56 protein-coding genes (2 of these 56 cut by a window edge) are annotated in these 57671 nt (G+C 44.2%); 16 read left to right on the top strand and 40 right to left on the bottom strand.

Annotated features, from left to right (window positions below):
• On the top strand, window positions 1-1272 hold the 3' portion of the coding sequence (locus ABWW54_RS12270) for an ArnT family glycosyltransferase (protein WP_353412583.1). 627 nt of this gene lie to the left of the window's left edge; only the last 1272 of its 1899 coding nucleotides appear in the window; its start codon lies off the left edge, out of view; it ends in the stop codon at window positions 1270-1272.
• Between the two features lie 161 nt (window positions 1273-1433).
• On the top strand, window positions 1434-2219 hold the full coding sequence (locus tag ABWW54_RS12265) for a class I SAM-dependent methyltransferase (protein ID WP_353412582.1): 786 nt from the start codon (window positions 1434-1436) through the stop codon (window positions 2217-2219).
• 26 nt (window positions 2220-2245) lie between these two features.
• On the opposite strand, the gene ABWW54_RS12260 is transcribed toward ABWW54_RS12265, so the two are convergent.
• The 17 genes from ABWW54_RS12260 to ABWW54_RS12180 form a co-directional block, all read right to left on the bottom strand.
• A complete protein-coding gene (locus ABWW54_RS12260; protein WP_353412581.1) occupies window positions 2246-2641 on the bottom strand; it encodes a GtrA family protein in 396 nt (131 codons plus the stop codon).
• A 7-nt stretch (window positions 2642-2648) separates the two neighbouring features.
• On the bottom strand, window positions 2649-3560 hold the full coding sequence (locus ABWW54_RS12255) for a glycoside hydrolase family protein (protein ID WP_353412580.1): 912 nt from the start codon (window positions 3558-3560) through the stop codon (window positions 2649-2651).
• A 2-nt stretch (window positions 3561-3562) separates the two neighbouring features.
• The gene (locus ABWW54_RS12250; protein ID WP_353412579.1) at window positions 3563-4228 is read right to left on the bottom strand and encodes an acetyltransferase; all 666 of its coding nucleotides are present in this window, start codon (window positions 4226-4228) and stop codon (window positions 3563-3565) included.
• Window positions 4228-4860 (bottom strand): class I SAM-dependent methyltransferase, encoded by a 633-nt coding sequence (locus ABWW54_RS12245; protein ID WP_353412578.1) that lies wholly within the window; start codon window positions 4858-4860, stop codon window positions 4228-4230. Before ABWW54_RS12245 ends, ABWW54_RS12250 begins: the two co-directional genes overlap by 1 nt.
• A 77-nt stretch (window positions 4861-4937) precedes the next feature.
• On the bottom strand, window positions 4938-5867 hold the full coding sequence (locus ABWW54_RS12240; protein ID WP_353412576.1) for a glycosyltransferase family 2 protein: 930 nt from the start codon (window positions 5865-5867) through the stop codon (window positions 4938-4940).
• Window positions 5867-6562 carry a WbqC family protein gene (locus ABWW54_RS12235; RefSeq protein WP_353412575.1) on the bottom strand — a complete coding sequence of 232 codons (696 nt, stop codon included), beginning with the start codon at window positions 6560-6562 and terminating at the stop codon, window positions 5867-5869. The genes ABWW54_RS12240 and ABWW54_RS12235 overlap by 1 nt, the downstream gene beginning before the upstream one ends.
• A 120-nt stretch (window positions 6563-6682) precedes the next feature.
• Window positions 6683-7831, bottom strand: coding sequence for a dTDP-4-amino-4,6-dideoxygalactose transaminase (gene rffA, locus ABWW54_RS12230; protein ID WP_353412574.1), 1149 nt, complete (start codon window positions 7829-7831; stop codon window positions 6683-6685).
• Between the two features lie 46 nt (window positions 7832-7877).
• Window positions 7878-9488: a glycosyltransferase family 2 protein gene (locus tag ABWW54_RS12225; RefSeq protein ID WP_353412573.1), complete on the bottom strand. Its 1611-nt coding sequence runs from the start codon at window positions 9486-9488 to the stop codon at window positions 7878-7880.
• Between the two features lie 205 nt (window positions 9489-9693).
• A complete protein-coding gene (locus ABWW54_RS12220) occupies window positions 9694-9873 on the bottom strand; it encodes a hypothetical protein (protein ID WP_353412572.1) in 180 nt (59 codons plus the stop codon).
• On the bottom strand, window positions 9866-10618 hold the full coding sequence (locus ABWW54_RS12215) for an ABC transporter ATP-binding protein (protein WP_353412571.1): 753 nt from the start codon (window positions 10616-10618) through the stop codon (window positions 9866-9868). The genes ABWW54_RS12220 and ABWW54_RS12215 overlap by 8 nt, the downstream gene beginning before the upstream one ends.
• A complete protein-coding gene (locus ABWW54_RS12210; protein WP_353412570.1) occupies window positions 10618-11382 on the bottom strand; it encodes an ABC transporter permease in 765 nt (254 codons plus the stop codon). The genes ABWW54_RS12215 and ABWW54_RS12210 overlap by 1 nt, the downstream gene beginning before the upstream one ends.
• Window positions 11379-13619, bottom strand: a complete 2241-nt coding sequence (locus tag ABWW54_RS12205; protein WP_353412569.1) for a glycosyltransferase family 4 protein — start codon at window positions 13617-13619, stop codon at window positions 11379-11381. Before ABWW54_RS12205 ends, ABWW54_RS12210 begins: the two co-directional genes overlap by 4 nt.
• The gene (locus tag ABWW54_RS12200) at window positions 13616-14458 is read right to left on the bottom strand and encodes a glycosyltransferase family 2 protein (RefSeq protein WP_353412568.1); all 843 of its coding nucleotides are present in this window, start codon (window positions 14456-14458) and stop codon (window positions 13616-13618) included. Before ABWW54_RS12200 ends, ABWW54_RS12205 begins: the two co-directional genes overlap by 4 nt.
• Before the next feature lie 98 nt (window positions 14459-14556).
• On the bottom strand, window positions 14557-15861 hold the full coding sequence (locus ABWW54_RS12195; RefSeq protein ID WP_353412567.1) for a nucleotide sugar dehydrogenase: 1305 nt from the start codon (window positions 15859-15861) through the stop codon (window positions 14557-14559).
• Between the two features lie 71 nt (window positions 15862-15932).
• Window positions 15933-17048, bottom strand: coding sequence for a DegT/DnrJ/EryC1/StrS family aminotransferase (locus ABWW54_RS12190; protein WP_353412566.1), 1116 nt, complete (start codon window positions 17046-17048; stop codon window positions 15933-15935).
• The gene (locus ABWW54_RS12185) at window positions 17049-17627 is read right to left on the bottom strand and encodes an acyltransferase (RefSeq protein ID WP_353412565.1); all 579 of its coding nucleotides are present in this window, start codon (window positions 17625-17627) and stop codon (window positions 17049-17051) included. It abuts the gene before it with no gap.
• A gap of 14 nt (window positions 17628-17641) precedes the next feature.
• Entirely contained in the window at window positions 17642-18604 is a 963-nt protein-coding gene (locus ABWW54_RS12180) for a Gfo/Idh/MocA family protein (RefSeq protein WP_353412563.1), read from the bottom strand.
• A gap of 139 nt (window positions 18605-18743) precedes the next feature.
• On the opposite strand from ABWW54_RS12180, the gene ABWW54_RS12175 reads away from it, so the two are divergent.
• The 3 genes from ABWW54_RS12175 to ABWW54_RS12165 are packed head-to-tail and all read left to right on the top strand — an operon-like array spanning window position 18744 to window position 23018.
• Complete coding sequence (locus tag ABWW54_RS12175) at window positions 18744-19772, top strand: glycosyltransferase family 2 protein (protein WP_353412562.1); 1029 nt, start codon at window positions 18744-18746, stop codon at window positions 19770-19772.
• Between the two features lie 16 nt (window positions 19773-19788).
• Window positions 19789-21123 (top strand): sugar transferase, encoded by a 1335-nt coding sequence (locus ABWW54_RS12170; protein WP_353412561.1) that lies wholly within the window; start codon window positions 19789-19791, stop codon window positions 21121-21123.
• A gap of 5 nt (window positions 21124-21128) precedes the next feature.
• Window positions 21129-23018: a hypothetical protein gene (locus tag ABWW54_RS12165; protein ID WP_353412560.1), complete on the top strand. Its 1890-nt coding sequence runs from the start codon at window positions 21129-21131 to the stop codon at window positions 23016-23018.
• A 25-nt stretch (window positions 23019-23043) separates the two neighbouring features.
• On the opposite strand, the gene ABWW54_RS12160 is transcribed toward ABWW54_RS12165, so the two are convergent.
• Window positions 23044-24012, bottom strand: coding sequence for an NAD-dependent epimerase/dehydratase family protein (locus ABWW54_RS12160; protein WP_353412559.1), 969 nt, complete (start codon window positions 24010-24012; stop codon window positions 23044-23046).
• Between the two features lie 138 nt (window positions 24013-24150).
• On the opposite strand from ABWW54_RS12160, the gene ABWW54_RS12155 reads away from it, so the two are divergent.
• The 4 genes from ABWW54_RS12155 to ABWW54_RS12140 are packed head-to-tail and all read left to right on the top strand — an operon-like array spanning window position 24151 to window position 27627.
• On the top strand, window positions 24151-25485 hold the full coding sequence (locus ABWW54_RS12155) for a TRZ/ATZ family hydrolase (RefSeq protein ID WP_353412558.1): 1335 nt from the start codon (window positions 24151-24153) through the stop codon (window positions 25483-25485).
• Window positions 25486-25488: 3 nt separating this feature from the next.
• Window positions 25489-26187 carry a bifunctional 2-polyprenyl-6-hydroxyphenol methylase/3-demethylubiquinol 3-O-methyltransferase UbiG gene (gene ubiG / locus ABWW54_RS12150; protein ID WP_353412557.1) on the top strand — a complete coding sequence of 233 codons (699 nt, stop codon included), beginning with the start codon at window positions 25489-25491 and terminating at the stop codon, window positions 26185-26187.
• Window positions 26188-26191: 4 nt separating this feature from the next.
• On the top strand, window positions 26192-26863 hold the full coding sequence (locus ABWW54_RS12145; protein WP_353412556.1) for an HAD-IA family hydrolase: 672 nt from the start codon (window positions 26192-26194) through the stop codon (window positions 26861-26863).
• Window positions 26864-26874: 11 nt separating this feature from the next.
• Complete coding sequence (locus ABWW54_RS12140) at window positions 26875-27627, top strand: SDR family NAD(P)-dependent oxidoreductase (protein WP_353412555.1); 753 nt, start codon at window positions 26875-26877, stop codon at window positions 27625-27627.
• Here ABWW54_RS12140 and ABWW54_RS12135 read toward each other — a convergent pair.
• From ABWW54_RS12135 to rpsP, 15 genes are all read right to left on the bottom strand, one after another.
• A complete protein-coding gene (locus ABWW54_RS12135) occupies window positions 27613-28521 on the bottom strand; it encodes a glycosyltransferase (RefSeq protein ID WP_353412553.1) in 909 nt (302 codons plus the stop codon). The genes ABWW54_RS12140 and ABWW54_RS12135 overlap by 15 nt on opposite strands.
• A 43-nt stretch (window positions 28522-28564) precedes the next feature.
• Entirely contained in the window at window positions 28565-29539 is a 975-nt protein-coding gene (locus ABWW54_RS12130; RefSeq protein ID WP_353412552.1) for a glycosyltransferase family 2 protein, read from the bottom strand.
• A complete protein-coding gene (locus ABWW54_RS12125) occupies window positions 29536-30291 on the bottom strand; it encodes a glycosyltransferase family 2 protein (RefSeq protein ID WP_353412550.1) in 756 nt (251 codons plus the stop codon). Before ABWW54_RS12125 ends, ABWW54_RS12130 begins: the two co-directional genes overlap by 4 nt.
• Before the next feature lie 12 nt (window positions 30292-30303).
• Window positions 30304-31323, bottom strand: a complete 1020-nt coding sequence (rluB, locus tag ABWW54_RS12120) for a 23S rRNA pseudouridine(2605) synthase RluB (protein ID WP_353412549.1) — start codon at window positions 31321-31323, stop codon at window positions 30304-30306.
• A gap of 36 nt (window positions 31324-31359) precedes the next feature.
• A complete protein-coding gene (scpB, locus tag ABWW54_RS12115) occupies window positions 31360-32256 on the bottom strand; it encodes an SMC-Scp complex subunit ScpB (protein WP_353412548.1) in 897 nt (298 codons plus the stop codon).
• Between the two features lie 42 nt (window positions 32257-32298).
• Window positions 32299-33219: a segregation and condensation protein A gene (locus ABWW54_RS12110; RefSeq protein WP_353412546.1), complete on the bottom strand. Its 921-nt coding sequence runs from the start codon at window positions 33217-33219 to the stop codon at window positions 32299-32301.
• 10 nt (window positions 33220-33229) lie between these two features.
• Complete coding sequence (locus ABWW54_RS12105; RefSeq protein ID WP_353412545.1) at window positions 33230-34450, bottom strand: tryptophan--tRNA ligase; 1221 nt, start codon at window positions 34448-34450, stop codon at window positions 33230-33232.
• 81 nt (window positions 34451-34531) lie between these two features.
• The gene (locus ABWW54_RS12100; RefSeq protein ID WP_353412544.1) at window positions 34532-35152 is read right to left on the bottom strand and encodes an L-threonylcarbamoyladenylate synthase; all 621 of its coding nucleotides are present in this window, start codon (window positions 35150-35152) and stop codon (window positions 34532-34534) included.
• A 72-nt stretch (window positions 35153-35224) separates the two neighbouring features.
• Window positions 35225-35725 (bottom strand): 2-amino-4-hydroxy-6-hydroxymethyldihydropteridine diphosphokinase, encoded by a 501-nt coding sequence (gene folK, locus ABWW54_RS12095; protein ID WP_353412543.1) that lies wholly within the window; start codon window positions 35723-35725, stop codon window positions 35225-35227.
• On the bottom strand, window positions 35725-37578 hold the full coding sequence (gene pcnB, locus ABWW54_RS12090; RefSeq protein ID WP_353412542.1) for a polynucleotide adenylyltransferase PcnB: 1854 nt from the start codon (window positions 37576-37578) through the stop codon (window positions 35725-35727). The genes folK and pcnB overlap by 1 nt, the downstream gene beginning before the upstream one ends.
• Window positions 37579-38102: 524 nt before the next feature.
• Entirely contained in the window at window positions 38103-38999 is an 897-nt protein-coding gene (gene xerD / locus ABWW54_RS12085; protein WP_353412541.1) for a site-specific tyrosine recombinase XerD, read from the bottom strand.
• A 148-nt stretch (window positions 39000-39147) separates the two neighbouring features.
• Window positions 39148-39495 carry a 50S ribosomal protein L19 gene (rplS, locus tag ABWW54_RS12080; protein ID WP_353412540.1) on the bottom strand — a complete coding sequence of 116 codons (348 nt, stop codon included), beginning with the start codon at window positions 39493-39495 and terminating at the stop codon, window positions 39148-39150.
• A gap of 196 nt (window positions 39496-39691) precedes the next feature.
• Window positions 39692-40462, bottom strand: coding sequence for a tRNA (guanosine(37)-N1)-methyltransferase TrmD (trmD, locus tag ABWW54_RS12075; protein WP_353412539.1), 771 nt, complete (start codon window positions 40460-40462; stop codon window positions 39692-39694).
• A gap of 27 nt (window positions 40463-40489) precedes the next feature.
• Complete coding sequence (rimM, locus tag ABWW54_RS12070; protein ID WP_353412538.1) at window positions 40490-41017, bottom strand: ribosome maturation factor RimM; 528 nt, start codon at window positions 41015-41017, stop codon at window positions 40490-40492.
• 70 nt (window positions 41018-41087) lie between these two features.
• Window positions 41088-41501, bottom strand: coding sequence for a 30S ribosomal protein S16 (gene rpsP, locus ABWW54_RS12065; RefSeq protein WP_353412537.1), 414 nt, complete (start codon window positions 41499-41501; stop codon window positions 41088-41090).
• A 432-nt stretch (window positions 41502-41933) separates the two neighbouring features.
• Between rpsP and ABWW54_RS12060 the strand changes: the two genes are divergently transcribed.
• Both ABWW54_RS12060 and ABWW54_RS12055 read left to right on the top strand, forming a co-directional pair.
• Window positions 41934-43520 (top strand): SulP family inorganic anion transporter, encoded by a 1587-nt coding sequence (locus tag ABWW54_RS12060; protein WP_353412536.1) that lies wholly within the window; start codon window positions 41934-41936, stop codon window positions 43518-43520.
• A 54-nt stretch (window positions 43521-43574) separates the two neighbouring features.
• Window positions 43575-44006 carry a hypothetical protein gene (locus ABWW54_RS12055; protein WP_353412534.1) on the top strand — a complete coding sequence of 144 codons (432 nt, stop codon included), beginning with the start codon at window positions 43575-43577 and terminating at the stop codon, window positions 44004-44006.
• Between the two features lie 55 nt (window positions 44007-44061).
• On the opposite strand, the gene fghA is transcribed toward ABWW54_RS12055, so the two are convergent.
• A complete protein-coding gene (fghA, locus tag ABWW54_RS12050; protein WP_353412533.1) occupies window positions 44062-44916 on the bottom strand; it encodes an S-formylglutathione hydrolase in 855 nt (284 codons plus the stop codon).
• A 198-nt stretch (window positions 44917-45114) separates the two neighbouring features.
• On the opposite strand from fghA, the gene ABWW54_RS12045 reads away from it, so the two are divergent.
• From ABWW54_RS12045 to ABWW54_RS12030, 4 genes are all read left to right on the top strand, one after another.
• Window positions 45115-46944 (top strand): ABC transporter ATP-binding protein, encoded by a 1830-nt coding sequence (locus tag ABWW54_RS12045; protein WP_353412532.1) that lies wholly within the window; start codon window positions 45115-45117, stop codon window positions 46942-46944.
• 104 nt (window positions 46945-47048) lie between these two features.
• Window positions 47049-47429 carry a DUF6249 domain-containing protein gene (locus ABWW54_RS12040; RefSeq protein WP_353412531.1) on the top strand — a complete coding sequence of 127 codons (381 nt, stop codon included), beginning with the start codon at window positions 47049-47051 and terminating at the stop codon, window positions 47427-47429.
• Window positions 47422-47976 carry an RNA polymerase sigma factor gene (locus ABWW54_RS12035; RefSeq protein WP_353412530.1) on the top strand — a complete coding sequence of 185 codons (555 nt, stop codon included), beginning with the start codon at window positions 47422-47424 and terminating at the stop codon, window positions 47974-47976. Before ABWW54_RS12040 ends, ABWW54_RS12035 begins: the two co-directional genes overlap by 8 nt.
• Entirely contained in the window at window positions 47963-48283 is a 321-nt protein-coding gene (locus tag ABWW54_RS12030; RefSeq protein WP_353412528.1) for a hypothetical protein, read from the top strand. The genes ABWW54_RS12035 and ABWW54_RS12030 overlap by 14 nt, the downstream gene beginning before the upstream one ends.
• 288 nt (window positions 48284-48571) lie before the next feature.
• Here the strand turns inward: ABWW54_RS12030 and guaA are convergent, their stop codons facing one another.
• The 3 genes from guaA to pyk all read right to left on the bottom strand — a co-directional run bounded on the left by guaA (window position 48572) and on the right by pyk (window position 53269).
• Complete coding sequence (gene guaA, locus ABWW54_RS12025) at window positions 48572-50116, bottom strand: glutamine-hydrolyzing GMP synthase (protein ID WP_353412527.1); 1545 nt, start codon at window positions 50114-50116, stop codon at window positions 48572-48574.
• A gap of 65 nt (window positions 50117-50181) precedes the next feature.
• A complete protein-coding gene (gene guaB, locus ABWW54_RS12020) occupies window positions 50182-51639 on the bottom strand; it encodes an IMP dehydrogenase (protein ID WP_353412526.1) in 1458 nt (485 codons plus the stop codon).
• Between the two features lie 172 nt (window positions 51640-51811).
• A complete protein-coding gene (pyk, locus tag ABWW54_RS12015) occupies window positions 51812-53269 on the bottom strand; it encodes a pyruvate kinase (RefSeq protein WP_353412525.1) in 1458 nt (485 codons plus the stop codon).
• 347 nt (window positions 53270-53616) lie between these two features.
• Here pyk and ABWW54_RS12010 point away from each other — a divergent pair, with 347 nt between their 5' ends.
• Window positions 53617-54198 (top strand): superoxide dismutase, encoded by a 582-nt coding sequence (locus ABWW54_RS12010; RefSeq protein ID WP_353412524.1) that lies wholly within the window; start codon window positions 53617-53619, stop codon window positions 54196-54198.
• Window positions 54199-54346: 148 nt separating this feature from the next.
• Here ABWW54_RS12010 and ABWW54_RS12005 read toward each other — a convergent pair whose 3' ends face one another.
• The 3 genes in view from ABWW54_RS12005 to ABWW54_RS11995 are tightly spaced (at most 37 nt apart) and all read right to left on the bottom strand, a layout consistent with a single transcriptional unit that may run on beyond the window.
• Entirely contained in the window at window positions 54347-55858 is a 1512-nt protein-coding gene (locus ABWW54_RS12005; RefSeq protein WP_353412523.1) for a hypothetical protein, read from the bottom strand.
• 2 nt (window positions 55859-55860) lie between these two features.
• On the bottom strand, window positions 55861-56766 hold the full coding sequence (locus ABWW54_RS12000; protein ID WP_353412522.1) for a DUF6384 family protein: 906 nt from the start codon (window positions 56764-56766) through the stop codon (window positions 55861-55863).
• 37 nt (window positions 56767-56803) lie between these two features.
• Window positions 56804-57671 carry the 3' portion of a cell surface protein gene (locus tag ABWW54_RS11995; RefSeq protein WP_353412521.1) on the bottom strand. Its footprint extends 302 nt past the window's final position, so only the last 868 of its 1170 coding nucleotides appear in the window; its start codon lies beyond the right edge, outside the window; it ends in the stop codon at window positions 56804-56806.

Genomic DNA, 57671 nt, shown 5'->3' with positions numbered 1-57671 from the left:
TTAGTTCTAGTCGTTGCAGCTACAGTTTTATCATTTTTCATACTAAATGCCAGCTATGCTTCTTCGACCACAAACGAAGGCAAAGACTTCATCGATAGCATGGCCAGAGCATTTGAACGGTCTGATGAATCTCGTTATGACAACTATAAAGGTGAATGGAATTGGTATTTAACATTCCTATGGAACAACTATGCCCCACAAGCAGTCATCGTCGGATTAGGCTTAGTGCTGCTGCCTGTCCTGTTATTTAAGAACCGAACTTGTTCAAACCAGGCTCTCGTAAATAAAACTGGATTTGCTGTTTTGATTAGCTTGCTCTGCACTGCGTTTCTAATTTCTCTTTCCCTATCGTCCTGGAAACTAGCGCGCGTATTAATTGCTTTTCAACCCATATTCATACTCGCAACCGCCTGCACAATCGGGGTTTGCATTGAATATTGCCGCTCTCATCTCTCGACTAGACTAGTTTCAATAGGGTGTACACTCTTAGTATTGTGCCTAGCCGTATTTTCCTCTTTCAGCGCAACAAATAACTTGAACACCGCTTTGAATTCTAAGAGAGATGTGTACTACAGACCTTTTGAACTTATAAATTCCCTTCCGGTCGAAAGAATTACAGTTATCACAAATAATAAACACCAACTACTGGCTTTGACTCGCTATATTAAAATCTCTAAAAAGGAGATCAATATTATCAAAGCCGAGAAAGGCTTGAATATGGAGTGGGTTAGCGACACGCTCAATTCGATACAAGCCAGCGGATCAAACTACTCTTTCATAGACACCGCAATACTAGACTCAGAAATATCCTTTAACGGCCAACTCACTCCGGTCTGGAGCGTGCTAGAAAATTTAGGTGCCCAAAGAATTTACAATTCTTTAAATCGATCAGAGTTATGGCTAATTAAGAACAGAACCATCGAGCCAGCTCAAGCCCAACGAATAGCAACGAAGATCAAAACGGTAAACAGTCGCTTGATTGGGCTTTTAGGCACTCCGTCAGAAGTGAACGCTGCAACAACGAGCGAATATAAACGATTCACGAGCATAGTTAGGAAAGTTCCATACTCTTTACCTATTACAAACAGGACACCTAAGCAAAACCACTACTACATAAATAGAAATCACATTAATCTTTTGATTACACCGACCCATCATCCAAATGAAAACTTAGGCGCAAAGGTACGTAGTTTTACTTCAACACTTGAACGCAATGGCTGGTCCGAACTCAGCCTCGATGACGAATCGGGCTTCAAAATCTGGAGACGTTAAAACCATCATCAAAGAGTAAGAATATGTAGGTTTTTAATAAGATAATGAATAAACTCCAGCACCTATTCGGGGCATTATTTTAAAGCTAAAATAATGCCCCGCGCGGACGCTTAAAGTCAAGAAGACTTAGATAACCTAACTACTAATGTTGAGAAATTGAAATGAAACCAGACACTCAAAAAGAAATTAGCTCTGATTCAAAAGAAGGGTTTGATCCTAAGTACTTCTCAAATCTTTTTGATAAAGAATCAAAAAATTTTTGGTTTAAGGCAAGAAACGAAATAATCCAATATTGCATGCTTGATGCAAACCCGGAAATGAAAGAATATCTAGAGGTTGGATGTGGGACCGGCTTTGTTCTTTCTGGCATCGAGCAAACTTACTCAAGTGCCAACCTTACTGCAACTGAGTATTATAAAGAAGGATTGGAGTACGCTAGCCACCGAGTTCCAAGCGCGAAGTTCCGACAAATGGATGGGCGAGATATGCCATTCATAAATAAATTCGACATGATAGGAATGTTCGATGTTTTAGAGCATATAGAAGAGGACGAAGCTGTCCTGGCTCAAGCCTACTCAGCTTTACAAGCTGGAGGCCACATCGTTCTAACGGTCCCACAGCACCAATGGCTTTGGAGCCACTCTGACGACTACGCGTATCACCGAAGAAGGTACGCGACAAAAGAGCTAGATCAAAAACTCATTGACGCGGGGTTCCGCATTCATCGGTCATCATCATTTGTAACATTCTTAATGCCACTTCTTATCGTTTCTAGAGTAATATCAAAACTAAAACCTCGAGAATCTTACGACCCCTCCTCTGAGCTACAAATACCGGAAACCTTAAATCACATCCTCTACAGGGTTCTGCAATTTGAAAAGTGGCTCATTAAGAAAGGAATGAACCTACCCTTCGGAGGATCGAGAGTAGTTGTCGCGAAGAAGTAAACTCAGAGAGCGGCACAAACCAAACCTTACTCCGTGCCGCGAACGACAAACACAAATAATCTCAAGCAAATGAATGTGAAGCCAGCAACGATCAGTATCGCCACCCCCTGCACTACCTGATGAGAATAACCCCATTGCCCAGTGCCATACCAAAGCAACAAATAGTTGATCAAATACCCTAAAAAATAGATAAAAGCAAACTGAAGTAGTGTCTTCCTTGAGCTGCGAATATCTTGAAAAACAAACTTTTTATTACCAATAAAACTCAATATAGTGCCAATCAAATACATTAACGACATAGTCAAAATTGGACTTACACCAAAGTAAGTAATCAGCAAATAAATGATATACCCAATCGCGCTCGTCGCGAGCCCAACGACACCAAATCTAACCACGGTTAGTAATTCCTGATAATTTATCATCGAAATACTAAAGTGCAGGGTGTCTCGCTATGCCAAACCCAGTTTTTCCGTAGGCAGACCCATTAAAGAACATTATGTACTCACCTTCGTGCTCTATTACATAAGGGTATTCGACCATTTCTGAGTCCCAGCCATTCTCTCCAACAGATAACGACAGTTTCGGAAAGGACCACTCTTTACCATCACTACTCTTTGAATACCCTATTCGATAGGTTGAGCCTGAACCCGACCTATAACTAAACCACATATGAAACACGCTCTCCGAGTCGATGATTACCGTTGGTCGTGAAAAGGCCTGTGCAACCCCGAGCTCAAAGGGTATCGCGACCCCTTTTTTAACCCAAGAATTCCCATCAAGGGACTCTGCATACTTAATCACATGAAGCATTTCGCCATTACCTGCGTCCCAGCTAACAGTTGAGCCATACCACATCCTATATAAGCCTTCATGCTCCATAACCCAGGGATAAGACAAACTTATTGGGTCCTCCTCATCTAACGCCATATAGGGCTTCGATCCATCAAAACTCAAAGTATGATCTTGATTCAACCTCAATCTTCCTACTTGCCCAAACCAATGCTCATCATTTTCAACCCTCCACCCCATATAGAGAATATATGAATTACCATTAACTTTATAGATATTACCTATGCTGATTCCATGAGAAAAAAAATCATCTTCTTCCCCATGCTCCACGAAAGGCTCACTCACGCTTTTTAGAATTTCTAAAGTCGAGATATCAACATCAACCGCAGCGACAGATGAACGGTTAAATTCATCTCTGCCACTGTAAAACACTCTGAAGACATTTCCGGATATCTTTACAGGCAATGGATTTGCAGAGTGTGACATATTTTTAGGATGACCACCTGAATTCAAAAACACCAATCCATGTTTCACCCAATTCGAAAAATCCATCTCTAGATCCGCTTCAAATCAGTACTTTTCCTGCCCGAGGGAGGTGTAGCTTTTCCAATCAATAAACTGGCCTCATCGCATGATTTGAGCATTAAAACTCCTGCACCGACCACAGACAGATCTCCGACATCAATATGATCTCTTAACGTAGCATTTACGCCAATGAAACACTGCCTTCCAACGTTAACGCCACCAGAAACAACAACATGAGATGCTATGAAAGTATGAGCTCCAATTGTAGAATGGTGTCCAATATGGTTCCCACTCCATAAGGTAACATTATCACCTATCCTAACAAATGGTTGAATCGTATTGTCCTCTAGCAAAAAACAATTTTCACCGATCGCACCGTCGTTTAATACTGTAGCATGACTACTAATATATGAAGCAAGCGTGTATCCCATTTCCTTAGCTGCTGTAAACTTATCCTTTCTAATTTTATTAAGTTGTGAATAACTGAGAGCGATAAACATATCATGTTGTTCGGGCGAATACTTTGCAACTACTTGGTCGAACGGCACCGCTGGAAGCCCACAGATAATCTCTGAATCAAGGTATTCGGCGTCTAGAGTAAACGCAACAACTTCATAATCACTATCATTATCAAAATAATACTTTGCCAATTCAGCCATATCGGCCGAGCCAAAAATAACTAATTTTCTAGACATTACTTACGCACCAAAATTGTAAATTCATATAAACCGTAATCGTGTATCAAAGCCACTTCCTTAGACAGCTCATTCTTACAAAACTTAAATACCTCACATGGATCAGCATAAAACAGATAGTCTTTCATCCTGTCTTCATCAGAAAAAGAGGTTAAACAATTAAAGGAGATTCCTCTATCTGCTCTTCGAAACATGCCAGAGATAGTTTGATAAAAATAATCTTGCCACTCATCAGCTTTTTCTTCTAAACGAACATTAAAAATCCCACTCGCCACCGCGTAATCGACGTCATTATCAATTTCCTTAGAGCATGTTATTTGCGCTCGCCCTCTGCCAATATTACTACGTGCCGCATCGCACATTTTGCTGGATACATCGTAACCAAAATAGTCGAACTGATGACCAAATTCCGATTTTAGGAAGTCATAATATGCTCCGTAACCACACCCTAAATCTGCAATTTTGAACACTTCGTCGACTAAAACATCACTTTCAATAATTTTTGAAAGCTGCTGAAATCTAACCGTCTGGCTCTCCACACCATTCCAATCCACACCTTTGGCCGTGGCTCCAAATTCCTCAATTCTATTTGTATAATATTTCGCAACACTGGATATTAATTTTTCAGTCATATTCGGCTAGGCTAGTTTGTGATATTCGAACTCATATAGAGACATTAATAGGGCAATAGGTACTCCAGAATAAGGCCCTACTCTGCTTTTGAGACATACTTCTTTTTAATTATCGTTCGAGGCCTCATTTTTACCTCGGAAAAGATTTTCGCAATATAGATACCCTGAACTCCCATCAAAGCAATGATAATGCCTCCCAACAACCAAATTGAGACTACGACAGTAGTAAAACCGTCAATAGGCCTCGACAAGAAAAGGTAATTTATAATCAACCAAGCAACGAACAACATACTGCACAGGCTAATGGTAAGACCTAGATAGATTGTGTAATATAGAGGCTTACTACTGAATGAGGTGATCGCGTTTACTAAGTGACCTAATTTACCAGAGAAAGAGTATGTCGTTTCACTTGTCGCTAATTTCACTACCTCTAATGCCTCTTGATCAAAGCCAGTGGATATCCAGAGACCTCCTATATTCAATTCGCGTTCACTATTTAATAGTAGCGCCTCCACGTAACGCCGAGACATTAAACGCGCCGTCACGATATTATCTGGCTGATCTACTTCAGTGAGGAGTCGAAAAATTCGATAAAAAATCGCGCCTGCAATTTTAGACAACCCTGAGTCGCGCCTATCTTTTTGAACACCGTAAACCACATCAAGATTTGCTTTGGATTTTCTATTGAAAAATTCTACGAGCCATTCAGGCTCTTCCTCCAGATCACTGTCTATCAAGAAAACCTCTTCGCCAACCGCATGTGCGAGCCCCGTCATCATTGCTTCGTGGTGACCAAAATTTCTCGACAAATCAATAACTTTAACATTGGGATATTTATAATGTAGCTCTAGAGCCTTCTCTAAGCTGGCATCTGGTGATCCATCATTTACAAAAATAATTTCATAGTTATCACCAACGACTTCTTTGGCCACAACACTGCTACGTTCGTAAAATTCATAAACATACTCTTCAGATCGAAAGAGTGTTGTAACAATAGATAACTTCATTACTTGACGTACTTCATATATTTTTTAGAACCCAACCCAGCGTTAAACAACAAATCTAGAATTGAGAGAAAGTGATCAAAATCGCCCCAAAGTTGAGGATACTCAGGGTAACCAGAGTAGTCGGCCCATTCCACTTCTACGCCAAATGAATCAAAGACATCAATACTCATGTAATCCTTTGCAGCTGGACCTGAAATGTAATGTGTCGCTTCAACATCTCGACAAAGCCCTGCCAATCGTTCACTCTTACCATCAACTAATTCGAAATCTGATGAGCTTAAAAGTTCCGTCTCTATCCCTAGGTAATCACAAATACCCCCTACTAATCGATGGTTTATGGTCGATAAAGAGCCTTCAACGCTTTTGAGGTAGAGAGGCTCTAACCATTCCTTGATCTCACTATAGAACTCAGCCTTCCTATAATTGCGGTCGATTTGAGTCCAATGATCTAGATTCCAATTAGAGTCAGAAATTTCAACTTCGTTAATTTTTTGATGATATCTACCTTTGACGTTAACAGGGATAGATAACCATTGAGATCCATTTGGAGTTTTAATTTTGTTTCTATTGCGCCAATCTCTTTTAGTGTACTGCATATCATCAAAGAAGATAAATGTATCCACGCTTGCTATTAAATCAAAATATCCTTTCCACGGAATATAATTTGATTGAAGTATTGCAACTTTTTTAGTCATTTTTTTGGTAAAAGGTTATTTGAGTTATAGCTCTGACACCCATTATAAATCATGCCTTAGTAGACGCGAATAGCTAATTCAACAACAGCTATTTTCTAGAAAGACGCAGCATTGTAAACTTTATTTATGAGCAGAAGTCAAAGCCTCCCCCAGCACCTCAATCACTCGTCGTTGATCTTCCTCGCTCAACCCAATCCACAAAGGTAGCCTCAACAACCGAGAAGATAAGTCATTCGTTTTATCAAGCGCCCCACTAGATGCTCCAAAAGCCTCCCCGGCAGGCGATGAATGCAAAGGAACATAGTGAAAGACCACACCGATTCCTTGCTCGGTCATAAAAGCTAGGACCTTATCTCTCATCTTGGAGCTATCAAGCAAGATGTAATACATATGGGCATTATGCTCACAACCTAAAGGGACATAGGGTCTTCGTAAGAATCCACTGTCTTCATAGCACTTAATATTTTCATGGTAGAACTCCCACATACTAAGACGCTTGGAAGTTATGGTTCTCTCTTCGATGAGTTGCGCGAAAAGAAATGCTGCCGTGAGCTCTCCAGGCAGAAAGGAGGAGCCTTCGCTTCGCCATGTATATTTATCAACTAGGCCCTGCATAAACCTACTTCTATCCGTGCCTTTTTCTCGAATAATTTCAGCACTCTCGATCAAGTTTTCATCATTCACTAATAAAGCACCACCTTCTCCGGAAATCACATTTTTAGTTTCGTGAAAACTCAATGTTCCCATACTACCAATACTGCCCAATGGTCTGCCCTTATAGCTTGCGCCAATTCCTTGAGCGGCATCTTCGACGACGGACAAACCGTTTAAATTTGCAAGCTCCATAATAGTATCCATTTCACAGGATACCCCAGCATAATGCACAGGAACGATTGCCTTAGTTTTACTGGTAATAGCTTCAGCGATTAGATTTTCATCGATATTCAGCGTGTCTTCCCGAATATCTACGAATACTGGCTTCGCTCCTCTCAGCACAAAAGCATTTGCAGTCGAAACAAAAGTGTATGACGGCATAATAACTTCGTCACCCTCTGAAAGATCGAGCAACAGCGCTGACATCTCTAGTGCAGCTGTACACGAATGAGTTAAAAGTGCTTTTTTACAACTGATCGACTCCTCCAGCCATAGATGCGACTTTTTAGTGAAAGGCCCATCTCCGGCCAAGCAACCGTTAAAATGAGCCTGTGATATATAGAACAATTCCTTACCCGTCATGTAAGGTTTATTAAAAGGGATATTTTTTTGCATAAGGGTTTACTGTTGAAAGACAAGTCTAAGATTGTTAGGACTAAACTTAATTTCCTAATAGCTCACTGATTCCAATGTCTTTAGAGACGTTTTCGAGAATACTTCTGTCAACGATCATCTCTATCGGAACAGAAAATAGGTTAGACTGCACAAACCCGTACTTAAAACTCTGTGTATCCTCACATGCTCGATGAAAGTTCCTAAAGCTTTCACTGTAGAACTTTCTGTTCCCAGTGGTCCCTCGAAAAATATTATTTTGCGAAACCGATAAGTTTTGTAGGCTATACCTAGCGAACAGGTATGGCTTGGGAGACTTAATGATTTTCTTACTTCTAGTTTCTATACGACTAAACAGTTCGCTATCCGCTCCATACCGAACGGTATGCCAGTAGCCAAACTCGGCTAACATTTTTGACCGTTCGAAAAACAAGGAGGACGGATTTTTTCTCAAGAAATTCCCCTTCATATCTGAAATTATTTTTAAATCATCAGTAATTCTAAGCATCTTACTCTCAACTGCGAATGCATCATGCTTGACTAAAAGATCTAGATGGGAAGCTATTCTATCCGGATGAGAAAGGTCATCAGCGTCGTTGATCGTAAAAAACTTCCCTCTTGCTAGATGTAATGCAATATTACGACTGACGTAAGGGCCCGAGTTCATAGATTTTCTAACCAGCCTCACTCGGCTATCGTTCTTCGCGATTTCTTCAACGATCTCACACGTTCCATCTTCACTAAAGTCGTCTACCACGATAATTTCTATATTATTGTATGTTTGATTTAATAGCGACTCTAAACTTGCAACTATAGTCTCCTCGGCATTATATGAAGGCATCCCTATAGTGACGAGCCCTTGATCTTTCATTTCCGTGGTAGTGGATTCAAAACGAATAGACAAAAAGTTTCCGTCTTTGATATCTCTAATTTGCGAGACATCAAACACAGAGAGGTACTGATTCATTCTCTCTTTCCATGTGCCTGAATCCGCTTTATAAAGATTTGCCAACACTAAGTTCTTATCTATAGACTCATCCACACCCCGCTCAAGTAAATCCGAATATGAGTCTAGAATTAACTTTCTGCCGCCATATTTTTCACTTTCCGTCTGACTTAGCAGGGTCACATCAGACATATCTAACAGTTGAGTCTTAATCCCTTCACTAATAATTCGAGTCTCTTGATCATTCACGTCGCTTCCGTCCAGATGCCGATAGGCGGTGAGGTAACTCAAAAACCTTCTTCGTGTGGAAATCGTCCAGTCTTTCGAAAAATAGACATCTCTAAATAAATCGAACCAAAAACTGTCAGTAATAACCCTACTAGATTTGAAAAAACTCAATGCAAACGAATATCTGAGAGAATCACCTTCAACAAATGTCTTAAGGTCATGAACATTGATTTCAGACAAATCAGCTTCACTATAGTTTGCCAGCGTCCTAAAAACATCCTTGAAGTGTCGATCTAACTGGACTTTGGAATGATTTGAAACCATCAAAAACCGCCCTAAACACTCTACAGATAAGGCATGGACTGTAGAAACCTGCCATCCCAAGCTTGCAAACTTGTCAATAAACACGATTTGTACAAATCGATTTTTAAGTACTCTTTCATCAACCTCAATCAACAACATAAATAGTTGATCGATGTTAGTCACACTTGAAACCAAATTCACCACAAAAGAAACACGATTCGGCTTAAAGAAGCTGAGCCATTTGGCCTGTACAACCCTCTTTGCAATTCTTTTTATAGCCAATTTCACAACTCACATCTCCGTAAAAGAACTATCCTTCTTAAATCTAGCATACAATTTCCTGACCTTTTATTGACAAACCTATAATCAACAACGGATATTTTCCCACTCACCACATTCCAAACAGGCGTTTAATAAGCTTTTTAACTTTAGCCCGAAATTGATTAAATGCAGCATGAACAGACAACAAAAGGTAAAACAGAGGCCAACTCAGCTTAACCCGTTGCACACGCTCAAGACTAGTAGACCGCTCGGCTTCTAGCAATCTATCAAATTCAGCTTCAGTCACGTTTCATCTCCTTGACAAACCTTTGATAGCTAGGCAATACATCATCAATAGGCCCAAACTCTCTGATTCCTCCATCATGAAGCCAAATCAGTTCATTAGTCCACTCTCGTAACAATGATTCAGAGTGACTAGCTAGCATAATTAGCCTAGCTTCCTCTAACATATTCTTATTATTTTCTGACTGACTGGAGGTTGCAGCATAATCACCTAAAACAACCCATTCATCAAAGAGAAAAACATCTCCGTCAATTAAGTCAATCATGACTCTACTTAAGCGTGATTTCATACCTGCGGAGTAAGTAGACACCGGCATATTAAAATAATCACCCAACCTAGATACCTTTTGAGCATGTTGAACAAACTCAACTAGGCTCATTGGCGGGCGCTTACATCCATGATACTTCAAAATTGCATTGGCACGTCCCGTTAATGATGGAGTCAATCCGCCAGCTAAAGACAGCACACTGGCAATATTACCTTCAACATGAACTTCACCTTGACTCGCCGTTAGTCCTCCAGCTATTAGCTTTAGAAGAGTAGACTTTCCCGTACCGTTAATACCTACTAAGCCTATCCTCTGCCCTTCTTTCAAATCTAGTGAGATATCTCTTAAAACAGAAATCTCTCGTAAAAACAGCCCCGATATTCCTTTGACAGATTGACTAACACCGCCCTTCAATGCACCGAACATTCCTTTGGGCAAATAGTATGAGACACTCACATTATCTAATTTAACGACGGACATTATTGAATATTCTTTAAGTAAGAGGGTTGAAGCTTGTATAGGCTGAAGCATAAAACAACTAGTGCTAGATTGATTAACACCACGGTATTAAACGCAAGCATTACATCCATATTAATCTCACCGCCCAATGAATAACGCATAAGTTCTAGAAAATACGTAATTGGATTGTAGCTATAAAAATGAGCTCTTGCTCCACTAAGACTGGCCCCAAATCCCCAAAATATTGGAGACGAAAAAAACAAGATTCTCGTCAAATTACTTATAAGCCTTTTAAAATCAGGAAAATAAAGGGTAATTGTCGATGTAAGATAGCTAACCAGAAAGGACGTCAAAAACAAAAGAATCAAGCTGATAACAAAAAGGCCTAGTCGGTGCCATTCATAAACCAAACCGGCTATAAAAACAAAAGACAATGTAAAAAGATTTAGTAGATAAACATAAACTCTATCGACCAACGCTTGCAAAAATACATCTCCAATACTAGTGCCAGGTGAGTTCAAGTCATTTCGTTTGTTTCTAAAAACATCACAATGTGCGTTTAATGTATCGGCAATAAATCCCCAAGTAATATACCCAACGCCAATATAAGCTGCGTACTCGGTCAACTTGATCGAATCATTAGAGCTAAAAATTAGAGTCAACACCGCTATTAGAAATAAGCTAGAGAGGGGTATCCAAAAAATACCAATCATCGAGTCAGCATATTTCGATTTATAGGTTAGGTGGCTCAACAAAAAGTAGCGTTTTAAATCAAGCAAATTCATTCTGCGACCTCGACTATCTGCTGGACTCGGTTATCCCATTGATTGCTGGCTGTGTACATACCAATATTTTTTTGAATTTCAGAATAATCATCAAGAGCCTTATTCGACTCGAAAAAGCCCACTAATTCACTGACGTTAGCTGAAATTGCCCAACCCAACCCGTATTTTGTAACAATATTACCAACCGCTGTCCCCTTAAAACACAACACGGGCCATCCACGCTCAAGATAGGAATAGAATTTCAAAGGAACAGCAATCGATATATAGTCTATAGGCTCCATCACCAAAAGGCCAACTGGACAAACTCCCTGTACGGAGTAAGGTAGAGGTCCATGATGTATATTTAATTCTGCATTGGCAATCAGTGCTCGATACTTTGCGTCGAGCACTCTCAAATCTCCCTTACGCATATAAAACAACGTATTAATTGAGCACGTTGATTGTATGATAGAAATGAGTAAGCGATGTAGCTTGTAAAATGGCCCGACTCCACCAGCGTAGACATAACATATAGACTGATCGTCATTGATTGCCCCAATTGATTTCGTCGCACAAGCCGGAGGTAAAATTAGACTCTTATTTGCATTCAACTTATCTCTGGTTGCTATATCAAGTCTAGAAAAAAGTGCGGCGCGAAACTCACCGGAAGGAAAAGCTATAGTCACGCAATAGTTAGCCAGCAAATTTAGCAGCTTCTTTTTTCGATATCGCGCAAGATGGACCGTTGTCGCAGACCTTGTCGATACTACATAATCATCCCAAAATTCATGCGCATCAGGCAGATAATAGACTACAGGGGTATTTTGAGACTGTGCTGTCTGCAAAACACTTTTTAATTCTCTAATTCGACGAGTAAACGAGCTCAACATAGAACTAGTTCCTTCGATGTATACGAGCTTGGGACGAGATACTTCGAATACGCCTTCAATCATCTTCTTGTAGTTACCATTAACTACTTGTCCAGCACAAATCTCTTGCAGGTTATAACTCTTCATCAATGAGTTCCTAAAGCCCGCGATGCGAATTTCACGGGCTCGCGTAAGATTGATGTCCGCTATTCTCGGCTCAGTATGCATAAAGATCGCATTTTCTCGACCTGAATCTAGATGGAAATCAACTACTCCCGCTTGCTTACCCGATAGACCATCAAGTGCACACTCCATATGGTCCATACATTTTGACCAAGCAAAGCATTGTGAGAAGCTCTTGGCATCTATAAGGTTATAGCCAGGCCCTTCATCTAATACACTTTTGATCTCTTCCAGATAGTCTCTCGGGTCCATGCTTGAGACGACCCGCCCATACTTCCCTCCTTGTGACAGCTCGTTGAAACCGCCGGCATTACTACATATAACGGGGACTTCCTGAGCAAAACATTCAAGCAAAGAGACGCCAAATGACTCGCTACGCGACGGAAAGACAGCTAGATCGGCATTCCCTAATAGGCAAATAACTTCTTTCTCTGTTTGGTAACCGACAAACTTTACTAGATCTTCAATGTGGTTAGACTTGACAGTCTCTTTAAATGAGCGAGCGTCTACTCCTTCACCACAAATAATGACGCCAGTGTTACTAGCCCTAAAATAGTCAGGATCCTCGATTATTGCAGAGATTAATATATCGATTCCGTAAACTGACTTAAGCCATTTGGTACATAGTATAAAACGATCAAATGTTCTAGCTATCTTGAGAGCCTCATGAGGCTCCCGATCGTAAGAGTGGCTTTTCCCAACTACTTCGAAAAATGCATCATTAGGACCATATGGCGTCAGCACCATTTTTGAACTAGTCAATCTGCGTGTATGCGTTCTAAGAAACTCAGACGTTGAAAAAATGAGGTCTGCGCTGTCTAAAGATTTACTAATCTTATCCAAATATGCGTTTTTATAGGAGTTGATTAAGATATCAGATCCCCAAACGGAAGTAACTTTTTTTGCGTATGTAAAAACTTTCTTAGTCAACAAACCATAGCTCGAGGCATACACAAACCAAACGATATCAGCTCTAGAAAAAAACAAAAAGAAGTTTAGTTTCAATATTAACCAAACTTTTCGAGCACGCTTATTAACAGGCCATTTATCCTTTAGACTAACCCCGCTAGAATACTGTTGTGGAGAAGACTCAGTTAAAGCGGATTCCTCGCTAAACACCGTCACTTGATGTCCGCGCGCGACCAAACTATCAGCTATTTTTCTAATGTGTACCGAATGTGCACTCCCAACTATTACGATTCTCATCTTAATCCAAACTCTTTCATACAACGCTTGGCCGCTTGATTTTCTAGCTTTTCAACAGAAACTTTCCCGCTTGATTCGATAACTCGGAACGTATTCAACATACTCCAATCCCCCTTAACACTTAAAACAGTATATTCAGTATCAATAACCTTTAACTTTTGAGGGCTTCTATCAAGCACAGTCGCTAGCCCCCTGTGATCAAGCCCCGAATCCAATTGTCGATCAAACAAACGCCAATCAATTTCATCTAAAAAGAACCGACTATACATCCTACCTGCACCCAACACTTGTTTTGTAGACGAGTTTTTATATTTAACTCTGTATACATTTTCAGCCTGATTCACTATATGCCAATGATTAGGAGCACACAGGTCTAAATCAGAATATTGCAAGAACGAAGATTCACACTGAGAAAGGTAGTCCTCAGAAACAACATCATCTGAACCACATACCAGTAGATGGTTAGGGTTAAGCTCTTTTGCATAGTTAACGGCTTGTTGCCATTTATTGCCGAGAGGTTTATTAGGACAAAGAATGATATGAATCCAAGCCCTCTCCCCAATTGAGTTCTCTAAGAGACTAGCCTCGTTGCGATCCGAGAGACATATCACTAGCTGAATGGAGCCTTCCGGTTTTCGTTCTTCTATCGCCGAAAACTGCGTAATTACCTGCTCCAAGATAGCTAACCTGTCGTGAGCCGCAATGACGATAGTCAAATCGCATCGCTTTGGCCAACATTTCTCAGTAAAACCTGCCCACTTTTGGTAGGTTCGGAAGTACCTAACGTAGCCGACGGCTCTCTTCACATTGATTTTAATTCGCTCGATGCTTAAATTCAAAACTAATGCCTCTTTCGAGCTTACGTTTACGAAACTACAATTGACGTTGCATAGAAACAAGCCAAAACATTAGTCAAACGCAAAATCGCTATTCTATTTTACGCTCGAACCAAGTTAGGCGCGTCAGCACTAATAAGTCCCCTTGAATCGACAACTAGTGTGGCGTTATCCAACAATGAATAATCTACATTGTCGTGATCCGTTGCGATCAAAACGCAATCAAAAGCCTGAATTGTATTTTCATTAAAATCGACACTATCTAGATCTAAATCATGGTTGCGCATCTTTGGTAACGAGGGAACATAAGGATCAAAGTAATCAACCTGTGCGCCTAGAGCAATAAGAGATTCCATAATTTCGACACTTGGGGACTCCCTCATATCATCAACATTCTTTTTATATGCTGCCCCCATTACCAGAATCTTAGACCCTTTGACCGACATAGCTTGATCATTGAGTCCATCAACAATCTTAGAAATCACGTAAGAAGGCATAGAAGTATTAACTTCACCGGCAAGCTCAATAAATCGAGTATGTAAACCGAACTCTCTTGCCTTCCATGTAAGATAAAAAGGATCAATAGGAATACAGTGCCCTCCTAGGCCAGGCCCAGGATAAAAAGCTTTATAACCAAAAGGTTTTGTTGCTGCGGCATCAATAACCTCGAAAATATCAATCCCCATTTTGTCAGCAACCACCTTTAGTTCATTAACTAGAGCAATATTAACCGCACGATAAGTGTTCTCCAGTATTTTTGTCATCTCAGCCGCCTTTGTAGAACTAACGGGAACAACCTGCTCGATTATCTGACTGTAAAACACCCGCCCCACTTCCAAGCAAGCTTCGGTTGTACCGCCACACACCTTTGGAATGGTGTGTGTGTTAAAGTCTGGATTCCCAGGATCTTCTCTTTCGGGCGAATAGACTAGAAAAAAGTCATCTCCAATTTTAAGGCCTTTACTTTGAATTCTTGGTAGAAGTTCCTCTTCCGTTGTACCTGGGTAAGTTGTGCTTTCCAAAGACAACATTTGCCCGGGTTTTAGGTGAGGGAGAAGTGTTTCAAGCGAACCTGTGACGAAACTTAAATCGGGCTCTCGATATTTATTTAACGGGGTAGGCACACATAAAATAATAACGTCAGCTGTGGTGACAGCTGAAAAATCAGTGGTTACTTCGCTAAACCCAGTATTTATTGCTGAAAAAATATCATCAACATCTATGTGCTTGATATACTTCCTCCCTTGCTGAAGCGCCTCAACTTTGCTTTCATCTATATCAAGACCAAGAGTCTTTAGGCCAACCTCATTCAAACGCTTTATTAAAGGCAGGCCAACATAACCTAAGCCAACCACACCGATAACGGCTTCCTTTCTTTGAATCTTTTCAATCAGACTATTTTTCATTTCATTTCACTAAACTAATACGCAATGCGTAAATAAATCACCATCAAAACACAAAAAGCCAATATAAATCGCTAAATAGAGCTCAAAATTTGAGCTACTCTATCTGCAAACTCCGGTTCGACGTATGGATGCATCGGCAAACTAAATATACGCTTAGAGGCCCTTTCAGACTCAGGCATATCGCCCTCTCCATACCCTAAATAATCAAAAGCTTTTGATAAATGGCAGGGTATTCTATAGTAAACCACTGATGGAATACCCTCTTTTTTAAGTGCTTCCTGCATTTCGTTTCGACGGTCTGAAAGAACTGAGTACTGTGCCCACACACTCTGATAAGAAGCTGGAACGAAAGGGGTTTCAACAATTTCGCTAAGCGCATTCGTATAACGAGAAGCAACTTCTTGACGTAAGGCTATTTCTTGAGGAAAGATGGCCAATTTTGGCAGCATTATAGCGGCCTGCATGGTGTCAAACCGAGCATTCAAACCGATTCTCACATTGTCATACTTATCACTGCCTTGACCATGAACTCGAATGGACCTCATTTTAGCGGCCAAGTCGTCATCACTGGTAAAGACCGCCCCACCATCGCCATAACACCCAAGAGGCTTGGCTGGGAAAAAACTAGTGGAAGAAATATCACCGAGAGAACCTGAAACTCGCCCTTTGTAAAGCCCACCAAACCCTTGCGCAGTATCCTCAAGCACAAATAAGTCATGTTCTTCGGCAACAGCATCAATAGCATCAAAGTCCGGCGCCAAACCAAACAAGTTCACAGGAATGATTCCGCGAGCCTTCAGTTTTCCTTCTTTATTTACCCTAGAAACTTCTTTAGCCAACTGATCAGGGTCAATATTAAACGTCTTGGGGTCAATATCCACGAAAACAGGAGTGGCTCCCGCAAGGGCTATAACCTCTGCGGTAGCGAAAAAAGTAAATGGCGTCGTGAAAACAGCATCTCCAGGCCCAATGTCATAGGCCATGAGCCCAAGAGACAACGCATCAGTTCCATTCGAACAAGTTATCGCGTGCTTAGCGCCACAAAATTGCGCTAACTTCGCCTCAAATTCAGCGATCTCAGGACCCATAATGTATTTGCCGTGCTCAAGAACTCCTTGAATCCCAGCATTAACGTCCTCTTGAATACGCTCATACTGCGCCTTCAAATCTATAAACGGAACACCCATTTAAACCTCTAAAATTTTATTTTCAGTTTCACTGACGCGATACGTGGCACCACATCGAGAACATTCATTGCTTGCTGGAAGCCTTTCACCACACTTACACATCCAACCAATTTGGGACGCAGGATTGCCCACCATCAAAGCCTGCGATGCTACTGGTTTTGTTACCACAGCACCGGCACCGATAAAAGCGTATTCGCCAATCTCGTTACCACAAACAATGGTTGCGTTTGCCCCAATTGTTGCGCCCTTTCTGACTGGAGTTGGTAAATACTCATTCTTTCTAGAAACATGACTTCTTGGGGTGAATACGTTGGTAAATACCATGCTCGGCCCACAAAAAACATCGTCCTCAAGCTCTACACCCTCATAGATCGATACGTTATTCTGCACTTTACAACCATTTCCAATTTTGACATTAGCACCGATGACAACGTTTTGACCGATATTGCAATTATCGCCTAGTCGAGTTCCGGATATAATATGACTGAAATGCCAAATCTTCGTATTTTTGCCGATTTCGACACCATCATCCACGTAAGACGACTCGTGCACGAAGTACTTTTTTTGATCTGAATTCATGCTCGAATTGTAGCCTAAGCATCCATAGCTTGCTGAAGTTTATTGAGCACCTCAAGCACCGCCAAACCCTCCTCACCATTAGTTCGAGGCGGCTCTTTAGAATCGATGCAATCCAGAAAATGCTGGCACTCATCTCGGAGTGGTTCCGCTTGATCCAACACAATGTATTCAGCGTCTGCTTTTTGAGCAACTGGACGCTCTCCCTGCCACTCGACACTATGCTCATACTTAGCCAACTTTTGTTCCCAAAGCAAAGTGTCGTCAAAAACGAACATGGCTTTTTCGCCAACTATCACTAACTTTTGCTCCTTAAACGGATTAAGCCAAGAAACGAATACATGAGCACTAACATTATTGGGAAATTTAAGCAGCCCAACTGCTTGATCCGCAATACTGGGGTTCAAGTGATTTGCGGAATGAGCCTGAACGGATCTCGGCTTCTCACCCACAAGCCCCAGAATCATTGAAATATCATGTGGAGCAAAAGACCATAAGACATTCTCTTCGTTGCGAAGCAGGCCCATATTTAATCTATTGGAGTAGATATATCTTAATTCTCCGAGCTCACCTTGCGTAATAGCCCGTTTAATTTCCAACACCATGGGGTGATACCAAAGCAAGTGCCCCACCATCAGGGTCAACCCTTTTCTGTTCGCCAGCTCAATACATTCTTTGGCATGCCCCTCATCGAGACAGAGAGGCTTTTCCACATAGACGTGCTTTTTCGCTTCAAGCGCCTTAATAATAAGAGCGTGATGGGTCTCGGCTGGGGTTGCAATAGACACAGCGTCGACTTCCGGGTCCGACAACACGTCATCAAAATTTTGATTTACCTTGACATCAGGGTACTGTTCTGAGAACTTCGTCAACACATCAGGCTCGCCATCACAAATTGTGTGCAACACGCCTAAGCTGTTAAAATTTCGAATTAAATTCTTGCCCCAATAACCAGCGCCTACGCATGCAACGTTGACCATTTAATATATCTCCAAAAGTATCAGGAGGAACCCTGAAAATCGTTGGTGAAGGTATCTATTCACCACAAATAAGTCAAGGATAATACCAAGGTAAATCCATCTTAAATAACAACCACGACCACAAACCTGAATCAAACGGATGCCACCCTCTTCCACATCACCTTCGGTTTCAATAGTCATACCCTGCTTCAATGAGCAAGGGTTTATCAAGCCCTGCCTAACCTCCTTGCTAGATGGTGTTTACCCACACGACAAAATCGAGATAATCCTAGTTGACGGGGGCAGCACCGACAACACGCTCAAAGAGGTTGGATCACTAGAAGGCAAACCATTCAATATAACCATTATCCATAACCCCAAAAAGATCACGCCAGCGGCAATGAATATTGGAATTGAGGCCGCGTCAAATGACATTATCATGTGGTGCGGAGCTCATGCCCTTTATGATTCAAACTATGTTTCTATCAGCATTAAGACACTGCTAGAAACCAATTGCGCCTCGGTCGGTGGTGTAATATCACCGATCGCTAAAACCATCACCGGTAACGCCATCGCGGTAGCCACAACACATCAGTTCGGCATCGGCAACGCCAAATATCGCTATTCGACACGAAGGCAATCGGTCGATACCGTTTTCGGAGGGTGCTTCACAAAAACAAGCGTAGAAAAGATTGGTGGCTTCGACGAGAAGTGGATCCGAAATCAAGACTTTGAATTTAACTACCGATTAAGGAAACATATCGGTAAAATCATTTTAGAACCAACAATCCGATGCAACTACTATTGCCGAGAAACGATCCATAGCCTGTCAAAGCAATATTTTCAATACGGTTATTGGCGGTGCAAAACCTCACTTAAGCACCCTGGATCTATGTCATTTCGTCAATTGATACCAGTCGCACTCAACCTAGGGCTCATTGCGTCAGCCATCCTTATTCTGATCGGAGGAAATGCCACTAGCGTTGGCTTTGTTCTGCCCGTCGTTTATATGACTGCGAACTTAGCGGCGTCGGCACACCTAAGTATCAAGAACAAGAGCGCATCACTCATTACTCGCCTGCCCTTTATCTTTCCGAGCATTCACATCAGCTGGGGGGCTGGTTTTTTATTTAGCGCAGCAAGCCATTATTGGGATAAAATTCGAAACACCATTATTGGAAACGGTTAATCTCTTCGAGTAATTAATGGCACTGAATAAAAACATTTTTGGTATTTATCACCCAGCTCACAAGCTGGCGCTACTTGTCTCAGACTCAATACTATTAGCGCTTGCTTTTTCGACCGCCAGCCAACTCCGCCTCAAATCATCAGCAGAATTGCTGAGCTTAGAGTTCTTTGGTATTGGCTTAATCGTCGTATTCAGCCTTTTCGTTGGTGGCGCGTATACGAGCACTCGAATAAATCGTAGACCAAAACTTCCATTAAACACTCTATTTGTGGTGATAGCTTCCACAGTTCCCTCGCTATTGTTCATATACGCATTAGGGCCCGATCATTTTACAGCTCTGTTTGGGCGCGGCGTATTTCCCGTTGCAATGTCATTATTTGGTGTATTTGCCGTCAGCTCAAGGTACGTCTTAAACTACCTTTTTCATGAGCCTCGAGATGCCAAATCGGTCCTACTGCTTGGGCCTAACAAGCTTTCAACGTCATTAATGCATAGCTTAAAAGCCAGCGGCATTGACTACTCGTTTAATCATCAAACCGAAATCTGCGATCAAAGATCGGACATTGGCGGTTTGGGGGCCGTCGTCATTCTTCCTGAGCACAGCCCCACGGAAAATGAACAACGCATCCTACTCAAATATCGACTAAAAGGCCTACCGATATATTCCTTAAGTGATTTTTGCGAGTCGATGCTCTTCTTGGTTCCCGTTCAAGAGATAAATAATGACTGGTTTATCAAGGCTCAAGGGTTCACGATGCTTCACAGCAACATAGCTCTGAGAATAAAAAGAATGCTGGATGTATTTCTCGCGCTTATCTTACTGTCTCTGAGCCTTCCGGTAACATTGATTACCGCGGCTCTGGTAAAAATTTCCTCTCCAGGGCCCATTCTATTCTCACAAACGAGAGTTGGCATGAACGGCGTTTCATTTAAAATTTTTAAATTCAGGACAATGCAAGAAAATGCGGAATCCGAAGGTGCAGTCTGGGCAAAACAAAATGATACTCGCATCACAGCAATCGGTCATTTCTTACGCAAAAGTCGAATTGACGAGTTACCTCAATGCTGGAATATCCTATTAGGAGACATGAGCCTAATTGGTCCCCGCCCCGAAAGACCCGAATTCACATCTAACTTGGCTGTAGATATCCCTTACTATGATTTACGACATGTCGTGAAACCAGGACTAACAGGTTGGGCCCAAGTCTGTTATCCCTATGGCGCGTCCACTGAGGATTCTCTCAAAAAGCTGCAATTCGACCTCTACTATATTAAAAATTATTCGTTAATGCTCGACCTAAACATCCTTTTAAGAACCGTGTTTGTCACCGTTCGCCGCCAAGGCAGGTAGCAATCGTGAACACACTTCTTTTTGGGGTAGCCTATATCGCGTTATTCACGCTTCCAGGCGTTGCTTTGTGTCATTTGGGAAGAAGGCATAAATTCGAGAGTTCACCTCTGGCATTCATTTCTTTATCATACTTGGTCTTCACCCTAATATTCATCCTTGCAAATAGCCTCTCATTTGAATCAAACACACTTATTATTGGCCTCGTCATTGGGTCGCTGGGAAGTACATTCTATCTATTTCGCCAATCTGCTTTCTCCACACAATCGGACTGGGTGGTACCCACCCTCACAGTCATCGGCGCCTCACTTCTCTATCATGCAATATTTGGAAGCTACGCTGAAGTTCCTGCCGATGTTTACGCTCACTTAGAGAGAATTCAGGCGGCTCAAAACGAGGTTAGCAACAACTCGCTGGGGCCAGCCCTACCGTGGACCAAGTTACTGAGGCAAGGCTCAGGAGTCTACTATTTCTATGCAGCCATTATCGCCGAACCATTTCATCTTTCGGGCATGGCCTTATTTGAAGCGTTAGACTTCTTAAATAGAACCTTGTTTCTGCTTGGCGTGTTCTTTTTTTCAAGATTGTTATTTAGTCGATCACCCCATGCCAACAAGGCGTCTTATCTTGCAGTACTGTTCGTTACGCTGCACATGGGTATTAATGTTTTTTCATTCGTTCGTTACTACAGTCTAGCACCGAGTATTTTGGCCCTCCCGCTTTATTTTTACGCCATATCCCTGTTTATCGAAATTGTATCTAAACCAATGCAACAAGCCAGCGTTGCGATCAGATTATTCCTAATTCTTTTACTCGTGATAGCGTGTGCAGCAATCCATGTACAAGAAGCGATGTTTATCGTCACTATCATTGCGACCATGGCAATTGTAATACTGTCGAGTCTACTGCTTCCCATTGAACGACCGTCTCCCTCAACACTGCTTTTATGCGGCGTCATCATGCTGATCGCATTAATTAGTTTTATCTCTATCTACCTCTACTCAGCATCTAACTTAACACGTGCTCCCAACGCGCACTGGCGCCTTTGGGAGTTTGGCGAAGGGTTTTGGTTTTTCCCGCAGTTGACAATACTAAATTTAAAATATCAGTTTATTAGAGTAACCACGATATGGGGTCTACTTGTGTACGTGCTCTTTTTTTTAAATATAAGACGTTACAAGAAAAACTATTTTATTTTGGCTGGCATGCTTAGCCCAATATTCACATTTCTCAATCCATTTTTCGTCGACCTATTCCTGCGTCATTATAATTCAACGACCATCTGGAGAACCTGCTACTTAATTCCACTGCATTTCGTTGCCGCTGATTTATTTTTACATTATCTAAAACAACTCCAAGGTTCCCCTAAAATCAGCACGAAAATTGCTTCGGGGAGCATCCTTTTGTCGCTGGCTATTTTGCTAACGCCAATAGCAAACACTTGGAAGGCGTCGCACTACAGTCGTTTTCCTACACTATTCCATAACGAACGCGTCGTATCCTACAAACACTACTCTGACCTACTAAAGGCATTGGACAGCCTTCCTGATAAGAGGAACGTTCTGACAGACCCTATGACTGGGTACATGATCTCCGGCCTGACTAAGCACCACTCGAGTAGAAAGAAATTTTACAGAAACAACAGCTACAAGCACTTCTCATTCAAACACTACAATGATAACCCTTTAGACCAGCATTCTGGGATGTTGCTTATTGTGAATTTGAGAGCGAAAGTAAAAAGCGGCGTGGGTGAATTAGCTAACCACTGGTCTAAAAATGAATGGCTAAACACGAAAAACTATTATCCGAATCAGTTACTAGTGCATTTGGAGAGCCGTCCAAATACGTTTTCTAAAATTTGGTCTAAGGACGAAATTACGATTTACGAAATCCTTTAATCGCGGCTTATTCAAACACAGGCGATTAGCTATAATAGCTTTTATACCACGCCGCAAATTTCTCCACGCCCTCGTTCACAGAAACTGATGGAGAATAACCATAGCGACGCCTGAGCTCACTGGTGTCAGCCATCGTGCGAGGCACATCGCCATCTTGCATCGGCAGCATATTGATTTTTGCTTCAACACCTAAATGCTCACTCAGAGCAGAAATAAAATCCATTAACTGCACCTTCTCTCCACGACCTATATTCAACACACTATAAGCGCTGCTTTGCACGCCACCTTCAATCACGAGTCGAACGCCCTCTGAAATATCATCGATGTAGGTAAAATCTCGTATCATATTACCGTTGTTATACACCGGTATCTCTTCCCCCTTTAGCATCCGAGAGGCAAATCTAAACGGTGCCATATCAGGCCTTCCCCACGGCCCATAAACGGTAAAGAACCGTAATCCGGTGCAGGCCATTCCGTATAGGTCAGAGTAGCTGTGCGCCATCAACTCATTCGCTTTCTTGGTCGCAGCGTAGAGTGATACAGGGTTGTCAACCCTGTCTTTTTCAGTGAAAGGAAAGTTCTTATTTGCACCATAAACTGAACTTGAAGATGCATACACCAAATGGTTCACGCCACTGTGTCTGCATCCCTCCAAGATATTGGCAAAGCCCACTAGGTTCGAGTCAATATATGACTCTGGATTTTCAATCGAGTAACGAACGCCGGCTTGTGCAGCCAAATTCACCACAACATCAAACTCATTCTTCTCAAACAAATCCTTCATTGCGTGTCGATCAACGATATCAGCATTGATAAGCGAGAAATTACTTGCTTGCCGAGAAGACTCAATCAATTCAGCGCGTGCCTGCTTGAGCGAGACATCGTAGTAGCTATTGAAATTATCTAGCCCCACCACCGTGTGACCACGAGACAACAACTTTAGAGAAAGATCTGAGCCGATAAACCCAGCCGCACCAGTGATTAGAATATGCATAAAGTCTTACAAATGTATCCGATTTTGGCCAGTATTCTTCTACACAGCCAAATATTTACTTTCTATCACTTAGTATATATTACAATCGCAAAACGCTGAATTTTTGTTAGTCGTGATAAACGCTTACCTGACCTTACTATGAACCCTGAACTGCAAATTATATCGGCTCAATGGATTGTTCCCGTTATTCCTAGAAATACGGTCTTAGAACACCACTCCGTAGTCATAGAAAACGGAAAAATCATTGACCTGTTACCGATAAAACATGCAAAAGCAAAGTATTCAGGGGCGCCCCATATAGAGCGCAGCACTCATGCTTTGATACCAGGGTTGGTCAATTCGCACACGCATGCCGCCATGAGCCTCTTTAGAGGGCTCGCTGATGACATTCCATTAATGACATGGCTAAACAGCCACATTTGGCCCGCTGAAAGTAAGTGGGTCAACCATGAGTTTATGCGCGATGGCACCGAACTGGCTATCGCAGAAATGCTTCTAAGCGGAACGACGTGTTTTAACGATATGTATTTTTTTCCAGACATCGTTGCTAAAACAGCACAAGACTTAGGCATAAGAGCCTTCGTAAGCATGATCGTATTGGATTTTCCAAGTGTATGGGCAAATAAACCTGAGGAGTATTTTACCAATGGATTAATGGTGCACGACGAAGTTCGATCGTTATCACGCATCAACACCACAATGGCTCCACACGCTCCATACACTGTTTCGGACTCACCACTTGAACAAGTTCGGACGTACGCAGACGAACTACACGTGCCAATTCACATGCATGTGCACGAAACGGAGCAAGAAGTACTAGACTCAGTAGCTCAAGCGGGAATCCGACCCATGGAGAGATTGCATCAACTAGGTTTATTAAACCCCAGGATGATGGCAGTCCATATGACCCAACTAACGGAAGAGGAAATTTTACTCACCGCCGAACAAGGGATTCATGTAGTGCATTGCCCTCAATCTAACCTTAAATTGGCAAGTGGACATTGTCCAGTTTCTGAACTTTTAGGAGCGGGGACGAACGTCTGCTTAGGTACTGACAGTGCGGCAAGCAACAATGACCTCGATATGCTCAGCGAAATGCAAACAGCCTGTTTGATTGCTAAAACAAATTCGGAGGACGCAAGCGTTTTACCAGCCTGGCAAGCGCTTGAAATGGCCACCATCAATGGGGCAATTGCGTTGAACTGCCAAAACGAAATTGGATCCATTGAAATTGGAAAATCCGCAGACTTAGTGGCATTAGATCTTAACCATTTTTCGACTCAGCCAGTCTATAACCCAATAGCCCAAATCGTGTACAGTGCCAGTCGCCAACAAGTTACCGACGTTTGGGTAGAAGGTAAATATCGAGTAAAATCTGGGAGCTTAGTATCCGTAAATACAGATCAAGTTCTTTCCAAAGCGGCCCAATGGGGTGAGCGCATCAATGACAGTCAAAGCAGGATGAGTACTTAATCCATGAAGAATGTAGACCCTCACGAGATAAAAAAATTTGAAGACCTCGCCTCACGCTGGTGGGACCCCGAGAGTGAATTCGCTCCCCTGCACGCGATCAACCCTCTGCGTACAGAGTACATCAACCTTCACTCGCCAGTAAATGGTCTTAAGGTCTTAGACGTTGGCTGCGGCGGAGGACTGGTCAGCGAAGCTCTAGCTGATTTTGGTGCAGAAGTTACGGGTATCGATATGGGAGAGGCTCCACTTAGCGTGGCACAACTACATCTCCATGAAAGTGGTCTAGATGTTGATTATAAAAAGATAACGGCCGAAGAGTTAGCCGACGAAAGGCCCGAACATTATGACGTAGTGACTTGCCTTGAAATGTTGGAGCATGTACCCGAACCATCCTCTGTGATTCAAGCGTGCTCACGTTTAGTTAAGCCTGGTGGTGACGTCTATTTTTCAACAATTAATCGCAACGTTAAAGCATGGCTTTTTGCCATCGTCGGGGCAGAATACATTTTGAACCTTCTCCCAAAAGGGACGCACGAATACGACAAGTTGATTAAGCCTTCCGAGCTTTCGGAGTTCGCTAGACGTTCAGGATTAGAACTACAAAGAATAATAGGCTTACACTACAACCCGATTACCAAGGCATATAAGTTAGCTCCCGGAGTTGACGTTAACTATATGATCCACACCAAGAGAGCTGTTTGAACCTATGGAACTTAAAGCCCTATTATTGGATTTAGATGGAACCCTTGTCGATACAGCGCCAGATATGGTGGGGGCGCTTAACCGTCTATTGGTAAAACATAAGCGAACACCATCGAATCCAGAAGAGGCCGCAAAACTGGTTTCCAATGGCGGGCGTGCCCTGGTGTTACACGGATTTGGCAACTCACTTGCTGAAGAAGAAGTGGATTCTTTGGTAGATGAATTTTTAACGATCTACCGAGAATACGTCTGTGTTGACAGCGCACTCTACGAAGGCATGACACAGGTGCTGGACTACTGTGAAGAAAACAGACTCAAATGGGGTGTTATCACAAATAAACCCCTTCATTTGGCCAAAGAGGTATTAACTGGCCTAGGGCTGTTAGACCGCTGTGCGGTTCTACTGGGTGGCGATAGTCTGCCGGTGAAAAAACCGGACCCAGTTCCAATGTTGCACAGCTGCATGCTTTTAAGTCTGGCGCCCAGTCAGTGTTTGTATGTTGGAGACCATCTGAGAGACATACAAGCTGGAAATGCTTCTGGCATGGACACGGCCGCCGCCCTATGGGGATATATTGGTGACGCTGACAAACCTGAAAACTGGAACGCAAAATACAACGTTCGACAACCATTAGGCTTACTGGACCTCATTAAAGATCTAACATCTAAAAACTAGCTCGGTTTTATATGACACAATTCGATTGGAGGGAATTCACACCCTCAGACAACGCCCTAAGCGAAAAAGCCATTCTGGTCACAGGGGCCGCAGATGGCATCGGCCGAGCAGTCACGCTCTCACTGGCTGAACACGGTGCAACGGTGCTCATGCTCGATAAAAAGGCTCGACATTTGGAGAAAATCTATGACGAGGTTATTCAGAGAGGGTTTACTGAACCGATAATACTCCCGGTAGATCTTATGGACATAACGCCAGAGTCAGCGACCACCTTAGCACAAGCAATCTATGATGATATTGGCAAATTAGATGGGATTCTGCACAACGCGGCCGAATTAGGGTCACCCAGCCCCATGGATCAATATGACATGACGTACTGGGCCTCAGTAATGCAAACCAACCTTCAAGCTCCGTATCTCCTTACACGAGCTTTTCTACCCTTACTAAAGCAAGCTTACAAAACAAACGTATTGTTCACTACCGCTGATGTCGGCCGAAAAGCAGCGGCTTATTGGGGAGCCTACGCCATTGCCTATGCCGGAGTTGAAACTCAAATGAAAATCTGGGCTGAGGAGTTAGAGAACACCACTAAAATACGAGTAAATTCCTTAGACCCTGGCCCTGTGCGCACAAGCTTTCGAAGACGCTCCCACCCAGGTGAATCGCAGGAATTGTTAGCGACGCCACAAAGTATCACCAAGGCTTATCTGAAAATATTCAGCTCTGAACATAATTTTCATGGCAGTAAGTTATCGATAAATTGAGTTGAATAGTGATTTAAGGAGTCTTAACCATACCAACACATGCCAAGGTTTTGACTTCAAACACCTAAGCCAATAAGTCGCCGCCGCTCTCGGGTTTCTATTTGACAGAATCGAAGCGATGAAATAGTTGCCCGCAAAATCTGTATTCTCTGATGATTTAGCTTTAATTGGACGATACTGTTGGGCGCGACTCAATATGACATCGTCTGATTTATTCTTGGCCCTAAGCTCGTTAGCCTCAACAATCAAATTTGCTAACTCTCTCTGTGACTCAGCATTTCGACCACTAATGCCACTGGGCGAATATAAAGCACGCTGTAAAAACTCAGGTATGACTCGCAACTTGGAAACTGAAACAAGCCTAGCCCACAAATCACAATCCTGAGTGAAGTAGAATTCTTTGCGGTAGCCACCTACGAGTTCGTAAAAAGATTTCCGAAACATAACGGATGCGTGCACAGGAGAGCGTAACTTATCCTTTTCTGAGGTAGAGAGACCAGCCAACAGTTCTTGCTCGGTGTATGTGACATCATACAACTCCACTCCTTCGTCGGTATGTATTTTCACCCAACAGCAGACCATGCCTACGTCATCATACTGCCTCAAACACTCTGCTTGATTTTTTAAGCGCCCAGCCATCATCTGGTCACCAGCATCAACTCGAGCTATGCACTCATGGCTAGCGGCCGAACACCCATTTATCAAGGCTAGCGTTAACCCCTGATTTACTTGGCTAATAACTTTGATTCGTGAATCGTTAAAGGACCTTAACACACTTAAAACAGACTCATGGGCTCCATCATTCACAATAATGAATTCCAGCTCGACACCCACCTGAGCCAAAACGCTCTCTATCGTAATCTTCACGTCAGCAGGCTTGTCAAAGACTGACATAACAACGCTTACTTTTAGAACATCCGTATCACAAGCTCTCATACTAACGACCCGTCGCACGAATTAGCTCTGCCGCTCGTTTCCAGCCAAAAAGTTTCACCAACTTCAGAAATATTCGATGGGCAACTGTCTTCTTTCCCACCGCTTCTATCGAAATCGAGACCATGGCCCTCGCCTCCGTTGTCAGGCCAACCAACGCACATTGCCTGGCAAGCAGAAATGCGTATTTACTAAAAATAACCCAATCATCATCCTCAATCTCAGCGGGACGATCACCCAACTCCATATACCGCTTCGCATGTTGATATATTCTCGCTCGCGACATCGCACGATTTTGCAGCTTATTAGGCTCCTTATCGCCATCAATGCACAAATGATCATCATGCGACCGAGTGATTGAAACAAACGTATTGGTAAACACAAGGCGACCGCCATAACTGGCAATATTGGCCTCATACTCCCAATCTTCTTCATTGCTCATTGCCGACCAAGGCCCGGCCTTCTCGACAACAGATCGCTTAAAGAGTGGCGTTGAAGTTGACCACCAACGCTCTCGAAGCAACAATGGAAACATGCTTCGATGCTCTTCGCCCGTATGACCATCGGGAATCAATTTTCTCTCACTTCCAACGGCAATAGTTTCGGTCATACCATACGCCACGTCAGCCTGATCATCTTGAACAAAAGCCATTATTTGCTCTTGAAATTTGTTGGGCAACAACAAGTCATCACTGTCCAAATACTGAATATATTCGCCTCGTGCATTGAGTCGCCCGAGCTCTCTAGCGACGCCAGGCCCGGAATTAGTCTGATGAAAGACTCTAACCTGCTCGTTCTCATTCGCTAAATTGGCTATCACTAAAGGAGTATTGTCTGTGGAGCCGTCATCGACGATTATGATTTCCACATCTGAGTACGTTTGTGATAAAACCGAGTTTACCGCGTCGACTATGAAGGCCGGGCGGTTATACACCGGTATGATCGTAGTGACTAACCCTTTTTGCACTAACAAACTCATTTACGCGCAAAAAACTGGGGTAGTTTCATCCCAAATTTCATGGCAAAAAAAGTAATCGGATCTCGTCGTAACCCAAGCCCTCTTAACGCCAAATACGAATTCCAATTGCTTTTGATCATCGACTTAATGCTCGATTGTGAAGCGCCGCCTGTTCTCATGTGTACCCAGATTTCAGGGCAATACGAACTGCTGATTTTCAGCAATTCGAAGACGCGTGCACAAAACTCTAGGTCAGCCTGATTTCCAAGCTCTGTCTTAAAACCACCGACCTCATCGAAAATGCGCCGCTTAAGGTACAATGTCGGATGCGCCGGCATCCAGCCTTTAAAACAGAGTCCATCACGATAATCTCGTGAACGCCAATAGCGTTTTATCTGTGTGTCAGAGAGGTTATCCAGATAAATCAAATTGGCATAGACCGCGTCTAAACTAACTTGTTCGTGAAGAGAGGCAATTTTTTGAATCACATCGTTGTGTGCAAAGACATCATCTGAATTCAAAAAACCGATAACATCGCCCGATGCTAAACAAATCCCTTTATTCATTGCATCATAGATACCTTCATCTGACTCAGAAACAACGTGTGCCAGAGAGTCAGAAAATGCATCAATTATTTTTACTGTGCCGTCGGTGGATCCACCATCGATCACAATATGCTCAATGTTGCCATAGGATTGCTCTGACACAGACCGTAACGCATCCCCAATAGTATCAACCGAGTTATAAACAACTGTAATAACAGAGATCTTCATTTGCGGTCCCAACTACTTTCGAGACTCCCCTTTATTGCGTGAAACTTTGCTCACCGTCGCTCTAGGTTTGCGCGGACTGCGTTTCGAACCAGTACCACTCTCCATGCTCTTTTCAAAGTTTGATTTACTACGCCCCCTATTTGCTTTCTTCCCCGCCGTACCCTTCTTATCGCTTTTACTAAAAGCCTCTTTTTTGTAGCCTTTGCCGTTCCCCTTGCTACTACTGTTACCCTTGTTACTATTGGAGGGTGCTCTTTGACTTGAATACAACTGACTCGCGAATTCATCTTGAAGGCCCACAGACGTCACCAATTTCTCAAGCTGCATCGGTGCAATCTTACTCACTTTCCCTCGCTTAATATCACGAGTTAGTTTAATCGACCCGTACCGAACACGTTTCAAACGGCTGACTGTATGGCCTACCGCATCCCACATTCGTCTAACCTCTCTGTAACGCCCTTCTTTAATGACCACTTTATACCAATGATTGGTGCCTTCTTCTGACATATCTGCAACAGATACGCTTTCAAACTTTGCCGCTTTCCCGTCAATATCGACGCCTTTGCGCGTTAACGTTTCCACGGTCTTGTCACTCGCTCTGCCGCGGATACGCACCAAATACTCACGCTCTAAACCCGTGGATGGGTGCATTAGCTTATTAGCCAATTCACCACTATTGGTGAACAACAAAAGACCGCTTGTATTCAGGTCTAGCCGACCGACCGAGACCCAACGACCATTCGGGATTTCGGGAAGATTCTCAAACACGGTGGGGCGCCCCTTTGGATCTTTACGGGTACATATCTCTCCTTCGGGCTTATGATAGATTAGCGCTTTAATCATCTCACTGTGCTTGGGCTTGAGAGTTAAGAGCCTGCCATCGATGAGAATACGATCTTTATCTGACGCCCTGTCTCCTAATTTTGCTCGTTTGCCATTAACAGATATGCGACCGTCACTAATCCACACTTCGATTTCTCTGCGTGAACCATGGCCCGCGTGCGCCAATAGTTTTTGTAATTTATCGTCCATTAGTTATTCTCGACCTTGTATTGGCTTTCAGACATATTAGGAAACCCCTTCGGGCTCGTCACTCTCATCGGACGTGGTATTTTTCTTGGCATTTGAAGCATCTAGCTTTGGTTCAACACCCTCTGACGAGGCTACCCCCGAGTCGTTTTCATTAGTGTCGTGAGAAGGATGCAGTTCAACAACGTTAGCGCTGCCAGCCTGCTCAGGCTCGGCCTCAGCATCGGTCAATTGGGCTTCTGACGTATTGGTTTCATTTTGAACACCATCCATAGGCAGAGTAAGGTTCATTTCTTGAGCAATCGTACGAAGCTCTCGTTTCTCCATCAGCTCAGGCAACTCGCTTAGACTTGCCATATTAAAATACTCTAAGAACACTTGTGTCGTCCCGAACAGAGAGGGCCTCCCTGGTACATCACGGTGACCAATTTGTGCAATCCACCCTCTTTCTTCAAGCGTGCGTATGGTGTCGCTACTCACCCCAACGCCGCGCACTTCTTCGATATCACCACGAGTAACTGGCTGGCGATAGGCAATAATCGACAATGTTTCGAGTAATGCCCTTGAATAACGTGGGCTTTTTTGGCCACTTAACTTTCTCAACCACGGCGCGTATTTTTCCTTAGTTTGGTAACGCCAACCAATACCGATTCTTCTAAGTTCTATCCCTCTGTGCTCACATTGTTCCTGCAAAACTAAAATAACATTTTGAATATCAACCTTACTGGGTTGAGCATCTTCTGAAAACAGGGAAGCGAGCTTTCTGATACCCAACGGTTCATTGGCAGCATAGAGAGCCGCTTCAATAATATTAGCCAACTCACTGTCATCAGGAGGGTCTTGGGGGTTTAAATCATCTTCAAGTCGCTCTTCAGCGCCCTGGCTATCGACGGAATTCACATCACCGTCAGCCATATTTATGTCTTTTTGTTTCATCTTAATTTTTCTCGACTGTCACAACCAGGATGTATATACAGACTAGGCTGCGCGCTTAATATGTATCGGCGCCAGCGGCTCGGTTTGGACAACAATCAACATATCATCACGAAATAGTTCCAACAATGCGATGAAGGTAACAACTACCCCTAGACGGCCTTCAGCCGCGGTGAATAGCTCCTCAAATCGAAGATAGTCTGAGTCTTGCAAGCGTTGCAAGATATTTGTCATACGCTCTCTCATGGATAAAGATTCGCGTGAAATGTTCATGTGCTGGTTTGCATCGGCTCTGTCCATCACCGACTGATAAGCTTTCACCAATTGCTCAAGCGATACGGTTGCTTCGTTCTCTGGAGGTGTGGGGTCATCAAAGACAGCATTTGCACTGAAAAGGTCACGATCCAATCGAGGTCGGTCATCTAATTGATTTGCCGCTTCACTAAAACGTTCGTACTCCTGAAGGCGACGCACAAGCGCTGCCATCGGATCTTCCTCGTCCTCAAACTCATCCTTTGGCTTTGGCAATAACATGCGAGATTTTATTTCGCCAAGTAACGCAGCCATGACTAAATACTCTGCCGCCAAATCAAGATTGGCGCTTCTCATCAACTCAACGTAAGTCATATACTGACGAGTGATGTCCGCCACGGGAATGTTTAAAATATCGATGTTTTGCTTGCGAATAAGATAGATCAATAAATCAAGCGGTCCTTCAAAACTGTCGAGAACAACTTCAAGTGCGTCTGGAGGAATGAACAAGTCTTGCGGCCATTCATTCATAACCTCTCCCATTACCACCGCACGCATGGTTTCTGCGTAAGCCTTTTCAGCCAAAGCATCAACATTCTGGCCAGCCTCGCTAGAAACCTCGGCTACGGCATCAGCCTTCTCAGAGTGGTTACCAACAGAATTACTTTCTCGACCTTTACCGTCGATGGCTAACTTTTCTTGATCGTCAGACATCTAACATCACTTAATAATAGTCCAAGTTCATCGTGGCTCGAACTTGCTCCATTGTTTCGTCAGCTGTTTCTCTGGCTTTTTCGCAACCATCAGCAATGATATTCCTCACCAAGGTTGGGTCCTCGATATAAGGCTCAGCACGTTCAGCAATGTCTTTTTGTTCTACCAACAATGACTCTATTAAAGGTTGTTTACAATCAATGCAGCCAATACTGGCAGAGCGACAACCGTTCTCTACCCAATCTCTGGTACTTTGATCGGAATAAACATGGTGAAACTGCCAAACCGGGCATTTATTAGGGTCGCCAGGATCATCTCTGCGCACTCTAGCTGGATCGGTTGGCATACTTCGAACGGACTTTTCAATTCTCTCAGGGTCATCTCGCAGTGCTATGGTATTACCATAGGATTTGGACATTTTATCGCCGTCCAATCCAGGGAGTTTTGACGCTTCAGTCAGAGTTGCTTCAGGCTCAGTAAGAATGCTTCGCCCACCGCCCTCTAAATACCCATACAAACGTTCTTGCTCAGCATTACTTAAATTTTGGTTGCTAGCGAGCAAAGCATGGGCTTTTTCTAAGGCCTCATGGTCACCTCGTTCTGTATAAGCATTTCGTAAATTACGGTACAGCTTAGCTCCACGTTTGCCTAACTTTTTAATCGCTTCTTCCGCTTTTTCCTCAAAGCCTGGCTCTCTACCATACAAATAATTAAAGCGTCGTGCTATCTCGCGAGTAAGCTCGATATGAGGCACTTGGTCCTCACCCACTGGCACTTGCGAGGCGTGATAGAGCAATATATCCGCGGCTTGTAGTACGGGGTATCCTAAAAAGCCATGCGTAGATAAGTCTTTCTCGCTAAGTTTAGCCTGTTGATCTTTGTAGGTGGGCACACGCTCGAGCCAACCCAGCGGGGTCATCATTGACAGCAACAAGTTGAGCTCAGCATGCTCAGGCACTCTCGACTGAATGAACAACGTTGCCCTGCTCGGATCCACACCAACCGCAAGCCAGTCAATAACCATCTCCCAAACGTTAGAATTAATGGTTTCTGAGTCTTCCTCGTATAACGTGGTTAATGCGTGCCAATCAGCCACAAAGAAATAGCAATCAAATTCATGCTGTAGTTCCACCCAATTCTTTAGCACACCATGATAGTGGCCTAAATGTAAGCGACCTGTTGGACGCATACCTGAAACGACTCGGTTGGATTGTCCGGGCTTTGAAATCATTGAAAAAGAAAAATTAGTGTTGAAGTTTAAAGGGTAGAGAATAACGCTTGTACTGAACTAACTCTACAGGTTTACTTAGGATTAGCGCAGAAAACCGATATCACCAGCTCCTTCGCGGACCACTCTAAGGTTGTCCTCATGCCAATCTATTACCGTTGATGGCTGGTTGCTAACAACACCCGCATCAATGACGAGATCGACATCGTGTTCAAGCGTTTCACGAATTAATTCAGGGTCACCCATCGCCAATAGTTCACCAGGCAAAATTAAGCTCGACGACATGATCGGTTCACCGAGCTCTGTCAACAAATCCTGAATCACGCAATGGTCTGGAATTCGGATCCCGATAGTACGTCTCTTGGGATGCACAAGCCGGTTGGGAACCAGCCTCTTTGCATTCAAAATAAACGTAAATGCTCCCGGAGTTAAGGATTTAATCAATCGATACTGTTCATTATCAATTTTAGCAAACTGAGCGACCTGCTTTAGCTCGCTAGCCATCAGCGTGAAATTGTGATGGCGATCCAGCTTTCGAATACGCCGAATACGATCCACTGCTTTTTTATCATCTAAATGACACCCCAGTGCGTAACTGGAATCGGTTGGATAAGCCACCAATCCGCCAGCTCGAAAAATCTCCACGGCCTGTGAAATCAATCTTTTTTGAGGATTTTGTGGATGTATTTGGAAATACTGTGCCATTTCAAATTTGAACTGAGGAAACGTTAAATCAATTAATCGTTAGTGTATCTCTTTTGCTCTGACTGCGCTCACTCACAACGCAAGTGACCATACATCCTGGCCTGAAAACAGGTCATCTCCAAAATCTCTGTACTTAGCCGCCATCATTTGATTCAACTCGAGTAGCGGCATAAGCACAAATAACCTTTCATTCATCCTAGGGTGCGGCACGATGAGATCATCGAGACTAATATGACTGTCCCCAAACAACAATAAATCAATATCTATTACTCTAGGCGCATTTTGATTTAACCCGTCACGAATACGTCCCATTTGGGACTCCACCTGTTGCAGGTTGTCAAAAAAATCACGATACCCACCTAACACCGTCAATTCTATGACGCAGTTTGCAAAATCAGGCTGACTCGAATAACCAACCGGTGTGGACCCATACATCAACGATGACCTAGCTGAAACAACCATATGGAGCTGAGCCAGCCTTTTACGAGCATCAATCAACTGTTCTATCGGGTCACCTAAATTGGAACCCAGCCCAACGTAGACCAGCGTACCATCACACTGACTCTCGGACATCAAAAATGCGGAGTGTCATTACCGTCTTTTGATGCACCGTCTGGAGCAACGACTCTTCGCTTGCGCCTCACTTTTACTTTCTTCGTGGATGACGAATCGGACGATGAGTAATTACCATAATCATCTTTAGGGCGCGCCTCAACGTAACGTGAATCTTGGCTGCCTGGAGTTGCGCGTCGGCCTCTATTAGAGCTGGTTTTCTTGCGTCTTCGCTGAGGTCCACTTCTATTAGGCTTGGACGAATTAGGACCATTTTGTGTACGTTGACCCTGAGCGTTTTTTTGCCTTTGTTGGCCTTGACCTTGGGCTTGGCCTTCACGTTGAGATGCGCCCGACTTAGCATTCCTGGAACGATTGCTTCTGCCTTTGGCGCCTTGTCCAGAGCTCGGTCTCTTACCACCGCGCTTAGTTTTTTTCTTACGCCCACCGGTTCGGTTTTGCGTGCGTCCGTCGGTGCTATTGCCAACATTCCCACCGTGCCCATAACCCGTTCCGAAACCTTCATCATAAGTGCTGGCCTGGTTAGCATTATAGTTCACTGAATTATAATCAATGCTGTTGCCATCAGGCTCATTACCATTAGATTTACTAGGCTGACGTTCACGCTTGTATGCTTCGCCGACCTCGTTAATCATTTCTTCTCTCTCAGCAGCATCAACCTCCTGAATCTTGGTCCACCACTCACCGACCTCTTCGTCTACCTCATGAACCTGAGTCCTGAGCAACAGAAAGTCATAGGCTGCTCTGAATCGACGATTATTAAGGCTAGTTTTAACCATCCTCGGATTTCGTTTAATCAACCTAAAATGAATATTCCAAATATCTAGAATGATCTCGGCCAACCTTCTTGGTACAGCGACATATTGATTTTGGTCACGTAAGCCATCGTTCATCGCCACGCGCCAGGCTTGAGCCTCGGAAGTCCCGTCCTCCATCAAAATCTGTGCGTCAGCTTTAACTGGATCCCACATCATGCAAGCAAAAAGGAAGGCGGGAATCACTGGTTTGCCGGCATGAATACGTCGATCTGTATTCTTTAATGCTCGCTCAGGCATCCCTTCTACACCGTCAACGGCTACCTGTTCAGTGAACGGAAACAAATATTTAAACAAGCCATACTTGCGTAACAATAAATAAGTATCATAAGCCGCCCCTCCATGAAACAACTTCAGCACTTCCTCGAATAGGCGTGCGGAAGAAACATGAGACAGCAAGCTACCCTGGTCTTCTATCATATCCAGTGCTTCGGGCTCCATTTCAAAACCCAGTTTAGCTGAAAATCGAATCACTCGTAGCATACGTACAGGGTCTTCAGTGAAGCGCTGATTAGGCTCGCCGATGCTGATCATCTTCTTAGCTCTTATATCTTCAAGGCCACCCATGAAATCCAAAATTTCGCCTTTAACAGGATCATAATAGAGCGCATTAGCACGAAAATCTCGACGCACCACGTCTTCCTCGATGGTGCCAAATACATTGTCTCTTAAGAGCTGACCTTGATCGCCCTCGCTCATTTCATTACGTCCAACTTTTTTACGGTCACTCGCGTCTGCACGAAATGTAGCAACTTCGATTACTTCATAGCCAAAGCGAACATGAACAAGCTTGAACCGGCGTCCAATAATTCGAGCGTTTTTCCCAAAAGTTCGTTTTATTTCTTCAGGTGTCGCATTCGTAGAAACATCAAAGTCCTTTGGTTTCTTTTCCAATAGGAGGTCTCGAACACAACCTCCCACCAAAAGAGCTTGATAGCCGGCCTCCTGCAGAGACTGAACCACCTCTAGAGCCTTGTTGCTTATATTTTCGTTGTCTATGCCGGCTTCATCAGCCTTGATAATGTTTGCAGTAATCAATGGATTTTTTATATGGGTCGTTAGGCGAGATATCTATCTATTTCACTTTCAAATATTGGAAACAAAAATGGCGTCGTTCAATGAACTTCCAGTGAGATCGTTCCTTTTCAGTCAAAATCAATCTCAGAAGGAATTTGCTTCAACTGGACAAATTTAGTTGAGTGACCAATCAACCAAGGGGCTCGCGCTGTGTCTTTTTAGATACGTTATAGAGTAATAGACTCTTTTCCTGTTTTTTACGTTTGCTTATTGTTAACTAATCTACTATCGCCAAAATCCATAATTAGCATTGCGTAAATACATACGCTTCAAGCGTCACCTTGCGAAAACCTAAAATTGAGTCAAAATCGTTTCGCTGCCATGTCTAGTCTAACGCGATTCTAAAGGCGTCAACTTGGTTGGCAAGTCGCTTTTGGTGAAAATCATTTGCACCAAAACCATCAGAGAAAACTCTGTTGTAGTGATTCTGCACAAAAGAGCTGAGATATACCAGCGTTTTTGTTCAATTATCTCGATTTGGCTCCTTAGCCTCTTGGGTGATGTTGCGCGTGAATCGACTGAAGACGCTCCTTGGCAACTTGCGTATAGATTTGTGTGGTCGATAGGTCGGAGTGCCCAAGGAGCATCTGCACGGATCTTAAGTCAGCTCCGTGATTAATAAGGTGAGTTGCAAACGCATGCCTCAGCGTATGCGGTGACAACTCGGCATTGATACCAGCTACCAGAGCGTATTTTTTTATTAAATGCCAAAACGCTTGCCGAGTCATACCAGCACCTCGGGATGTGACAAATAAAGCGTCTGTCACTCTATGCTTCAACAGGTCAGGGCGCGCTCGGTGTAAATAGTGCCTTAAATACTCCACAGCTTGCTCTCCCAAAGGAACCAAACGCTCTTTGTTGCCCTTTCCAACAATCCTGACCAACCCGACATCCAAGTTAGCTTCAAGTAGCGTCATACCGACTAATTCACTCACGCGCAATCCAGTTGCGTAAATGGTCTCAAGCATGGCTCGGTCACGCAAACCTAGCGGTGTTTCTAGATTCGGTGCATCAAGGAGAGCTTCTACCTGTGATTCACTGAGTGTCTTTGGCAATGGTCTACCGAGCTTGGGCGGCATTACATCTCGACAAGGGTCCAGCGTTATTTGATTTTGGCGAATTTGATATCGAAAGAAACGACGTAACGTTGAAAGGACTCTAGCACTACTGCTGGCTTTATTGCCAGCTGCCATAAGGGTCGCTAGGAATTTGTGAATATCCGGTTGCTCAACCTCTAGCAAACTCTTATCACCAAGAAATGAAACTAAGCGATTTAAATCTGATCGATATGCGCTCAATGTGTTGGGAGACAACCCCGACTCCAGCCACAACGCATCCACAAACAAATCTATCGCATCTCTATTTGATTGGCTGCTACTCATAGTTCAATTATAACGACGAAAACACTGAAATAATACGACTAACAGACCTGTTCATATAGACATGAACTGACAGATCATGATCGAACAACCACTAAAAAAGCCGTGAAGATTACCCTTCACGGCTTTCAAAAAACTCAAATGAAAAATCTTAACTAAGTTTTTCTTTAATTCTCGCAGCTCGACCAGTACGCTCACGCAAATAATAAAGCTTAGCGCGACGAACAGCACCACGACGCTTAACAGTCACTGAATCAATGAGTGGGCTGTGCGTTTGAAAAACACGCTCAACACCTTCACCATAAGAAATCTTTCGTACCGTAAAAGCTGAATGCAGACCACGGTTACGCTTAGCGATCACGACACCTTCATACGCTTGTAAACGCTCTCGGTTTCCTTCTTTAATCTTCACTTGAACAACAACTGTATCACCCGGTCCAAAATCCGGAATGTCGTTATTCAACTGCTCGTTGTTGATTTCATCAATAATGTTAGTCATTTTAGTCTCCGTAGATACTATACGGTCATCCAATCTATATTAGAGAGCTTAATTACGTTTAAGTAAAACTCTCTATAACAAGTCAGTGCCGCAGGAAGTACCTGTGCTAGTAACCAATAATAGGTAAAGTTAAAACCCTATTGAACTACTCAAAAGGGTCGATTATTCCGCTTTAAAGACCCGACATAAAAGATAACTACGTACCTTTATCGAGGCTTTCGAGCTTAAATTCTTCTAATAGCTGACTTTCATCAGCAGTCAGTTCTTTCTTCTCAAGCAGTTCAGGACGACGCAACCAAGTACGCCCCAACGCCTGCTTCAAACGCCATCGTTCAATGGCTTGGTGATCTCCGCTCATCAACACCTGAGGAACTTTATCACCGTTAAAATTCTCCGGCCGAGTGTAATGAGGGCAGTCAAGCAGTCCATCCACGAATGAATCCTGCTCTGCTGACTCAACATTGCCTAAGCTACTGGGCAACAATCGAGCAATCGCGTCGATCATTATCATTGCTGGCAACTCGCCACCGGATAACACGTAATCGCCTACCGACCACTCTTCATCAACAAATCTAGCCAATACTCGCTCATCAACACCTTCATAACGACCTGCAAGCAACACCAAGGCCTCATTACTTGACTCGAGTGCAAATTCTTGGGCTGCCCCATGATCGAACTGTTGCCCCTGAGGGCTCAAGTACACAACCCTTGGTCGAACGCCGGACACGGAGCTCGCCGCCAACACAGCGGCCTCCAATACCCTACTCATCACGTCCGGCATCATAACCATGCCAGGACCACCACCATAAGGTCGGCCGTCTATCGTGCTGTGCCGATCCTCAGCGAAGTCTCTGGGATTATGCAGCGTGATACTTAAAACACCTTGCTTAACAGCTCTCGCAATAACACCGTGTTCAGTAATCGCGCTGAACATCTCAGGAAAAATGGTAACTACATGAATATCCATGCTAAACCGTATTATCCAATAGCGAACTCACTCTGCCAAAAAATCGGGATCCCAGGTTACTTTCATGGATCCAGCCTCGAGGTCGACGCCAACAACAACTTCATCGTTATATGGAATCAAAATCTCAGTATTCCGCGAAGAAGAAAAACAAACCAACACATCATTGGCTCCAGTTTCCAAAATTGACTTAATCACACCAATCTCGGCTTCTTCATTAGACACCGTCAGACCAATCAACTGCTGCCAATAAAATTGACCATCAGGCAATTTAGGTAAATCGCTTTGTTTTACCCAAATACCCAACCCACTCATCGCTAGCGCTTGATCTCTATCTACTATTGAGTCTAGCTGCGCAACAATGCCTTTAGCTTGTTCTCGACACTGAATAACGTCAACGGCTTGCACCGTCGCATCACTGCCTGGGCCTTTCTTATGGCGACTTAAATACCACGTCTTATAAACCGCAATATCCGGTCTATTGCGAGTGTAGGAGTGTAGCTTAACCCAGCCTTTTACACCCCAAACACCAACAATTTTACCCAGCTCAACGTACATTTAGATAACGCCACCTAATTTCAATACGGAGCAAGGCATCTGTTTTCGAAACTTGTTAACGACAGAGGTATTACTCAGCCGCTTCGCCAGCTTCTTCAGCAGGCGCTTCTTCAGCTTTAGCCGCTTCAGCCGCTGCTTTTTCCTGCGCTTTCACCGCTTCAGCTTCGGCCTTCGCCGCTGCTTCTTGCTTTACTTTTGCTGCTTCTTCTAACTTAGCAGTCTCAGCCTCTAAAGCCTCAGGACCCTTAGCAAATTGCTTCAGAAGAGAAGCAACGCGATCTGAAGGTTGCGCACCTTTACTGATCCAATATTCAACGCGCTCAGCGTCAACACGCAAACGCTCTTCGCCACCGACAGCGCGAGGATTGAAAAAGCCAACACGCTCGATAAAACGACCGCGAGGTGAACGACGTGAGTCAGCTACCATAATGCCGTAAAAAGGGCGTTTTTTTGCGCCGCCACGAGCTAAACGAATTGTTACCATAATGAGTACTCTATTAATCTTTAATATGCCTGCTCGCTCCAAATCAAATCTAGTTGATTTGGCGGAGCAAGCAATCTAATGAATCTTTCTATTCAAAATTGTTGTCGGCATAAGCCAACGACAATTGATACGCCTCGAGAACATTCATCACATCGTTGATGCTGACGCAGGAATCCTCTGAAGGCGCGCGATTTTATCCCTTACCAGCTGTAAAGAAAAGGTTTTTAACGCAAAATCACTTAAAAACTCAATGTTTAGTGGAAAACAAGGCGTCTCCTAAAACTACTGAGCGAATGCAACGCAGAAACCACTCAAAAACAACACTATTTATCTCGTAGGCGATTGTATTCACTTCATTTGAGAACTAGAATTCGCGCGCTCATCGTGGCAATGTCCCCACGAAGCCACCGATTCATTAATAAGGTACCCCCAATGTTTGAGATTACTGCCGCTCGTCGCGCAAACCTCCGGAACGATGTCCTTTCAGGACTGACCGTTGCTCTTGCCCTAGTTCCTGAGGCGGTTGCATTCGCTCTCATTGCTGGCGTTGAACCTCTTGTTGGTCTCTATGCCGCGGCCATTGTTGGATTTATTACCGCCGTCGCTGGCGGCCGACCAGGCATGATCTCTGGTGCCACTGGCGCTCTAGCCGTGGTTATGGTGTCCCTGGTCGCCCAGCACGGCGTGCAGTATCTGTTTGCAACCGTTGTTTTAATGGGTATCTTACAAATTTTAGCTGGAGCCTTACGAATAGCGCGATTTATCCGACTGGTTCCCCACCCCGTCATGCTGGGTTTTGTCAACGGTCTGGCTATCGTTATCTTTTTAGCCCAGCTAGGCCAATTCGGTGAAAAAGATGGTATTGGCTGGGCGAATGGCACCTTATTAGAAGGAAGCATTGTTGATGTAGCTTGGTTGCCGAGCCCTGAACTCACGATGATGTTAGGGCTGGTTGCCGTCACCATGGCTATTATCCGGTTTTTACCATTATTAACGAAAGCAATCCCGTCCTCATTGGCGGCCATTGTGGTTGTTTCACTTGCCGTTGTCGGTCTCAATTTGGACACCAAGGTAGTGGGAGACGTTGCTTCCATTGGCGGCGGGCTACCAGACTTTCATATCCCCACAGTTCCACTGACATTCGAAACTTTTACGATCATTTTCCCATACGCGATCATCTTGGCCGCCATCGGCTTAATTGAGTCCCTACTGACTCTCCGATTGATCGACGAAATTACAGAAACCCGCGGCAATGGCAACAAAGAATGCTTTGGGCAAGGCATCGCCAACACCGTTACCGGCTTCTTCGGAGGCATGGGAGGTTGCGCAATGATTGGCCAAAGTATGATCAACGTAAACTCAGGCGGCCGGGGCCGTACTTCAGGCATTAGCGCAGCGCTATTTTTAGGCGCATTCATTCTTGTCGCGTCTAGCCTGATTGAACAAATCCCAATTGCAGCACTGATCGGCGTTATGTTTATTGTTGTGATCGGAACCTTTGAGTGGTCTAGCTTTCGGATTATTCGGCGCGTCCCCAAGCAAGACGCCTTCGTACTCATCACCGTATCAGCGGTCACCGTATTTACTGACCTTGCGATTGCTGTAATCGTGGGGGTCATTATCTCAGCGCTTGTTTTCGCATGGAATCACGCAAAAGAAGTGAGGGTTGAGAAACGCGAAAATCGATATGGATCACATTACTATACGGTACACGGCCCTCTGTTTTTTGGTTCTACTGCGTCATTTACCGATCAGTTCACGCCGCGCGATGACAATAACGACGTCATTATAGACTTTGCTGACTCTAGAGTTGCAGATCACTCAGGCATTGAGGCCATTGACGCCTTAGCTGAACGATACCGCAAGAACAATCGCACTTTACACCTAATACACCTGAGCTCCGAGTGTAAAAAACTCTTAAAGAAAGCTGGCGATATGGTCGAGGTGAATGTTGTAGAAGATCCGAATTATTTTGTTGCAATCGAAAGCGCGTTTAGCGACGAGGATGCCAACAACTAATACCTACCTGGATTCTGTGCTACCCTGACTTGGAAACAAGCTCAGGGTAATTTTATGTCAGCAAAAAAAGGGGTCACCTACTTTCTTATCGCTTTTGTGGCGTTTGTCTTTTTACAATCTTTGTTCTTCAAGTTCACGGGCTCCGAAGAGACAGACATCATCTTCAGCACCATCGCAGACTGGATGAAAACGGTCGGATTGGGCTTTATAGCACCCGCCTTTGCGGCTTACGGTGGCTACGTGATAGGAGGAACAGAGCTCGTTGCCACTGGATTAATGATAAATCCAAAAACGCGCAGCATCGGCGCGTTTCTCGGATTAGCCGTCATATCTGGCGCAATCTTTTTCCACCTATTCACACCTCTTGGCGTGAATCGAGTGGTCGATTCACAAGGGAACACAGATGGCGGGGTGTTGTTTTATATGGCCTGTGGTGTCTGGGTAAGCTGCCTATTGATTTTCATCCTCAATAGAAAAAACAACTAGTCTAAGGCCATTAAACAATCAATCTAGGGCACCTTCAGACCGCCTTAGATTGACTTTAGCACTCGCTCTCACTTGCCTGCAAATGGCCACTGTGAAACCTAATGTGCTCTTCGATGAACGTGGCGATAAAGAAATACGAGTGATCATATCCCTGCTGATAGCGCACACGGATATCACCCTTCGCGTCACCTGCCGCTTTCACATACAAATCGGTCATCAGCTGCTCCTCCAAGAAACCATCAGCGGTACCCTGATCTATCAACGTTGGCAGCGACTCGCCTAAGCATTCAAGAAGCTCACACGCATCATAGTCTTTCCATTGATCACGATCATTACCCAAGTAATTTTCAAACGCTTTTACCCCCCAAGCACACTGCATGGGAGCAACAATTGGTGAAAACGCAGAAACAGACTTATAACTATCTTGGTTTTTAAGGCCAATTGTGAGCGCACCATGCCCGCCCATGGAGTGGCCGAATATTGATTTCAACTGCGCATCGATATTGAACTGACTTTCAATCAGTTTTGGTAATTCCATGGAAACATAATCACACATTTGATAGTTTTTCTTCCAAGGCTCCTGCGTTGCGTTGACGTAAAACCCAGCACCCAAACCGAAATCCCAAGCACCCTCACTGTCATCAGGCACGCCCTCTCCCCTTGGACTCGTGTCGGGACAAACTATCGCTACGCCGAGTTCAGATGCTATTTTTTGGCCTCCCGCTTTGGTGACAAAATTCAAATCGTTGCACGTCAGCCCAGACAGCCAATAGAGTGCCGGGACAGCCTGATGCTCCGCCGCGGGCGGCAAAAAGATCGAGGCCTGCATATCACAATTAAGCAGGTCTGAGTGGTGACTAATTTGAATCTGCTGCCCCTCAAAGGCCTTAACACTGGATAGTTGTTTCATGTCCCATCAACTCACTTTTGATAAAGCTTGAATTGTAACTCAAACTAACACAACCGAAGCACTAAAGACATATACCGGTACACCTCAACAAATCACCTAAGGACAATCCAGTTGATACACTTTTGCGGCCAATTAACGTAAGCTTATTTTAACCACTAGCAACAACCTTGAACCGACGCATAGCCCGCCAAAAAAATCATGTTTAACTTTTTCGAAAAGGCTGTCCCTCCATTCCCTGAATCTCGGATAGAACAACCTCCCACACAGCTAAGCCAATTTATTTGGTATTACGCAAAACCATTTCGATACTTGCTTCTTGTTCTGTTTATTACTTCGGCGATTATCGCCGGAATCGAAGTGTATATGTTTAGCGCAATCGGAGAAATGATAGACTGGATGCAGACCGGAGATCCAACCACTTTTATTTCAACCCATGGCTCTGCACTCCTGAAAATGATGCTACTGGTGGTCATTGTATGGCCAGTACTTAATCTCATTGATTCGGCTGTGGAGCATCAGGGATTACTCGGAAACTTTGCTATGCAGGTTCGCTGGAGAGCGCACCGGTACTTACTTCGACAGTCAACCAGTTTTTTCGCAAACGATTTTTCAGGTCGAATAGCGACAAAAGTAATGCAGACAGCGTTAAGTGTTAGGGACTCTATCGTAAGCATCAATGGCCTGATGGTCTATGTGATAGTTTACTTCACCAGTTCCGCTGTAATTTTTCTAAGTAATGATTGGCGCTTAGCCAGTCCACTTATCTGCTGGCTGTGTGCCTATGTTCTGGTTATGCGTTATTTTCTGCCTCGCTTAAAAGAAATATCTGCTCAACAATCTGATGCTAGATCAACGATGACTGGCCGCGTCGTGGATGCCTACACAAACATCCAAACCGTGAAAATGTTCTCTACCAATAACGCTGAAGAGGAGTACGCGAAAGACAGCATGCAAGAAATGCTGACCAGCGTCTACCAACAAATGCGTCTCGTCACAACGCTAAATGCCACGCTAATCACAATCAATGCTTTCCTAATATGCGGAACACTGGGACTTGGAATATGGCTATGGACTCAATCCATTGTTTCCGCGGGGGCCATCGCCGTATCTGGCGCACTGACCTTGCGATTACAGGCAATGAGTCAGTGGTTTATTTGGGAACTCGCCCGCCTATTCGAGGCCATTGGGACAACTCAGGATGGAATTAATACCATCTCTCAACCGTCAGACGTGACAGACCCAGCGGAACCTATCCCACTTAAAATAGAGAAGGCTAGTATCGACTTTGAGTCTGTGTCATTCCACTATGGCAAGAAAGGCGGCGTGATTGATGATTTCAGTTTATCCATCAAACCTGGCGAAAGAATAGGCCTAGTTGGACAATCGGGAGCGGGAAAATCAACGCTCGTTAGCTTGCTACTGCGCCTTTACGACATTGAGTCTGGCAGCATTCGAATTGACGGACAAGATATTACATCGATAACGCAAGAAAGCTTACGTCAGAACATTGCAACCGTAACGCAAGATACTTCACTTCTCCACCGCACAATACGTGAGAATATCGCCTATGGAAAACACGGTGCGACAGAACAAGAGATACTAGCTGCAGCCAGTCTTGCCAAAGCAGACGGTTTCATTCACAGCCTTGAGGACAACGAAGGAAATATTGGATTAGACGCTAAAGTTGGCGAACGCGGAGTAAAACTATCAGGCGGGCAAAGGCAACGAATCGCCATTGCCCGAGTTATATTAAAGAACGCTCCCATCCTCATCCTAGACGAGGCAACATCGGCACTGGATTCCGAAGTTGAGGCGGCAATTCAAGAACAGCTAGAGGGATTGATGCACAAGAAGACCGTCGTAGCCATTGCCCACCGCCTCTCTACCATAGCAAAGATGGACAGACTGATTGTATTGGAAGGAGGCAAAATTGCTGAAATTGGAACTCACCAAAAACTACTAGATCAGAACGGAATTTACGCAAAGTATTGGACACGACAATCCGGAGGATTCATATCCGAGGCGTAGAGGTTTGAAAAAGAATTGGAAATTAATGCAACGTTTTATGGGTGACCGGAGGTATAGGGGTTAAACAGAACATTAATTTAACTCAAACATACTCAGGAGCTACTATGCCAGCAGAAATTTTTATCATCGCCATGTCGGGTATGGCAACGCCAATTTTGATTTTGGCTATTGTTTTCTACTACACACACTTAAGCGAACAGAGGTTTCATAACACACTGCAAAAGTTAATCGAGAGCGGACAAGAACTTTCGGAAGAAACTATTTCCGGAATACCCGGCTACAAAAAAGTCATGCCTCGTGATGATTCTCGCAACGGCACCATGGCTGTCGGTGTCGGCATAGGTCTGTTTTTGTTTGGTTTCGTCAGCCTTGGCAATTTTTTTATGGGCGTAGGGCTATTGGTGGCAACAATCGGCGCAACCATGGTTTACTACCATAAAAAGAATCAACCAAGCAGCAGCAAGGACCTGACAGTAGGTGAGTAACCACAACGACGATGCTGTTCTGGTCAAGTTAACCCTTGATCAGGGCAGTCAATATTTCGGGAAACTAGTAAAGCGTTACAGTGACTACGTCTATGGCTTGGGCATGCGCTTAAGCGGCGGCAATGACGCCCAAGCTAAAGATGTGTCTCAACAAGCATTTATAAAAGCATTTCAATACCTCGGAAGCTTCAACCCCAACCACAAGGCGCTTGGCACCCAAGAAGGCACACGCTTTCGTAATTGGCTAACCGGGATTGCCACTAATTGTTATGCGGACCTAGCTAGACGCGAAGCCGCCTACCTACCACTAACCCCACACGTAGAACAAACACAGCAGACCAAGGGACAGGCTAGCAATTTTAGTGAATTTAATGATTTGATTCGCTCACTTACCATTGAAGAACGACAAATAGTGACATTAAAATATGTTTATGAATACAAAGTTGACGAAATTGCTGGCATGCTATCAATGAAGGCAGGAACGGTTAAGTCTAAAATGAGCCGCGCTATTAGCCGGCTTCGCGAGGTAACAGATGAGCAAAATTGATGATATTTTTAGCACTGAAAAAACGCGCAACTACTCGCTCGAAGACAAGGATCAGTTCGTATTTGACACTCTGGCAGCCATATCAACATCAAAGACTCAACGATTAAAACGCTTCGTTACGGCGTTGGGTATTGCTCTGGGGGTTTTGGTGATTTGCGTACAATTCATTCTCCTGAAGTATGCAAGCTTTGAAAGCATAGTGCAGCAAGCGGAGCTACTAATGACGCAAAAGCCCTATTTACTCGCCGCCTTCAACATCACGCTAATCGGCGCAATCATGATGCTTAGACGATATAGATTTTTTTAACTAAACTTTTTAACTAAACTTTTTAACTAAACTTTTTAACTAAACTTTTTAACTAAACTTTTTAACTAAACTTTTTAACTAAACTTTTTAACTAAACTTTTTAACTAAACTTTTTAACTAAACTAAGACGTTCAAACATCAAATAGCCACCCACGACCGCAAGGCTTGAGAATTGAAACCCTCAGCCTTTGCGCGATGTACCTAAAGCTCAACATTAAATGCCACTTCGTCACGAAGCCGCGCAGCGCTGCAATTGAATAGAAAGAGATTGGAAGCTTTAAAGTACGCCTATTCCCACTCGATTGTGGCTGGCGGCTTACCAGAAATATCATAAGTTACGCGCGAGATACCTCGCACTTCATTTATTATTCGATTGGATATATTTCCAAGAATTTCGTAGGGAATATGGGCCCACGTGGCCGTCATAAAATCAACCGTTTGAACTGCTCTCAGAGCCACAACCCAATCGTACGCTCGATTATCGCCGACTACTCCAACAGATTTAACCGGCAGAAATACCGCAAACGCCTGGCTGGTTTTTTCGTACCAACCCGTTGCGTATAGTTCCTCCATAAAAATTGCGTCAGCTTCACGTAATACGTCAGCGTATTCCTTCTTAACCTCACCAAGTATACGCACGCCTAAGCCTGGCCCGGGAAATGGATGACGTTGAATCATTTTTTCTGGCAAACCAAGCTCCAGTCCCAATTTTCGCACTTCATCCTTGAACAGCTCGCGCAATGGCTCAAGCAATTGTAGCTCCATGTCGTCGGGCAGCCCGCCAACATTGTGGTGAGACTTAATAACCTGTGCTTTTCCGGTTTTTGACGCCGCCGACTCAATTACGTCTGGGTAGATAGTTCCTTGAGCAAGCCACTTTGCGTTGTCGATTTTCTGTGACTCTTCTTCAAAAATTTCAACAAAGACTCGCCCAATAATTTTTCGCTTCGCTTCAGGCTCTTGTTCACCAGCGAGCTCAGACAAAAACCTTTCCTCAGCATCAACTCTGATGACTCGAACACCCATGTTTTGGGCGAAGGTCTCCATTACTTGATCACCTTCGTCTTTACGTAACAACCCATTATCAACGAAAATACAAGTAAGTTGATCGCCAATGGCTTGATGCAATAACGCTGCTACAACCGACGAATCGACACCGCCTGACAATCCAAGAATCACGTGTTCATCGCCCACCTGCGTGCGAGCTTGCTCTATGCAATCTGCAATTATATTGCTCGCAGACCAATCACTTGCGCAACCACAAATATCGTGAGCGAAGCGACCTAGTAAGTCTTTTCCGTGCTCAGAGTGAGTAGTCTCAGGGTGAAATTGAACACCATAGAACCGCCTCTGCTCATCCGCTATAGCGCACAACGGAGCATTCCCCGACTGACCAATTACTGTGAACCCGTCAGGCACTTCAGTGACTTTGTCTCCATGACTCATCCACACACTTTGAGACTCTTCTTTTATGAGAGCATTCGGGGATACTAAGTCGACTTGAGCATGTCCAAACTCACGCTTATCCGACGTTGATACTTTACCACCCAACATCGCGGCCATGCACTGCAAGCCATAGCAGATTCCCAATACCGGCACGCCCATCTCAAAAATACCTTCAGGCGCACGCGGGGTATGATCCTCGGTCACTGTTGAGGGACCGCCCGATAGGATGATTCCCCTTGGCGCGAATTCGAGCACCGTCTCTAAATCATTGTCATATGCCCAAATTTCACAATAGACTCCCAGCTCACGAATGCGCCGAGCGATCAGTTGCGTGTATTGAGAACCAAAATCCAGAATTAAAATCTTATCGCTATGAATGTCAGTCATGATTTCTTTAATTTAGTCAGTCGAAATTAAAAATGCCGCCTTACGGCGGCATTCTTGTTGAAGCCTTAACTTCTATAATTAGGCGCTTCTTTAGTTATGGTCACATCGTGAACATGTGACTCAGCGACACCTGCATTGGTAATCTTAACGAATTCACATTTTGTTCTCATATCCGCCAGTGTGGCATTGCCTGTATAGCCCATACTAGAACGCAAACCACCCATCAATTGATGAATAATGTGAGTTGCCGGCCCCTTATAAGGAACGCGTCCCTCTATACCCTCAGGCACGAGCTTTTGAGCCTCAGATTCATCTGATTGAAAATAGCGATCTTTTGACCCCTTTTCCATCGCACCAATGGATCCCATTCCTCGATAGGACTTATAAGAACGGCCCTGATATAACTCTATTTCTCCTGGTGCTTCGTCAGTACCAGCGAGCAAACCACCAACCATCACACAGTTAGCGCCCGCAGCCATGGCTTTCGCTATATCGCCTGAAAAGCGCAATCCCCCATCGGCGATCAGTGGTACTCCAAGTCCTTTCAAGGCTTGAGCCACATCATAGACCGCGGTAATTTGGGGAACCCCTACACCAGCAACCATTCTGGTAGTACAAATAGAGCCTGGTCCAATACCAACCTTAACAGCATCAGCGCCAGCCTCTACCAAATCCAGCGCGGCTTGAGCGGTTGCAATATTTCCACCAACAATCTGAACCTGCGGGTACTTTGTTTTTAAACGGCGAACGGTATTCAATACACCATCATGATGGCCATGGGCTGTATCCACCACTATAACGTCAACACCCGCTTCGACCAAAAGTGCAGCCCTTTCGTCTGTATCTGCTCCTGTACCGACGGCTGCGCCGACCCTTAGGCGGCCATTGCTGTCTTTACATGCCGTTGGGTGGTCTGTCGATTTTTGAATATCCTTAACCGTCACCAAACCTTTCAGCCCAAAGTTGTCATCAACGACTAGAAGCTTTTCTATTCTGTGCTGATGCAATAGACCGAGGATCTCGTCTTTACTCGCGCCCTCTCGGACTGTTATTAACTTGTCCTGGGGTGTCATTGCAGAGGTGATTGGTTCATCGAGACGCGTTTCAAAACGCAGATCTCGACTGGTAACGATGCCCACCAATTGATCCCCGTCAACCACGGGCACTCCCGATATGCGCTTGCGATGAGTCAATTCAATAACCTCACCAACACTGACGCTTGGGCTGACCGTAATCGGGTCAGATATCACGCCACTCTCGAATTTTTTTACTCGAGAAACATTTCGCGCCTGCAATTCAGGCGTCATGTTCTTGTGGATGATACTAAGTCCGCCTTCTTGAGCTAAGCAAATAGCCATACGGGATTCAGTGACCGTATCCATTGCTGCTGACAAGAGGGGGATACCAAGACGGATGTCTTTAGTAAGTTGGGTGGAAAGTTCAACGTCACGCGGCAAAACGCTTGATCGAGCAGGCGTTAGCAAGACGTCGTCGAATGTAAGAGCTTGTTTGATATTTTCCATCGCGGGATTATACGCAACAGCAATGATTTTTCAATTACGAAGTGACTATTTTTGGCTTAGATTAAACGAATTTATCGATTTATATCCAGAAAACGCAGGCAAGGCTGCCAATGCGGGGAGAACAAGCCTCCCCAACGATCAAATCATGTCGTGTTTAGCCAGCTAAAACTCGTTACTTAACTTCCAATACTTTTAAAGTATTGGTATTCCCATCCACACCAACAACATCACCATAAGTGATCACGACATTATCGCCCTTTTCCAACTCAACCACCGATTTAACATACTCAATTACATCTTCGAGTTGAGTATTGCGCTCAGATTCGTGCGGCAAGTGAGCGGAGCGTACGCCCTTATACAGAGCCACTCGATTTAACGTAGAGTCCTTTGGTGACATCGCCACCAATGGTAGATGAGTCTTTATGCGAGACATCCAAAGCGCGGTACTTCCTGACTCAGTCAGACAAACAATAGCTTTGACCTTTTTGAAATGATTCGCCAGATACATCGTCGCCATGCCTATCGATTCATCAACAAAATCAAATTCGGTTTCGACGCGATGCTTGGAAACTTGAGTAAGGGTATGTTTTTCAGTCGCAACGATCACGTTATAGACCGTCTTAATAACCTCCACTGGGTAATCACCAACCGCCGTCTCAGCAGATAGCATCACCGCATCGGAATAATCGAACACCGCATTCGCGACGTCTGATACTTCAGCCCTAGTAGGAACTGGGCTATCGATCATACTCTCCATCATTTGTGTCGCCACGATAACGGGCTTATTTAAAGTCCTCGCACGCGCGACAATCTGCTTTTGATAAGAAGTCACAGCCTCAAAACCAACCTCTACCGCTAAATCACCTCGAGCAACCATGACGCCATCGCAGCTATTAACCATTTCATCGATGACAGCCTCTGAAACCACAACCTCTGCTCGCTCCAACTTGGCAATCAACTTTGTTGAACAACCCAACGCATCCAGCTTTGCTCTTGCATCCAGCATATCGGATGCCTGCGCAGGAAATGACACACACATATAGTCAAGGTTCTGCTGGGCAGCGAAGGCCATATCCTTTATGTCCTTAGGTGTGAGCGCATCCTCAGCCAACCCCCCGCCCTGCAAGTTTAATCCTTTGCGAGACGACAACTTAGTCCCTGCGATAACTTTAGTATTGATCGCATTGCCAGACACGGACAATACCTCCAATTGAACCCGCCCATCATCGAGCATCAATACTCGGCCCGGGCTACAACTTTGAGCCAATGTATCGCATAGGTAACTTACGCCATCTGGGCTTCCGTCTGAATCTGCTATATCTGAATCAAGCAGCAACGCTTGCCCAACCTCTAACGGGAAGCTATCTCCGACAATCGCTCCAATCCGAATTTTCGGCCCCTGTAAATCGCCCAAGATAGCAACGTGTTGCCCTAGATTTGATGCGGCAGCCCTGATGTTGGCAATCGAATGCCCGTGCGACTCATGAGAACCGTGCGAAAAATTGATTCGAAACACACTACACCCATTGGCGATCATCTCCTCTAGAACAGATACATCACCGGACGCTGGCCCAACGGTGGCAACAATTTTAGTTCGATTGAGATTCTTTATTCTGTAATTTTCTTTCATTTATTGAAGCCTTTAGCCCATTTACGCTCAAAATAGTGACTATTTAGTTAAAAATAGAGAGTTTCACTCAATCTTACCGAGCAATTGTTAGGTTTATATTAATTCCATACGCATCCATTGTAACAAATTTTCAATCTCAGGTAGGAGTTTAATTATCATACAATTGAGGTTTTTCCTGTCTATATTGCCAGATCTGAATCGATTCTCAATCCTGATAATGATGGATCGGTCATTCACCTGTGATAAACTTGGGCTGGTTTTTTACAAGACAGTATCGAGAGCTGTCTTGGGCATTTAAACTATTTATTTAGCATAACTTCAAAAGCACACACTAGGAGTCAAAACTCATGCCTATTGAGCTACCAGCGCTTCCCTACGCACGCGACGCGCTTGCACCAACTATTTCGGAAGAAACAATCGACTATCATTACGGCAAGCATCATCAGGCGTATGTCACTAACCTTAACAAAATGATCGAAGGCACTGATCAAGCATCAGCCTCTTTAGAGGAGATAATTCGTAACAGCGAAGGCGGCGTATTTAATAATGCAGCTCAAGTTTGGAACCACACCTTTTACTGGAATAGCTTAAGTCCTAACGGCGGAGGCGAACCTACTGGCGCTCTGGCGACGGCAATTGATTCAGCGTTTGGATCATTTGATGAGTTCAAAGCAAAATTTACAGCCAGCGCAACAGGCAACTTCGGGTCTGGTTGGACATGGCTGGTTAAGAATGGCGCTGGCGAGCTGGAAATCGTAAACACTGGCAACGCTGGAACTCCGATTACAGACGCAAGCATCACCCCACTATTAACAGTGGATGTTTGGGAACATGCATACTACGTAGATTACCGAAATGCGCGTCCAGAGTACCTCAAAAATTTCTGGGAACTCGCCAATTGGGAATTTGCATCAGCTAACTATGCATAAACCATAGAGAACTCGAGCCCTGTCGAGCTCGGGGAAGAAATGTAAAGCCGATGCATTAACGCATCGGCTTTTTTATTCACTTTTTTTATTCAGCTTGGATCAAGACTAAGATGGCCAGAAATCAACAAACACTTAACCGCTAAACCAATTAAAACCCTCCCCCAGTTTTAAAGCCCCCCCCACGATTCGAAGATCTCGGAAATTGAAAACCGCCCCCGCTTCGTCGAGGCTTTGGGATATGCCAGCTTGAACCACGACGCTGACGACGACGCCGTTGACCGCCGCCCCCTAAAATATCGCCAATATCGATAGCCCCATCGCCAAGCACATCGGCCAAATCACCCAGACCTCCGCTGCCGAAGTCTGGGGACGACCCGACATTACGGTATCGTTGATTACGTTTAATGGTACCCCATAAATCAGCACCAGAAATTACGCCTTGAATGAACTGACTTAACACGCTGGAAATCAACGCCTCATTGGAAAAACCGGATCTAACGTCGTCGAATCGAGAGTTTTTAAATTGATGCCGAACACTTTCTAGTTCTCGCAAGCGATTAATTTGTCCATCATGCAGCCTTCGCATCCCTGACATATCGCCCTTCAATGACGCCAATGAATCTTCCAATTCTTGCAGCTCAACAACCAACTTATCATCAACAGGTGAATGGGTTTGCCGGACATAGCGATGAATGCTATCGAGATTTTGATGTTCTAGAGCTGAAGAAATTCGATTCAATGATTTGCGAATATACTCATCCGCTCCCGACGTGTAAGCAGCTCTTTCAGACAACATCTGATTTAGCTCAACCTCAGCCTGCTCAATTGAATCATCTTGAGCATCCAGCTGACGACGAAGCATTTCAAGATTATCTTCCAGCACTTGAGCACCTGCATTATCGAGCGCATCCTTTTCGAGTTGCTGTAACAACATCATTTCACGATCTGCAACATCGCCAACCCTATCGGCATGCTCAACCAACCTTTTAGGGATTTCTTGCAGGTTCCAATAGTTGACTCTTGCCGGTTCATACTTAATGAGCTTGGCTATCCACCCGTCCATAAAACGAGAAAACAACCCAGCTTCATAATCACTTGTCCCATATGAACGATCCCATAAATACATAAAAAGAGCATCATTCTGATATGGTTTAGACTTCTCCGCCATATCACTTGATGCAATCTCGACCTTACGTTCGGCTTCTTCCGAAATAGCTTCGGCTGCTTGCGTTGCGCTAAATTGGTCAACGTAGGCTACGCTTAGCTTTAGTTCAGCCTGAACCTTTGATTCCACGCTCACTAGCTTATCTGAAGCCGCATTACATTCCTGCAATACCTTTTCTCGCTGCCCCTCTTCTTGCTCGATTTTTACGTTTAGCGCAGCAATAGCCGACTCGAGCTTGTCAACCGCAATATCTCGTAATCCAAGTAACTCTATAACCTGCGCGTCAGCCGAGTTGAACTCCGTTTCTAATTCACCACTCTCAATCTCAGACAACCTAACCTTAGCTATTTGATTAAGCAAATCTAAGCGACGCCTTTGCCCCATGGCCACCTGCCCAGATATTCGACTTAACTGTTGGTCTAGCCTTACCGCTTCTCCACGCACCGTTTGTAACGAGCGATCAATGTTCTTTAGCGCTTTTCTCCCTGATAACATGACTACCACTCCGTTATTGTGGCGCCGGTTGTCGGCACACTAAACTCGGGCTTTAAATACCCCGTTCGTTTTGTGCCAACTCTATTCGCTTGAATAATTCCATCATCCTTTTTATCCGATGCAATTTTGTAAAAAGTCTCTTCACTCACACGCAAACCCCACAGCTTCTTACGAGTAGCTTTGTTAGTTTCTTCACTGGTAATGGACAACTCAACAATTCGGTTATTTTGATCAATTGCCTCTACAATCAAATAGTAGTTACGAGCCTTTGTGTTGCCTGGCGGCACTCTCCAAACACCGGAACTTTGATTCGAGCGAGATATTACCCGGACAGTATATTCTTTTAAGAGATGATCTCGCAGATCATGCAGAGCAGTGAGATGAGTCTGCGCTTCTTCAAGTTCGTTTTCCTGTAAGGCGATTCTCGCCTGGTCAGCGATACGCTCAGCTTGAGAATAGATGCCTGGCACTTTTGCTCGTTGCTGAACTTGAGTTAGCACCTTACTCAATTGCGTCGGCAACTCGTCTCTAAAACGATTTTCTGGTAAGACCTCCAATACAAAATAAATTGCCCAAAGCACACCAGCGAAGACACTAAGTAAGCCGAGCGGCCGCCCCCATCGCCTGCGACTGATCCAGATTTGAGCAATCTTAGTACGCCAAGACCGCTCAACCGGTGAGTAACTAAACCGCTCCTCTTCTAATGCCTGAATGCCTTCTAATAAAACATGCTCTGGTACCTCAATACCTTGGGCTTGATACATGTCTTTCAACCGCGATAATAAGCGTTCACGCCTAGCCTCGCCATCGAGTTCTCTCTCAGCGACGCCTTGCTGATGACGTAATGTATCTACGACATCCATGGCCACCATTAAGTCCTCAAGAGGAGCCTTTTGCACTTCCGTCATCCTTAAACCCTATTGTCGAGCCGAAACCAAGTCCGAGTTAGAAGTTAGCGGGCAGAGGCAATGAACCGCCACGTTCAATTATTTTAGCCATACGCTGCTTACCATCTTCAACAGACACGCGTATTTCATCAGCGTTCTTTGTCGACAAAACGCGCATCTCATCAATAATTTCTCTAGAGCGCTCCTGAAAATTAACCACCGAATCAACGAGTTTTTTGACCGCATCAGCCCGAATAGTTGGTCCGTATCCAGCTCTAACCGCGGCCTCCTGTACTTTACCTCCTATGTCAGCCAAATCTTCCAGACTTTTAGAAACACCCTCTTTCATAGCCTCTAAGGTTTGAGTACTTTCATGCAAACCAAACAAACCGGTAAAAGAAGCGGTAAGCGCTGTCAATACGGATTCATTCGTTCCGAAGAAGGTAATTGCCTGCTTATAAACTCGCTCTTTAGCGCTGTTAGTTTGCATTAGCCGCGCCATAATGACTTCCGAGGTGTTATAACTCACGGTTAAATTATCAGATATATCCTTAGCTACTTGGTAACGATCCTCAGAAAATTGCAACATTCGCATCGACTCATCTCTCGCCAACTCCAACTTTGCTCGTTCAGCCAAATCTTCACCTTGATAGGCCGCCACCGTATCGTTTGATTGCTTCAATGCGCCTTTTGATTCGTTCCATAAGCCTTCTGCGGACTTTAAAATATCAAGTGCAAATATCTCAGATTGTTTAATCGCTCCGCGAAAATCTTGGTAGGCTTCCAAAATAACTCGTTCACGCTCAATTTGATCACGTGAGTCTTCAGCAACCTCTAAGTAAGTTTCCTTAATTTTATCGAAACGGCCCGCGATGTCACCGCGCGTTACCTTCATCCATACATTTGAGATACGTTCAAATGTATCA

The organism is Arenicella sp. 4NH20-0111 (assembly GCF_040366405.1).
GTDB lineage: Bacteria > Pseudomonadota > Gammaproteobacteria > Arenicellales > Arenicellaceae > Arenicella.
This window is presented reverse-complemented; position numbering and strand designations above follow the sequence as displayed.

Excerpts from the sequence above, each read along its gene's own strand:
- ABWW54_RS12000 (WP_353412522.1), bottom strand. The coding sequence starts at position 56,766 with ATGACGGAAGTGCAAAAGGCTCCTCTTGAGGACTTAATGGTGGCCATG.
- folK (WP_353412543.1), bottom strand. The coding sequence starts at position 35,725 with ATGTCCGAGAGTCAGTGTGATGGTACGCTGGTCTACGTTGGGCTGGGT.
- ABWW54_RS12170 (WP_353412561.1), top strand. The coding sequence starts at position 19,789 with ATGGCACTGAATAAAAACATTTTTGGTATTTATCACCCAGCTCACAAG.
- fghA (WP_353412533.1), bottom strand. The coding sequence starts at position 44,916 with ATGAAACAACTATCCAGTGTTAAGGCCTTTGAGGGGCAGCAGATTCAA.
- ABWW54_RS12105 (WP_353412545.1), bottom strand. The coding sequence starts at position 34,450 with ATGATTTCAAAGCCCGGACAATCCAACCGAGTCGTTTCAGGTATGCGT.
- xerD (WP_353412541.1), bottom strand. The coding sequence starts at position 38,999 with ATGAGTAGCAGCCAATCAAATAGAGATGCGATAGATTTGTTTGTGGAT.
- ABWW54_RS12190 (WP_353412566.1), bottom strand. The coding sequence starts at position 17,048 with ATGGGTGTTCCGTTTATAGATTTGAAGGCGCAGTATGAGCGTATTCAA.
- ABWW54_RS12040 (WP_353412531.1), top strand. The coding sequence starts at position 47,049 with ATGCCAGCAGAAATTTTTATCATCGCCATGTCGGGTATGGCAACGCCA.
- ABWW54_RS12110 (WP_353412546.1), bottom strand. The coding sequence starts at position 33,219 with ATGTCTGACGATCAAGAAAAGTTAGCCATCGACGGTAAAGGTCGAGAA.
- ABWW54_RS12210 (WP_353412570.1), bottom strand. The coding sequence starts at position 11,382 with ATGAATTTGCTTGATTTAAAACGCTACTTTTTGTTGAGCCACCTAACC.
- rimM (WP_353412538.1), bottom strand. The coding sequence starts at position 41,017 with ATGTACGTTGAGCTGGGTAAAATTGTTGGTGTTTGGGGTGTAAAAGGC.
- ABWW54_RS12255 (WP_353412580.1), bottom strand. The coding sequence starts at position 3,560 with ATGGATTTTTCGAATTGGGTGAAACATGGATTGGTGTTTTTGAATTCA.
- ABWW54_RS12180 (WP_353412563.1), bottom strand. The coding sequence starts at position 18,604 with ATGGTCAACGTTGCATGCGTAGGCGCTGGTTATTGGGGCAAGAATTTA.
- ABWW54_RS12250 (WP_353412579.1), bottom strand. The coding sequence starts at position 4,228 with ATGTCTAGAAAATTAGTTATTTTTGGCTCGGCCGATATGGCTGAATTG.
- ABWW54_RS12185 (WP_353412565.1), bottom strand. The coding sequence starts at position 17,627 with ATGAATTCAGATCAAAAAAAGTACTTCGTGCACGAGTCGTCTTACGTG.
- rffA (WP_353412574.1), bottom strand. The coding sequence starts at position 7,831 with ATGCAAAAAAATATCCCTTTTAATAAACCTTACATGACGGGTAAGGAA.
- guaB (WP_353412526.1), bottom strand. The coding sequence starts at position 51,639 with ATGGAAAATATCAAACAAGCTCTTACATTCGACGACGTCTTGCTAACG.
- ABWW54_RS12125 (WP_353412550.1), bottom strand. The coding sequence starts at position 30,291 with ATGAAGATCTCTGTTATTACAGTTGTTTATAACTCGGTTGATACTATT.
- rplS (WP_353412540.1), bottom strand. The coding sequence starts at position 39,495 with ATGACTAACATTATTGATGAAATCAACAACGAGCAGTTGAATAACGAC.
- ABWW54_RS12155 (WP_353412558.1), top strand. The coding sequence starts at position 24,151 with ATGAACCCTGAACTGCAAATTATATCGGCTCAATGGATTGTTCCCGTT.
- ABWW54_RS12055 (WP_353412534.1), top strand. The coding sequence starts at position 43,575 with ATGTCAGCAAAAAAAGGGGTCACCTACTTTCTTATCGCTTTTGTGGCG.
- scpB (WP_353412548.1), bottom strand. The coding sequence starts at position 32,256 with ATGAAACAAAAAGACATAAATATGGCTGACGGTGATGTGAATTCCGTC.
- ABWW54_RS12135 (WP_353412553.1), bottom strand. The coding sequence starts at position 28,521 with ATGTCAGTCTTTGACAAGCCTGCTGACGTGAAGATTACGATAGAGAGC.
- pyk (WP_353412525.1), bottom strand. The coding sequence starts at position 53,269 with ATGAAAGAAAATTACAGAATAAAGAATCTCAATCGAACTAAAATTGTT.
- ubiG (WP_353412557.1), top strand. The coding sequence starts at position 25,489 with ATGAAGAATGTAGACCCTCACGAGATAAAAAAATTTGAAGACCTCGCC.
- trmD (WP_353412539.1), bottom strand. The coding sequence starts at position 40,462 with ATGGATATTCATGTAGTTACCATTTTTCCTGAGATGTTCAGCGCGATT.
- ABWW54_RS12260 (WP_353412581.1), bottom strand. The coding sequence starts at position 2,641 with ATGATAAATTATCAGGAATTACTAACCGTGGTTAGATTTGGTGTCGTT.
- ABWW54_RS12205 (WP_353412569.1), bottom strand. The coding sequence starts at position 13,619 with ATGAGAATCGTAATAGTTGGGAGTGCACATTCGGTACACATTAGAAAA.
- ABWW54_RS12235 (WP_353412575.1), bottom strand. The coding sequence starts at position 6,562 with ATGACTAAAAAAGTTGCAATACTTCAATCAAATTATATTCCGTGGAAA.
- ABWW54_RS12005 (WP_353412523.1), bottom strand. The coding sequence starts at position 55,858 with ATGTTATCAGGGAGAAAAGCGCTAAAGAACATTGATCGCTCGTTACAA.
- ABWW54_RS12195 (WP_353412567.1), bottom strand. The coding sequence starts at position 15,861 with ATGAAAAATAGTCTGATTGAAAAGATTCAAAGAAAGGAAGCCGTTATC.
- ABWW54_RS12045 (WP_353412532.1), top strand. The coding sequence starts at position 45,115 with ATGTTTAACTTTTTCGAAAAGGCTGTCCCTCCATTCCCTGAATCTCGG.
- ABWW54_RS12175 (WP_353412562.1), top strand. The coding sequence starts at position 18,744 with ATGCCACCCTCTTCCACATCACCTTCGGTTTCAATAGTCATACCCTGC.
- ABWW54_RS12160 (WP_353412559.1), bottom strand. The coding sequence starts at position 24,012 with ATGCATATTCTAATCACTGGTGCGGCTGGGTTTATCGGCTCAGATCTT.
- ABWW54_RS12265 (WP_353412582.1), top strand. The coding sequence starts at position 1,434 with ATGAAACCAGACACTCAAAAAGAAATTAGCTCTGATTCAAAAGAAGGG.
- guaA (WP_353412527.1), bottom strand. The coding sequence starts at position 50,116 with ATGACTGACATTCATAGCGATAAGATTTTAATTCTGGATTTTGGTTCT.
- ABWW54_RS12140 (WP_353412555.1), top strand. The coding sequence starts at position 26,875 with ATGACACAATTCGATTGGAGGGAATTCACACCCTCAGACAACGCCCTA.
- ABWW54_RS12245 (WP_353412578.1), bottom strand. The coding sequence starts at position 4,860 with ATGACTGAAAAATTAATATCCAGTGTTGCGAAATATTATACAAATAGA.
- ABWW54_RS12060 (WP_353412536.1), top strand. The coding sequence starts at position 41,934 with ATGTTTGAGATTACTGCCGCTCGTCGCGCAAACCTCCGGAACGATGTC.
- rluB (WP_353412549.1), bottom strand. The coding sequence starts at position 31,323 with ATGGACGATAAATTACAAAAACTATTGGCGCACGCGGGCCATGGTTCA.
- ABWW54_RS12100 (WP_353412544.1), bottom strand. The coding sequence starts at position 35,152 with ATGGCACAGTATTTCCAAATACATCCACAAAATCCTCAAAAAAGATTG.
- rpsP (WP_353412537.1), bottom strand. The coding sequence starts at position 41,501 with ATGGTAACAATTCGTTTAGCTCGTGGCGGCGCAAAAAAACGCCCTTTT.
- ABWW54_RS12145 (WP_353412556.1), top strand. The coding sequence starts at position 26,192 with ATGGAACTTAAAGCCCTATTATTGGATTTAGATGGAACCCTTGTCGAT.
- ABWW54_RS12215 (WP_353412571.1), bottom strand. The coding sequence starts at position 10,618 with ATGTCCGTCGTTAAATTAGATAATGTGAGTGTCTCATACTATTTGCCC.
- ABWW54_RS12240 (WP_353412576.1), bottom strand. The coding sequence starts at position 5,867 with ATGAAGTTATCTATTGTTACAACACTCTTTCGATCTGAAGAGTATGTT.
- ABWW54_RS12030 (WP_353412528.1), top strand. The coding sequence starts at position 47,963 with ATGAGCAAAATTGATGATATTTTTAGCACTGAAAAAACGCGCAACTAC.
- ABWW54_RS12010 (WP_353412524.1), top strand. The coding sequence starts at position 53,617 with ATGCCTATTGAGCTACCAGCGCTTCCCTACGCACGCGACGCGCTTGCA.
- ABWW54_RS12130 (WP_353412552.1), bottom strand. The coding sequence starts at position 29,539 with ATGAGTTTGTTAGTGCAAAAAGGGTTAGTCACTACGATCATACCGGTG.